We start from the raw sequence: 57,671 nt of genomic DNA, 5'->3' as shown, positions 1-57,671 counted from the left end.
GGGTCATGATCGACAATCCGAGCCACAGGCCGATTTACATGGTCATGTAACCCCAGACAACACCGAATCAAGTGAAGGCTATGACCCTAGCGAAGAGGCTGAAGAAGGCTTCTTTAAGAGCTTTCTTTCTACCAGTCAACAGTACTGGGATTCAATGAAAGATAAGTTTAATGGGCAGTCATACAAAGCGCCGGGTATGCTTGGTGTAATGGCAGGCTCTATTGATATCATGCAGGAACGTATTACTAAGGCAAGGTTGGCTGGCGACCCACCGGATATTCTTATCCAGCCCAAGTTGGGGCACATTAGCCTGATGGAATTTGAACGTGGTAAAGAATCTATTGATGTCGGCTACGAAACAACGATGCGAATGAAAGACTTTATTTTGTCTGAACTTCAGCTATTCGGCGAGCGCCGTGGCTAATAACGACTAGCGACCAACGAAAAAGGGCACCGAATGGTGCCCTTTTTTTATGCAGTTTTATTTTTACTGCTGATGGATTACTTTTTCCATCTCGTCAAACGTATCTTGTAACGCCTGATTTGGTTCAGCTGTCATACGGCTGAATACAATCACTGCCAGTGTGCTAACAATAAAGCCTGGAATGATCTCATAGACAATGCTGCTGAGCGTTGCACCGTCTTCCAAGACCGGTGCGTATATCCAGAACAATACTGTTGCTGCACCCGTCACCATACCGGCTAATGCGCCGTGACGGTTCATACGTTTCCAGAATAGACTTAGGATAATCACCGGGCCAAATGCGGCACCGAAACCTGCCCAAGCGTTAGCAACCAAGCCCAAAATTGTATTGTCTGGGTCCCAGGCTAAATATATAGCGACTAAGGACACCAGTAATACCGACAGGCGACCAACAGTTACCAGTTCTTTATCACTTGCGTCACGACGTAAGAACGCCTTATAGAAGTCTTCAGTCAGTGAACTTGAAGTAACCAGTAGCTGCGATGAAATGGTGCTCATAATTGCTGCCAGTATTGCCGCTAACAAGAAACCTGAAATTAACGGATGAAACAGGAACTGCGAGAAAATGATGAAGATTGTTTCTGCATCATTCAATTGCATTTTAGTTTCTGCAACGTAAGCAATACCCACAAAACCGGTAACCATGGCGCCAATAATTGAGAAGAACATCCAAACGATACCGATACGGCGTGCTTTTGGAACATCTTTTATTGAACGAATTGCCATGAAACGCACGATGATGTGTGGCTGGCCGAAATAGCCTAAACCCCATGCCAATAGGGAAATAACCCCCAAAAATGACAATTGATTTAACATTGGGTCGGCTATGGATGCGTCACGGAAAAACTGGAGAAAATCTGGATTCAAGGTTTCCACCGTGTTGGTGACTTGCCCGATACCACCGAGGTCGAAAATAGCGACGATGGGCACCAAGACCAAGGCCACAAACATGATGCAACCTTGTACAAAGTCGGTCATTGATACCGCTAAAAAGCCACCAAACAGGGTATAAGCGCAAACAACACCGGCTGTGACCCACAACCCTAGGCTGTAATCTAAGCCAAATGCTGAGCTGGCGAATAGTTTGCCGCCGGCAACTAGGCTAGCTGAGGTGTATAAGGTGAAAAAGATGATGATAACCACTGAAGAAAACACACGAAGCATGCGTGCTTTGTCGTCAAAGCGGTTCGCAAAGTAGTCAGGTATCGTAATTGAGTCGTTGGCTACTTCGGTATACGTACGCAGCCTTGGGGCCACAATAATGTAGTTGAGGTAGGCGCCTACCAATAAGCCTACAGCTATCCATAGTTGTGACACCCCCGAAACATAAATAGCTCCGGGCAGACCCATTAACATCCAACCACTCATGTCTGACGCGCCGGCGGAAAGCGCCGTTACGCCAGGGCCAAGTTTACGGCCGCCGAGCATGTAGCCAGAAATATCTGAAGTTGATTTTTTGTAGGCGTATAAACCGATGCCAAGCATCGCAATGAAATAGAGTGCTAGCGAAACGAGCGTACCTGTTTCCAAAGCATTACTCCTGTGTTGTTGTGTGTTTAAGCGCTTTATTAAGTTGTTCCGATTGCAGCAACATTTTGGTCAATTGCTGTTTCGGATTTGTAAGTAGCGCCTGTGTTGAATCAAACTCGATCATTTTACCACGATGCATTATTAATATCTTGTCAGCAACGTGTTTCACTATCTCCGGCGAATGGGACGCGAAAATGAACGAAATACCCATATCTTCTTGGAGATCGAGGATAAGGTTAATGATTTGAGCTCTAATAGATGGGTCCAATGCTGCGAAGGCTTCGTCGGCCACTATAATTTGCGGTTCAAGGATAATCGCGCGAGCAATACATACCCGCTGCTGCTGACCGCTGGATAGCATGTGTGGGTAAAAATCGAAATGGTCGGGCAGTAGGCCAACTTTTTGTAGCGTAACGTAAACGTGTTCTTGTTGTTCTGCAGCGCTCCACTGGGTGTTAAAAAGTAGCGATTCAAGCAGTTGCTTGCCAATGGTTAACTGAGGGTTGAGCGAGCGTAAGCTGTCTTGAAATATCATGCGGATTTCACGACAACGCTGTCGATGATTGTTAGGGTCTAACAATTCGCCATTTAAGAATATTTCGCCTGAACTTGGAACCTCTGCGCCCGAAATCAACTTGGCAATAGTCGATTTACCTGAACCTGTTTCACCCATTATGGCAATGGTTTCACCGCGTTTAACGCTAAAACTAATCGGCTCCAGTGCGCAGACACGCTGCGGTGTAAGCCAGCCATTTTTATAGCTGTAGTATTTGCTTATATTTTTTACTTCCAGCAAATCAGTCATGGGTTTCCACCTCGATAAGCGGGAAGTGACAGGCAAACTGATGTTGTTTGACCTTGCTCAAGCGCGGCTGATGAATGCAGGCGCGGCGCGATTTCGGGCAACGCGGACCAAGGCGGCAACCAATTGGCATGTGTTGCAACGTTGGAATAGCACCTGTTAGCGTTGGTAGACGCGTTTTGGGTACCAATTCTTTATTAAAGAAACTCATTTGCAACATCGCATCTGTATAAGGATGAAAAGGCTCGGTCATAATCTTTTCAGTGGGACCGGTTTCCATTAATTGGCCGCAATAAACCAGGCTCATGCGCTGACTCTCAGGAATAACAGAGGTTAAATCTTGGGTGATCATCAGAATGCTCATTCCCTGACTTGCGCTTAACTTCGCCAGCAAACGATAAATTTGGTTACGGGTGTTTGGCTCCATGGCCGTAGTTGGTTCGTCGGCAATGAGAAGTTTTGGATTGTGAGCAATTGCCATTGCGATACTGACTTTTTGCGCCACACCTTCCGACAGTTGATGCGGATAGCTATTCATGACTTTTTCAGCATCTTTGATGCCAACCCGATGCAATAAGCCTTCAGCGCGCACGGTACGATTGGCTTTGCGACGCAAATAAATACCTTTTAATTCGCTTTGCGGAATGGTTTCTCGCAGCTGATTGCCAAGTTTTGTATTGGGGTCGAGGTAGCTTCCTGGGTTTTGAAAAATCATGGCCATATCGCGGCCCGTGATCATCCGTCGTTGCACAGGGTTTAGCGCGAGTAAATCATAATGGCGCCACCAGAGGCGGTCGGCGGTGATTTTCCAGCGCGGATTGATAAAGCCCATAATCGCTTTCGCGAGCAAGCTTTTGCCGGAGCCTGACTCGCCAACGAGTGTATGAATTTCACCTTCAGCGAGTTGCAGACTCAGTTTATCCAGTACTTTGACAGTGCCAGCACTGGTTTCTAACTCAATAGTAAGATTACGAATATCAAGAATGTTACTCATGTGCCTCGTACCCGCTCTTGAATGGCAGCTCGTAAACTATCACCAAGCACGTTAATTGACAGCACCGTTAAAAACAAGGCCAGCCCCGGCAAAATCATTGTCCATGGCACCAGATATACCTGATCTAAGCTGCGTGCCAGCATGGTTCCCCATTCTGGGGCGGGGGCTTGTACGCCAAGGCCCAAAAATCCGAGCGCGGCAATATCTAAAATTGCTGTTGAAAGCGCAAAGGTAACTTGCATAACAACCACAGTCGTAATATTCGGGAAAATTACACGCGTTAATAGATACCAGCGAGAACAGCCATTTAGTTTCGACGCTATGACATACTCCTTGTTGCGCTCTTCATAAAATGCATTATGTACACTGTGAATAAACTGCGGTATTAAGACCAGCGTTATTGCAATCATGACGTTGTGCAGAGCAGGGCCTAATATCGCGATAATCACCAAAGCCAAAAGTAAAGAGGGTATCGACAGTACAACATCAAGCAGATGATTCAGAGTTGACGATTGCACACCGCGACTCATCCCAGCCCATGCACCAATGGTAATGCCAATCAATGCAGCGACAGCTGTTGCCATAAGCGGATAACCAAGACTATAAACGGCGCCAGCTAAAACGCGTGAGAGTAGGTCGCGGCCTAAGTCGTCGGTACCGAATAAGAAGCGAATTTTCCCCTCGTCGTGCCATGCAGGGGGTTGCGAAATAACATCACTAAACTGTGCATCAGGGCTATAGGGGGCAACCAAAGGTGATAAGATCATTGCGACCAGCATAAAGCTGAATATGTATATGGCGGCCACCGCAAATGGATTGGTACTCATGTGAAGCCACAATGCGCGTAGCGGCGAAGGCTCTCGATACTGGTAGTAAATACTGCGATTATTTGGCATCGATTTCCTTCCTAATATGCGGGTAGCGCCACGCATGCATCAAATCAACCATGACATTGACCAATAAAATGATAGATGCAAGCACCAGTAAGCCACCTTGGATAACTGGAAAGTCACGTTCATAGATGCTTTTCACCAGCCAGCTGCCGAGGCCTGGCCAGTTAAATATTACTTCAGTGATAATAATGTTGGTCATTAACACACTAAACTGCAGCCCCAATTGCCGAACTACGGGCTGCATTGCATTGGGCAGTGTATGCCTGAACATGATGGTACTGTCGCTTAAACCCCGCGCTCGCGCTGCCTTAATGAAGTTCTGTTGCAATACATCAAGCACGGCGTTGCGCATAATTCTAATCAGCATGGTAAGCGGCATTATGGATAGCACAATAACGGGCACCCATAAGTGATTAAGTGCGTCGGTAAAAGCCGCCATTCGATAGTCTGTGTCACTTAACCATATGTCAATGAGGATGGAACCCGTATTAATATCGATGGCATACAGCGGATCGATTTGGCCGGATATTGGACTCCATCCGAGCTTCACCGCAAATAACAAAATGAACAGCTGTGCCAGCCAAAACACTGGAATCGAATAGGCGCTTAAGCTCATCCCCATAATGAGACGGTCAAGTTTGCCCCGTTGTTTTATGGCGGCATACACGCCTAATGGAATACCCAACACAATAGCTAACAACATTGCCAATAGGCCTAACTCAAGCGTTGCGCCCAGCAGAGGTTTGATTTCGGCAAAGACAGGTTGCTCTGTGACCATAGATGCGCCCCAGTCACCCCGCAACAAGTGGGTCACGAAGCTGAAATATTGATTCATCATGTTGCCGTCAAACTCGCGCGCCACTAATGCTTGTTGGTAGGCGAGCGTATCGTTGATCTTGATGCCGGTCATGTTGGTGAGCGGGTCACCCGGATACCAATAGTTAAGCGCAAAAATTAACAGCGTTAGTAGCCACAGCGTGACCAACAGCAACACCATGCGGCGCAAGCTATAGCGGAGCATCGTTCACCCTCCGTGCATAACGGAAGTTGATGCCACCATAAGGCGGTAATTCGACGCCTTCAATATCAGCGCGGTGCGCCTGAAAACGCAGCGAATTAGCAATAGGCACTAACGGAGCATGCTGCATTACCATGTCTTCAACGAACTGATATAAGTGTTTACGCTGATCAAGATCACTTTCAGCAATGGCATCCACTAACAGTTGGTCAAACTCAGGGTTACACCACTGCGCTCGGTTATTTCCGCTACGCGCAGCAGCACAGCTTAAAATAGGACGGAAGAAATTATCGGGGTCAGCATTGTCAGCAACCCAGCCAATCAATACGCTGTCGTGTTCACCGGCCACAAGGCGTTGACGGAATGTATTCCATTCGTAGCTGACTATGTTGACCTGCACACCAATTTGAGCAAGGTCGGACTGCATCAGTTCGGCCATACGGTGCGCATTTGGGTTGTAGGCGCGTTGAACCGGCATGGCCCAAATCGACATACCGAACCCATTTGGATATCCAGCCTGTTCTAATAGTGCACGCGCTTTTTCTGGGTCGTAGGGGTAGGTTTGCTGTACAGGGCTATAGGCCCATGAGGTTTCTGGCAACATACCCGTTGCCAGCCGTGCATTGCCGTTATAAATGGTTTGAATTATCGCCGGACGGTTAATCGCATGCGCTAATGCTTGCCGCACCAGTACATTATCAAATGGCGGTTGCTGAGTATTAAATGCCCAAAAAGAAATATTTGGGCTGACTGAGCTGCCAACTTTTATTTCAGCGTCATGATCCAATTTAGACAGTTCATTAATAAGCGGATAAGGAATAACGTCGCATTCGCCGGTTAACAGTTTGAGCATGCGTTTATTGGCGTTCGGCGTAATCACATAAACCAAGCGTTTAATTTGCGGCTGTTCACGCCAGTAATTTTCATGGGCGCTGTAACGTATAATGAAGTCTTTGCGAAACAACTCAAACTCAAAGGGCCCGGTACCCACGGGGAAGCGGTCGATTTGCTCGGGCGTTTTCTCATGCAGCAATTGCGTAGCATATTGTTCGGATAGAATGACCGCAAAGTCGGTAGCTAAATTGGCCAAGAATGAGCTATCAGAGCGTCTAAGGTGGAAATCAACTGTGTAGTCATCGACCCGCTCGACCCGTTCAATAAGGTTGATAAGGCCACTGGAACGGAAAAATGGGTAACGACCACCATTTACGTCATGATAGGGGTGCTTTTTATCTAACCAGCGTTCAAAGCTGAAGATAACATCGTTAGCATTAAAGTTTCGTGAAGGGGTGAACCAGTCAGTGGTGTGAAATTGCACGTTTTCGCGCAAATCAAAACGGTATCGCGTGCCTTTATCAAATGCTTGCCAGCCACGCGCTAAAGCTGGAACGAATTGTTGCAGTTTAGCGTCGTAGTCGAGCAGTCGGTCATAAAGTTGTGCTGAGGTTGCATCAACGGTTGTGCCTGAGGTACCGAGTTGAGGGTTGAAGCTTTCAGGGTTGCCTTCGGAGCAATACACTAAGCCGTCACGGTGAACGTCGCTCGCTTTGTCTATGGGGCCGCACGCAACAATAAAAAGCGCACTACCAGCCACCATCATCTTATTTAGCATTTAGCCTTGCCCCTCAAGCAGTTGATATTTTTTCAAATAGCCACGTAGCTGATGATAGGTTAAGCCAAGGATTTCTGCTGTTTTCTTTTGGTTAAATTGTGCGTATTGCAATGCACGTTGCAGAACATCTATTTCAAATTCAGAAGTGATTTCTTTAAAGTCGATGCCGCCATTTTCAAAATCAACACAAATGCCTACAGCCTTTGTTGAGCTTGGTGCTGCAGACGACTGGTTGTCACCCGAAGAAGCTGAAGCTGTTGGTGTGGCAGTTGAGGCAGCTTTGGTATTGCTATTCATTTGTGACTTGTGAGCCTCACGATGGGCTGCAGGAGCAGGGCGGTAAGGACTATGAAACGGATCGATCACAACCTCGCTAACTGGGATATGGCCACTACCAATGCGGTAAACGGAGCGTTCGACGACGTTTTTCAGCTCTCGTACGTTACCCGGCCAGTCGTAGTCAAGGAGTGTTTTACGGGCACTTTCAGTAAACCCACTAAAGAGCTCATAGTTGAGCTCACGCGCCATTTGAATCGCAAAATGCTCAGCTAAGACTAGAATGTCATCAACGCGTTCGCGTAGCGGAGGTAATGTAATCACGTCAAAGGCAAGGCGGTCCAACAAATCAGCGCGGAACTTGCCCGCCTCGGCAAGGCTAGGTAAGTCTTCATTAGTCGCTGCAATTAAACGTGTATCAACCCGCACAGTTTTGGTACCACCGACACGCTCAAATTCACCATATTCAATAACACGAAGAATTTTTTCCTGAACTAAAGCAGAGGTATTCGCCAGCTCATCCAAAAATAAACTACCATTGTCAGCGCGCTCAAAGCGACCTTCATGACGTTTCTGTGCACCGGTAAAAGCGCCTGCTTCATGACCAAACAGCTCACTTTCGAGCAGGCTTTCACTTAAGGCCGCGCAATTCAATTTGATGTAATTTTGTTCCCAGCGTTTCGAAAGAAAATGTAGCCGCGCCGCGATGAGTTCTTTACCGGTACCACGCTCACCAATAATTAGAACCGGTTTATCTAAAGGGGCAATTTGCGAAACTTGCTCGAGAACAGAGAGAAAACTATTTGCTTGCCCGATTAAATTATCGGCTTCGCGAAAGCGACTCATGGTTGGCACCACGCTGTTATTATCGTTATTGGTGAATTTGACTAATTATTAGTGTATTTCATAACCGCTGTGCGTCAAACTGTTTTTTAACCAAACTCGAAAAAACCTTATAAATAAGCCGGTTGCATGAGTTTTTAAAAGTTGGCACGGTACATGCAAGGTACTTCAGCGAACTTAATTCAAATTTTAATTGACGCTTTATGAGGACACGAACATGGGTATCTTTACACGTTTTACAGATATCGTAAATTCAAACATCAACGCACTGTTGGATAAGGCGGAAGATCCAGAAAAAATGGTTCGTCTAATTATCCAGGAAATGGAAGACACGTTGGTTGAAGTACGTTCTACATCAGCACGGCTGATTGCAGAGAAAAAAGACACAGAGCGCCAACTTGCTCGCTTCGAGAAAGAAGTAGCGGAGTGGGACGCAAAAGCGGAACTGGCGCTGAGCAAAGATCGTGACGACTTAGCTCGCATGGCTTTAGTTGAAAAACAAAAGGCCACAGCGAACGCTGAAAGTTTAAAATCAGATGTAGCACGTATTGATGAGCATCTGAATCGTTTAGGCGAGGAAGTTGGTCAGTTGCAAGAAAAGCTCGCCGATGCCAAAGCACGTCAGAAAACCATTATCATGCGCCAACGTGCTGTTAGCAGCCGTTTGGAAGTGAAAAAGACCATTGATAGTGGAAAAATTGATGATGCAATGTTGCGCTTCGAGCGATTCGAGTCAAAGATTGATGATCTAGAGTCGCAAGTGGAAGCTTATGACCTAGGCAAGAAAACCTTGCGTGATGAGTTTGCTCAACTTGAAACTGATGACAAAATCAGCGACGAACTTGAAGCGATGAAAGCACGCGTTAAAAAAGATAAAGCAGACAACAAAGCGTAATTTATTGTTGCCAACCGGTGTGGGTGTTTGCGGACACCCACGGCCTTTGAACAACGAGAGACGAGAAACACATGGATATTTTAGTCCCAATGATTGGCGCTCCGATAATTCTTTTTATGATCTTTGTAGCTCCAATATGGATCATTATGCATTACCGTAGCCAACGCAAAATCGGTCAAGGTTTGAGCCAAGAAGAGTTGTTGCAATTGCAAGAACTTGCTCACCAGGCGGAGCGCATGCGTGACCGCATCAAAACCTTAGAATCAATTCTTGATGCCGATTCACCGAAATGGAGGGAGCGGGCATGAGTAACGATTGCAAAGAACGCAAAACCTTAACGCGTGATAAAGCCAACGGCAAGATTGCCGGCGTATGCGCGGGTATTGCAGACTATTTTAATATTGAAGTTTGGTTGGTGCGCATTATTGCGGTCACGGCTTTGATTTTCAGTTCAAGTTTCGTCTTAGTCATCTATGTTGCTATGTGGTTTATTCTTGACGAAAAAAAGCCTCAACCGGTAAGCCATACGCATCACAACCTTGGTGTTAAGACGAAAGTTTGGCAAGCCGGCGAGCCACCACAGCGCGCATTTCAGGAAATTACACAGGAATTTAGTGAGTTGGAACGTTCGCTGCAAAAGATGGAACGCTATGTAACATCTAATGCATATCAGATCGATCGCGAACTGGATCGTTTGTAACTGATTTAACACAGCGCACACATGAATACCGGACAATGCCCTTGCCCAAGAACACCGTGAGTAGCCCGCTGATAGGTTCGCCCTGCAGCGGGTTTTTTTATGCAGGTGGAAAATTTCCGTTACAGCAAAATATGATCGACATCAAAGTTCACTGTTGCGTTCATTCAGGGCTGAATGCACTCTGTTGACCCACAACAAGGAGATTTTCTGCCAATGCGCACCAATAACAAAGACAAAACGCAATGGCGGCCAGCGACGCTGACTATTCACGGTGGTAAACGCCGGGATGAGCACGGCGCTTTGGTTGCGCCCCTTTATCAAACTGCGACATTTTCTTTTGAAAATACGGCGCAAGGCTCAGCGCGTTTCGCGGGCGAAGAACCTGGGTACATTTACAGCAGACTTGGTAACCCGACGGTTACTGAACTTGAACAGCGGGTTGCAGCACTCGAGGAGTTTCCGGCGGCGGCGGCAACCGCAACAGGCATGGGAGCTGTCTCGGCGAGCATGTTGGCGTTTTTGCAACATGGCGACCATGTGCTGGTTTCCGATGCCATTTATGGTTGCAGTTTTGCATTGTTCTCCCATTTATTTACGCGTTTTGGTATTGCGGTCGACTTTGTTGATATGGCGAACCTTGAACAGACCCGCGCAGCAATGCGAGATACGACGAAACTCGTATTTTTAGAATCTCCGGTTAATCCGCATTTAAAAGTTATCGATATTCAAGCAATTGCCGACATAGCGCACGAGCGCGAGGCACGTTTAGTCGTGGATAACACCTTTATGACGCCGCTGTTGCAGCAACCAGGTAAGCATGGCGCTGATCTTGTTTTGCACAGTGCCACCAAATATCTGAATGGACACGGCGATGTAGTGGCGGGTATCGTCTGTGGTAGCGAAGAAGATATTGAGTTAATCAAACTCACAACACTCAAGGATATGGGAGCAACTATGAGCCCGCATGACGCATGGCTCATTTTGCGTGGTCTAAAGACACTGGATGTGCGTATGGAACGTCATTGCGCAAATGCAGTCAAAGTAGCAGAGTACTTGCGTGAGCAGCCTATGGTGAAATCGATTTATTTCCCGGGCTTCAGTGACCACCCAGCACAAGCTTTAATGGGAACACAGATGCATGGCGCTGGTGCTGTGATTGCATTTGAATTGCATGGCGATATACATACAGCACAGCAATTACTGGATAGCTTGCAGTTGATAACAATTGCCGTGAGCTTAGGTGATGCTGAAACGTTAATTCAGCATCCTGCGTCGATGACGCACTCACCCTACACACCAGAAGCGCGTGCTGCGGCGGGTATTAGCGACACACTCATTCGCATTTCGGTTGGCCTTGAAGCCACCGATGATATTATCGCTGATTTGGAGCAAGCGTTCGCCGCTTGCGCAAATAGCCAAACACAAACAACAGGGGAACAAGTCCGCTATGGGTAAACAAAGCAACTATGTTTCAAGACAGCCCGACGAGAATGGCATTATTGCCTGGAGTGACGAGGATAATGCCGTGTGGCACGATCTTGTCGAACGCCAGCTTAAACATATTCCGGGTAAGGCCTGTGATGAATACATGCACGGCCTTGACCTACTTGATTTGCCGCAAGACCGCGTACCACAGTTGCATGAAGTGAACGAAGTGCTGCAAGCGACAACCGGTTGGCAGGTTGCTCAAGTTCCGGCTCTGATCCCGTTTGACGAGTTTTTCCGGTTATTAGCAAATAAACAATTTCCGGTTGCAACCTTTATTCGTACGCGTGAAGAATTCGACTACTTGCAAGAACCTGATATTTTTCATGAGATATTTGGGCATTGTCCATTGCTGACAAATCCAGCTTTCGCGCATTTCACGCACCAATATGGCAAGCTCGGTTTAAATGCCACACCCAAAGAGCGCGTTTACTTAGCACGCTTGTACTGGTTTACGGTAGAATTTGGATTGTTAAAAACTGCTGACGGCTTACGTATTTATGGGGGAGGGATTTTATCCTCGCCAGGCGAAACCGAATATGCAATCAATAGTGATAAACCTGAGCGTAAGCCTTTGGTGCCGTTAGATGCGCTACGCACACCTTATCGGATTGATATTATGCAGCCGATTTATTACACCATCGGCAGTACCGAAGAATTATTTGAAATTGCTGATTTAGATATTATGGCGTTGGTTCGTGAAGCGATGGAGTTAGGTTTGTTTGAACCGAAATTTCCACCAAAGCCGAAAACTGACGCTGCTTAACCCCTGATTGATGTGAATAGAGGATTCGAATGTCTGATTTAAAACAACAGAAATGTGAAGCATGTAATGCTGAAGCGCCAAAAGTTACTGATGCAGAACTTGCTGAGCTAATTCGTGAAATTCCAGACTGGGCGCCTGTTGTGCGCGATGGTGTGATGCAATTAGAACGCGAGTTCAAGTTCAAAAACTTTAAACAGGCCCTCGCATTCACCAATAAAGTGGGTGAAATCGCTGAAGCTGAATTTCATCACCCAACTTTGGTGACTGAATGGGGTAAAGTAACTGTAACGTGGTGGACGCATGCCATTAATGGTTTGCACAAGAACGACTTTATTATGGCAGCCCGTACAGACGGCGTATTAAATCAAGATTAATACTGCTCGGACGACTTAAAAAAGCCCTCGAGGATACTTATCCCGAGGGCTTTTTTTGTGTATATTAAAGTTTACAAAAAACCATTAGAAGTTGTGCTTATGCGTTTGGAAATAACCTGCGACGACCGTCTTGGTATTGCGCAAGATGTATTACAAATACTCCGCGATCATGAAATCGATCTACGTGGCATTGAGGTCGATCCCAAAGGGAAAATCTTTCTGAATTTTCCTGAACTGGAATTTAAAGATTTTCAGCATTTAATGCCGGAAATTCGCAGAATACCGAACGTAAAAGACGTAAAAACAATTGCTTACATGCCTTCTGAGCGCGAGCATTTCGAATTTAAACTGTTACTGAGTAAGCTTCCCGACCCCATACTTTCTGTCGACAGCAAAGGCTTGATTGATATCGCGAACGATGCGGCACATCAGGTATTGAGTGACAACCGCACGGACTTAGTGGGCACGTCGATAAGCTTATGGTTGTCAGGTTTTTCCGTGCAGCGTTGGTTGGAAAAGCAACCAACCGAACCAACCGTGGAACAAATTAGTGCCGGTGGCGCAAAATATTTTGCTGACTTATTGCCGGTGTGGGTTGCAGATGAAACCGGTAAAAACAGTTTTGCTGGGGCCGTTATCACGTGTAAACCCCAGCCATTAGTGGAACAGTGGCAGCGGGGTATCAATCATGATGCGTTCACGCAAATACTCGGTGAGCATGCCAGTATTAAACGGCTGTTGAAAGAAGCTGCACGCATGGCAGAACTCAATGTGCCACTGCTTATTCAAGGCGAGACGGGTGTCGGTAAAGAACTATTGGCTCGCGCATGCCATCAAGCTAGCCACCGTGCAGATAAACCGTTTCTAGCGATTAATTGTGCGGCATTACCCGACAATGTCGCTGAAAGTGAATTATTTGGCCACGGTAAAGGCAGTTTAGGCCCATACACTGAAGCTAAAAAAGGAATTTTTGAGCAAGCGAATGGCGGCACGGTGCTGCTCGATGCTGTTGGCGAGATGTCCAACGGCTTGCAGGCCAAGCTGCTGCGCTTTATCCAAGATGGTCGTTTTCGTCGCATTGGCGAGGAAGAGGAAGTGACCGTTGATGTCCGGATTATATGTTCAGCCCAAGACGACTTGATTGAGCGCGTGGAAGCGGGCAGTTTCCGTGAGGACTTATTCTATCGGTTGAATGTACTGACCTTACAAGTGCCGCCATTACGTGATCGTAAGTCAGATATTGCCATTTTGGCGGAACATTTTACCGTACAAGCATGCCAGCGGCTGGGCCGCAGCTTAATGCTATTAACGCGAGGGTGTCGCGAAGCGTTACAGCGCTATCAATGGCCAGGAAATGTCCGCCAGCTAGAAAACGTGCTATTTCGCTCAATATCGATGTCTGAAGGTGACACTTTGGACGTTGATGATATCTATTTGCCCGGTGCTGACACCTTGCAAGAGAATGTTGCGATTGACCTTGAAGAGGGCAGCTTAGATGAAACTGTGAAAAAATTCGAGGCAACCATCTTGCGTCGTTTATATCCGAGTTATCCGAGTACGCGTCAGTTAGCCAAAAAACTTGGACTGTCCCATACGGCGGTCGCCAATAAATTACGAGACTACGGTATCGGGAAAACGCGGAAGAAATAAGATGTTCGTTGATGGTTAATCGTTATTCGTTAATCGTTAATCGTTAATCGTTATTGGCTTTGAATTAACGAAGAGCGAAGCGTTCGAATAACGAATAACGATTATCATCGTTGTATTCTTTTCTTTACGCCTTTACCACACTTGTATTGAAAAGCTGACACAAAGAGCCCATAAACCTGCCTAATCGTGATCTGTATCAAATACTTTACATATTGTTGCTTTTCCAACCGCCACGCTAATGCATGAATACGCCTAGCGTAACGGCGGCTAAATGCGCATAGTAGAGTGGATAACTTCTTTAAACGCGTCCAAAAATTCGAACAACGCGTTCACGCCAATGAATAACGAGGAAACTATGACTGATATTAATTACAACCCACTACAAACCGACGGTTTCGAGTTTGTTGAATATACGGCGCCTGACGCTGCAGGCATTGCTGCGCTGAAAGACTTGTTTACCAAGTTAGGCTTTACTGAAGTTGCGAAGCATAAATCGAAAGAAGTATGGCTATATAAGCAAAATGGTATCAACTTTATTATCAATTCAGAAGTTGGTGGCCAAGCTGAAGACTTCGCCAAGATACATGGCCCAAGTGTATGCGGCATGGCGTGGCGTGTAAAAGACGCCAAACATGCATTTGAGCATGCTGTTGCCAACGGTGCGAAACCATTTCAGCGCAATATTGCTGAAGGTGAAGAAGATTTTCCGGCGGTTTACGGTATCGGTGAGAGCGTGCTTTATTTCGTTGATAGCTCCATTTACGCAACTGATTTTAACTTCTACGAGAATTGGGAAGCGAAAATGAAGGATCATGCAGCAGGCCTGTATGAAGTTGATCACCTTACGCACAATGTATTCCGCGGCAACATGGATACTTGGGCTGGCTTCTATGAGCGCATCGGTAACTTCCGTGAAATTCGCTACTTTGATATCGAAGGCAAATTAACAGGATTGCTCAGCCGCGCAATGACAGCGCCTTGTGGCAAAATTCGTATCCCAATTAATGAGTCGCACGACGATAAATCGCAGATCGAAGAATATTTGCGTGAGTACAAAGGCGAAGGCATTCAGCATATTGCTTTAACCTCAGACGATATCTATAAAACAGTGCGCGATTTACGCAAGATTGGTATGGACTTCATGCCAACACCAGACACTTACTATGACAAAGTGAATGAGCGCGTTGAAGGTCATGAAGAAGACCTTGAAAAATTGCGTGAGCTACAAATTTTGATTGACGGCGCGCCAATGAAAGACGGTATTTTGTTGCAGATATTCACGCAAACCGTGATTGGCCCAGTGTTCTTCGAAATCATCCAGCGCAAAGGCAACGAAGGCTTTGGCGAAGGTAACTTTAAAGCACTGTTTGAATCCATTGAAGAAGATCAAATCCGTCGTGGAGTATTAAGCGATGCGTAAATGGATTAGCTTTCCGAAACAAGTCGGTGTGGCCTCAAAGCAGGCTCATGCTGACTTTCCGGAGCAAGCGATCTATGAACGCGAAGTAGGGCGTAGTGGTTTCTTTGGGCCCGCTACGCACTTTCATCATCGCCATGCTCCAACAGGTTGGAGTGACTGGGAAGGCGACTTGCGGCCGCGCAATTTCGACTTCAACAAATTAACCAACGTGGCAACCGAGTCACCGTGGCAAGTACCGATGCTGCTGCATAATGCGAATTGCAAATTTCGCATTTGGCACTGTCAGCGCGCTATGGATTATTTGGTTCGCAATGCGGACGGTGACGAACTGCTATTTATTCACGAAGGCCGTGGTGAGCTGTATTGTGACTACGGGCATATCACGCTAGAGAAAGGTGATTATTTCTCAATTCCGCGTTCAACCTCGTGGCGATTAGAGCCAATTGAGCCGATGCACATTGTCATGATTGAAGCGACAAATAGCGCGTATCAGCTGCCTGAGAAGGGCTTGGTTGGCAACCATGCTATTTTTGACCCAGCTTGTCTTGATACGCCGGATATAGATGATGCGTTTAAAGCGCAATACAGTGAAGAAAGTTGGCAGGTCCAGGTCAAACGCCATGGTGAAGTTTCAGTGATTACGTATCCATTTAATCCATTGGATGCGATTGGCTGGCATGGCGATTTAGCACCGGTTCGCATCAATTGGCGCGATATTCGCCCATTAATGAGCCACCGTTACCATTTACCGCCTTCGGCACACACCACCTTTGTTGCTGACGGCTTTGTGGTCTGCACCTTTGTGCCACGCCCGATTGAATCAGATCCGGGTGCACTTAAAGTGCCTTTCTATCACAACAATGATGATTACGACGAAGTGCTGTTCTATCACGAAGGCGACTTCTTCAGCCGTGATAACATTGATAAAGGTATGGTAACCTTCCACCCAGCTGGGTTTACGCACGGGCCACATCCGAAAGCATTTCAAGCCGGGCAAGAGTACCGCAAGAAATTTACGGATGAAGTGGCAGTAATGCTCGATACGCGCCATGCCTTAACCATGGGCGATGTATGCGCAAGTGTCGAAAACCCTGACTATGTGAATAGCTGGAAAGCCAAAGACGACAACAAGGCATAATTAATTATGAAGTTTGCGACTTATCGAAATGGAATGCGCGACGGCCAGCTGATGCTGGTTAGTCGCGATTTGAAAAAAGCAGTAGCAGTGCCGGCACTCGCCGCAACGTTGCAAGAAGTTCTTGACGATTGGGACGGCGTGGCGCCGGAGCTTGAAAAGGTTTATCAAGCGCTTAATAACGGTGAACTTAGCGATGCACAAGATTTTGATGAAAGTTTGTGTGAGTCGCCGTTACCGCGCGCCTACCAATGGGCTGATGGCAGTGCGTATGTGAATCATGTTGAGCTGGTTCGTCGCGCGCGCAATGCAGAAATGCCACCCAGCTTCTGGACTGATCCGCTAATGTATCAAGGTGGTTCAGACGACTTCCTGGGTCCAAAAGACGATATTGAGATGGCCGACACGGCTTGGGGTATCGACTTTGAAGGCGAGATTGCTGTCATTACTGATGATGTACCTATGGGCGTTGAGCCTGCGAAGGCTGGTGACTACATTCGTTTGTTGATGTTGGTTAATGACGTGTCATTACGCGGATTAATCCCAAATGAACTCGGTAAGGGCTTTGGCTTTTTCCAATCTAAACCGTCATCAGCGTTCTCTCCGGTAGCCGTTACGCCAGATGAGTTAGGTGATAAATGGCGCGATAACAAGGTGCATTTGCCATTGTTGAGCTACTATAACGGTAAGCCATTTGGTAAACCCAATGCCGGTGAAGATATGACCTTCGACTTTGCACAATTAGTTGCGCATGCCGCAAGAACGCGTCATTTAGGTGCTGGTGCCGTGATTGGCTCAGGCACGGTGTCAAATAAACAAGGCACGGATCATGGCAGCGCGATTGAAGAAGGTGGTGTTGGTTATAGTTGTATTGCTGAAGTTCGAATGATTGAAACCATTCGCGACGGCAAGCCAAGTACAGGGTTTATGCAATTTGGTGACACCATCAAAATTGAAATGACGGACGCGAGTAACCACAGTATTTTCGGCAGCATTGATCAAAAAGTGGTTCAGTACACACCGTCTGACGATTAATCGCGGAGTCAACTCTATGGAACTCTATGGCTACTGGCGCTCTAGCGCCAGTTACCGAGCGCGTATTGCGCTCAATTACAAGCAGTTAGATTATAACTACATTCCTGTTCATCTCATCAAAGACGGTGGCGAGCAACATAAGCTTTCATATCGCCAGCTAAATCCGAATGGTTTAGTGCCAACGTTGGTGGATGGAACGGTTATTTTGCATCAGTCATTAGCGATTATTGAATACTTGGAAGAAAAACATCCTAAGCCTTCGTTATTGCCTGGCAATGCGCAAAAACGCGGTGCAATCCGCGCGTTAGCACTGGACATTGCAAGTGAACTGCAGCCTTTGATTAATTTGCGGGTTCAGCAATACCTAGTGCGTGAACTTGGCGCAGACGATGCGGCAAAACAAGCATGGTTACAGCACTGGTTTAAGCAAAGCTTTACGGCATTGGAACGGAATTTTGAAGAAGTATCCGGCACTTACTGCGTAGGTGAGGACTTTTCAATGGCGGATGTGTGTCTGGTTCCGCAGGTGTACAGTGCTGAGCGTTTTGGTATTGCGTTGGATGACTATCCGTTGCTTCGTGGTATTTACGCGCGCTTAATTGAATTGCCTTGGGTTGCGGCTGCGCACCCGAGTAAACAGCCTGACGCCGAAAGCTAACCGCAATAACCAAGAGTTTCATCGCAACAAGTAAATGCCCAGCTCGTAAGTTGCTGGGCATTTTGGTTTAATGACTTAATATTGCTAGGCTAACAAGGACCAAAAATAATGAAAACAAAAGTAGCAATTGCTATTGCCGCGGCGTTAATGAGCGCTTCATGCGCAATGACTGATGCCTCCACGTCATCGAATGCGAGTAACCCACCAGCGGTTATGACCACAGCAGAGAATGCCCAAGCGGTAGCGGGGCAAGCGCTGACACTGAATCAGATTATGGCAGATCAGGACTGGGTAGCACGTTCACCAGAAAATGCCTACTGGATGCTTGATGGCAGTGGCGTGCTGTACCAACAAAAGCGTGAAGGTTCACAACTTCGCGACTGGTATCATCAGCCAGTCGGCAAAGATGCGCACCAAGTGCCGCTCGATAAACTCCATAACTATGCCTACAACGATGGTGTGTATAACAGCGATAAATCATTGCTAGCCTATACCTTCGAAGGCAATATCTTTGTTCGTGATATCGCCAATAAGCAAACCCGTCAGTTAACACGTGACGAAGCGCGCCAGTCGCAATTGTTATTTTTAACTGATGGTCGCCTTGCGTATCGTGAAGGTAATGACTTTTTTGTTGTGGAACCGAATACCGGATTAACCCAACAAATTGCTGCTTTAGAAACGGCCGATGCGCCGAAAGCGAACAGCGAACCTAAAGATTTTGTTGCGCGTGAGCAACTCGATTTAATTGAGTTTGTGCAAGTTGAGCGTAAAAATAAAGCTGATCAATTTGAACAGCAACAAGCACTTCAAAATAGCAACGATTCCCTAGCGCCTAAACCATTCTACTTGGGGCAGGGCAAAGAAGTGGTGGCTGCAAGTTTATCTCCGGCTGGCGATAAATTGATTGTGGCGATTAGTGAACCGCGAAAATGGCGTGCCGATGGCGATATCATGCCCAACTATGTGACTGAAGATGGTCGTGTTGCTGCAGAGCCTGTTCGCTCTCGTGTTGCCGATGCCAAACCGGTTGAACATGAAGTGTTGGTGCTTGATTTAAGTACCGGCGAACAAACCACCTTAACCTACAATACATTACCCGGCTGGAGTGAAGATGTTCTTGCTGACGTGCGCCGCGAGAATTACGCCGCGCAAGGCAAAACATATAAGTCAGAACAAAAGCCCCGCCCGATCACGTTATTGCAAGACTGGGGTTGGCGTGAAGGTGCAATTCGTTGGACTGACAATGGGCAACATGCAGCATTAATGCTGGAAGCCTGGGATAATAAAGACCGTTGGATTGCGAGTATTGATTTCGCTGGAAAACGTCTGGTTAATCAAGACCGCTTGCATGATGAAGCTTGGATTAACTATACCCATAACGAATTTGGCTTTTTACCGAACAGCGCGACTTTGTGGTTCCAGTCCGAAGCCGATGGTTATTCGCATCTTTATGTGAAACCGCTAAATGGCAAAACCAAGCAACTCACCAGCGGGAAATTCGTAACAGAAGATCCGACTGTAAGCGGAAACGGCGAATTCATTTATTTCAGTGCCAATAAACCACATCCAGGCAATTATGAAATTTACCGCGTTCGAACGGACACTGCTGCATTGGAGCAACTGACCGAACTGGGTGGTATTAATAACTATGAGCTTAGCCCGCAAGAAGACCAGTTGTTGGTAAAACATTCGACTGCGCTACAACCTGAAGAATTGTACGTACAAACAATTGGTACGGATACCGCGCAGCGTTTAACGCACACTGCGACAGATACGTTCATGGCGTACGACTGGGTAGCTCCAGAAATTGTACCTATTGCATCAAGTCATGTTGATGAGCCTATCTACACGCGAGTTTACTATCCGAAAGACTACGATCCGAACCGTGCCGAGAAATATCCAGCGGTGGTGTTTATTCATGGTGCCGGCTACTTACAAAATGCACATGCTGGTTGGTCGGGTTATCAGCGTGAATTTATGTTCCATACGTTCCTAACCGAACAAGGCTATGTGGTGCTAGATCTCGATTATCGTGGGTCTAAAGGTTATGGCCGTGACTGGCGTACCGCTATTTATCGCCAAATGGGCACGCCAGAAGTAGAAGACTTAATTGATGTGGTGAAGTGGGCGGGTGAAAACACGCACGTTGATACCAATCGCATGGGCACCTATGGCGGTTCTTATGGTGGTTTCTTAACCTTCATGGCGCTGTTCAATGAACCTGGTCTGTTTAAAGCGGGTTCAGCGTTGCGCCCCGTAAGCGATTGGGCGCATTACAACACAGGCTATACGTCAAACATCTTAAACTTGCCAGATGATGACCCGATTGCATACCGTCGTAGCTCGCCGATTTACTTCACCGAAGGGCTAGAAGATGCGCTATTGATCAACTCACCGATGGTTGATGATAACGTGTTCTTCCAAGACAGTGTGCGGGTTGTTCAGCGCTTAATCGAACATGAAAAAGAAGACTTTGAAACGGCTATCTTCCCGGTTGAACCACACGGTTTCCGTCAGCCTTCAAGTTGGTTAGATGAGTACCGTCGTATCTTTAAGTTGTTTGAAGAGAATCTGAAGTAATATTAACTTGTTTCAGATATAAAAAATCCCAGCGTAAGCTGGGATTTTTTTGTTTGCTACCTTGCAACCCTTATTGGGTTTTCGTCATTTCAGCAACAGTGACTGAGCGTGCTTCGGCAAAACTTGCCACTCGCGCATCTTTGCTAAACTGCAGGCGAACACTTTCATCAGCTACTTTTAGCGGCGTGAAGTTATCGGTACGCACCGCGGCACTGGCCTTGGCCATAGCTGCAGTAGTCGTTTTACCACGTACATGAATGGCTTTTACCGGTTCGGCAGCTTTAGTCGGTTTAGGCTTCTCAGCTGTTTCAGTTGCTGCAACTTCAGCGACTTCTTCTTTGACCGGTGGCTTTTCAGCGGCTTCGGGTTCAGTTGTTGGCGTTGGAGCTGCAGTAGGCGCCGGTTCTTCAGTAGCCGGTTTGGTTGCTTCTGTAACTTCTTCTTTTGCAACTTCAGGCTCAGGAGCAGCCGTTGCAGCAACGGTAACTTCAGGTTCAGCTGACACAGTTTCCGGTGCCGTTGTTTCTTCGGCTTTCACTGGCTCGGCTTTCGCTTCATCTACTTTCACGTCATCAGCTTTCACGTCATCCGTTTTAGCTTCTGCTTCACCATTTTCTTGTTCTGCTTTACGACGCTGACCAGCAGCACGTTGATGGCGTGGCGAACGACGGCTGCGATTGCGGCTGCGATCGTTTGATTCACCTTCGGTTGCATCAGCTTCTGGTGCTGCGTCTGCTGCAGGTTTGATTTCAGGCGTTTTCTCAACGGCTTGTTCAACTGGGGTAGATGCCGGTGCTTGCTTGGCTTCATCACTTGTTGGTTGCGGTTGTTGCTGAGATGCTTTTGCTTCTGCAGCAGCATCAACTTGCGCACTCGTTTGCGGCGCAGCATCACCGTGCTCGGTACCAACACGTACAGATTGATCCAGTTTACGACGTTGACGGCGAACTTTAGGCTTCGCTGGCTTACGTTCTTCGCTGGCTGCTTCTGGTGCAGTGGCTTCGGCCGTTTTAGCTACAGCATTCGTATCTTGTTGATCGGTTGCTGGTTTGTTGCGATTACGGCCACCACGACTGCGACGACCGCCACGCTCATTGCGTTGCTCTTTGTTGTCGTCTTTTGCAGGCTTGTTATCCGTTGGCTTCGCAGCTGCATCAACCGTTGTGCCTTCTTTATCCGCGTCACGGTTACGGTTGCGGTTATTACCACGGCGACGATTGTTGTTACCACCGCGGTTATTACGGCGCTGATTGTTTGCATTCGGACGCTGTTGCGTTGATTTCTTGTCTTTCGTTGAGGCGTCGTCTTCACTGCTAAAGAGCGCGCTTAACCATTTACCTAAGCGGGTGAGTAACCCTGGGCCTTTAGCTGCCTGCACTGCAGGCTTGTCTGGGGCTGCTGTTGGTGCTGGGGCTGCCGGAGCTTGTAGGCCTTTTAAAGCTGGTTCTTCAAAGCTTGGCTTGTCTTTATTGAGCACAATCTCGGTGGTGGTGTCTTCCGGTTTCTCAATTAAGGTGAAGCTATTGGCTTCATCAAGCTCATCACTGCGTAAACGTTTCACGTCAAAATGCGGTGTTTCTAAGTGTTGGTTTGGTATCACCAACACTGATACATCATGACGCTTTTCAATATCAAAAATTGATTGACGCTTTTCGTTCAACAAATAGGTCGCAACAGTTACAGGTACTTGTGCTTGTATTTGAATGGTGTTGTCTTTTAACGCTTCTTCTTCAATTAAGCGCAAAATTGACAGGGCCAGCGATTCTGCTGAACGAATGGTGCCGTGGCCAGTACAACGTGGGCACACGTGGTTTGACGCTTCACCAAGTGATGGGCGTAAACGTTGACGTGACATTTCTAACAGGCCAAAACGTGAGATGCGTGCGCACTGAATGCGAGCACGGTCTTGCTTTAAGCTGTCACGTAAACGGTTTTCAACTTCTCGTTGGTGACGTGCTGGTGTCATATCAATGAAATCGATAACAACCAAACCGCCAACATCGCGCAGGCGCAATTGACGCGCAATTTCTTCTGCCGCTTCTAAGTTGGTTTGGAAGGCTGTTTCTTCAATGTCACCACCTTTGGTAGCGCGCGCAGAGTTAATATCAATTGATGTTAATGCTTCCGTTGGGTCAATAACGATTGAGCCACCGGAAGGCAAGCGCACTTCGCGTTGGAAAGCAGATTCAATCTGGCTTTCAACTTGATAATGATTAAATAACGGAACATCACCTTGGTAAATTTTGACGCGATTCACAAAATCAGGACGGATTAAGGTAACGTGTTCGCGTACTTGCTCAAAAATCTTTGGGTTATCAATAAGTACTTCGCCAATATCGCGGCGCAGGTAATCACGAATAGCACGGAACACCACATTGCTTTCTTGGTGAATTAAGAACGGAGCAGGGCGCGATTTTGCTGCTTTTTCGATGGCTTCCCAGTGGTGAAGTAAAACGTTTAAGTCCCACTCGAGCTCTTCTTGTGATTTACCAACGCCCGCGGTGCGCACGATTAAACCCATGGTATTGGGGAGATTCAATGCGTCTAGCGTTGCTTTTAATTCGCTGCGTTCTTCGCCTTCAATACGGCGTGAAATGCCACCTGCGCGTGGGTTATTTGGCATCAGCACCAAATAGCTACCAGCAAGCGATATAAAGGTTGTTAAGGCTGCGCCTTTCTGGCCGCGTTCTTCTTTGTCAATTTGAACAATTACTTCCTGGCCTTCCGAGATGACATCTTTGATGTTCGGACGCCCAGAAAATGAATAGCCACTAGGGAAATAAGTTTTCGCAATTTCTTTGAGAGGTAGGAAACCGTGACGCTCTGCGCCATAGTCAACAAAAGCGGCTTCTAAGCTTGGTTCGATTCGGGTTATTTTACCCTTGTAAATATTCGCTTTCTTTTGTTCGTGACCTGGGCTTTCGATATCCAGATCATAAAGACGCTGGCCATCAACCAGCGCAACGCGCAGTTCTTCTTGCTGCGTTGCATTAATTAGCATTCTTTTCATTGTATGTGACTCATTATGTCGGGCCACAACACGGTACGACAGGCTTTCGCCATCGCTATTTCGAGATTGAATTGTTTTAGGTTAGGGTTAGTCGATCAACACCTAACATCCATCTCCCGTTCAACAACTAGTTATAAACGTGAGATTGCAATTTGTTACCAAGCCGAAATGCGCTTGTAAAGGCCATACTGCGTTGCAGCACTGGTTCTTCAATTCTGGTTTGATTTAATTAAAGGCGGCGCGCTCAATCAATCTTCATCATCTAAATACGGATAAAGATGAGCCAATGATATTCCGTGCCATCAACTTCTCGACGCCGTAGCTTTGGCTACGTACTTTCGTAAGCTGAGGTGGACGTATTGGCAGTGACGCTTTCCGCTCAAACCACGCGTTAAATTTTTACTCTTTAGCTGCATCATTGCGTTGTGCAAATGATGTACCGCTCTCTATAAATCGGTGCGGATTTTTCCGATTCCTGATTATCCCATGAAAATCGTTGTAAATACAAGATGAACATTGTCAAGAGCTCATGCTAAAATCCGCACCCTATGAGCGAACAAACAAACATATCACAAGGCGTGCACTTCCAAACGGTTGAATCTGGCTACGAAGAGCAACGCATCGACAACTATTTACTTGCGCAATTAAAAGGCGTTCCCAAGTCATTGGTGTATCGAATTCTGCGTAAAGGTGAAGTGCGTGTTAATAAGAAGCGTGTAAAGCCTGAATATAAACTGCAGGTTGGCGATGTAATTCGTATTCCACCGGTGCGTATTGCCGAAGCGAATCCATTGCCTTCTGCCAAACTTGATCAAGTGCAAGCGCTGCAACACCAAATACTTTATGAAGACGATGTGTTGATGGTGATGAATAAGCCAGCGGGGCTTGCGGTGCATGGCGGCTCAGGCTTGCAGTTCGGGTTGATTGAAAGTTTACGCTCGCTGCGCCCAGATGCAAAACAAATGGAACTGGTGCATCGATTAGACCGCGAGACAAGTGGCTGCATTCTAATTGCCAAGCGGCGATCAGCGCTGCGTAGCTTGCACGAACAATTACGCAATAAAACCATGGATAAGCAATATTTGGCGTTGGTGCGTGGGCATTGGCAAAAACATGTGAAATTTATTGCGGCGCCGCTGTTAAAGAACACACTGAAGTCAGGCGAGCGGGTGGTACGGGTTGATGCTGCGGGAAAACCTTCGGAAACTCGGTTTCGTATTGTTGAGCAGTTTGCTCACTGTACATTGGTAGAAGCTTCTCCGATAACCGGACGCACACATCAAATTCGTGTGCATGCACTGCATGCCGGTCACCCAATAGCTTGCGACCCGAAGTATGGGGATAGCGACTTTGATCAACAAATGCAGCAAGTCGGATTGAATCGACTCTTTTTACACGCGCACAAATTGACTTTTAAGCATCCGCAAACGGAAAAGCAAATTACCGTTGATGCGCCGCTTGATGAAGCTTTACGACAAACATTAATTCGACTCGGCGGACGCTGTTTTATATGAAGTACCCACTGATAATTTTTGATTGGGACGGCACCTTGATGGACTCGGTAGGGCGCATCGTGTCTTCAATGCAGCGTGCTGCCGCGCTTTTGTCGCTCCCAGCTCCGACGGTGGAGTCGGTGCGTGAAATTATTGGTATCAGTTTGGAACCAGCAATTGAACAATTGTTCGGGCGGCTTTCGAGCGAACAATTTGACGCGTTTATGCACGTTTACCGTCAGCAATATGTGCATGATGACATCACCCCTTCACCGTTATTCGAGGGGGCGCAAGCAATGCTTGAAGGGTTACGGGCGCGAGGATACACCTTAGCCGTTGCTACCGGTAAAGCGCGCCATGGGTTAGAGCGGGTTTGGCAAGAAGCCAATATTCATGAGTTATTCCATCTATCACGGTGCGCCGATGAAACCGCCTCAAAACCCGATCCACGCATGCTCAATGAGATTCTTACAGAAACAGGGTTTTCGGCACATCAAGCGGTTATGGTTGGCGACTCAGTGCATGACATGCGCATGGCTGAAAATGCCGGAATAGCGCGCATTGGTGTAAGTTTTGGGGCGCATGATGCACAACGTTTGTTACAGCACCAGCCCTTGACGATTCTGGATGACTTGGCCACGTTACCAAGCTATGTGTAACGCTGAGCAGATAGTTTACTAAGTGAATAAACCGCAGGTTAATGTCTATGAAAACGAATTTGGTGCTCGCTTCCACTTCGCCATTTCGCCGTGAGTTACTGGCTAAAGTTGTGCGCGAATTTGACGTTGCGGCCCCCGAAGTTGACGAAACGCCGCGCCTTAATGAGTCGCCTTTGGCGTTGGTTGAGCGTTTAGCTATCGCGAAAGCTAAGGCGTTAGCGAATAAGTTTCCTCAGCACGTTTTAATCGGCTCCGATCAAGTTGCCGTGGTAGAAGGTACTATTCTGGGGAAACCCGGCACTGAAGCCAATGCGATTAAACAACTGCAGGCCATGCGCGGCAAAACGGTTACGTTTTTAACGGGGTTAGCTGTTTATGACAGTAAGCAGCAACGCCTGCAGTCTTGTGTTGAGCCGTTTAAAGTTCAGTTTCGCGATATAAGCGATGCTGAGATTATTGCTTATGTAAAGCGTGAACAGCCGCTCAATTGTGCCGGTAGCTTTAAAAGTGAAGCGTTAGGCATCAGTTTATTCGCTGCATTGCAGGGCGACGACCCCAATACCTTGGTTGGTTTACCACTCATTCGGTTGCTGGCAATGTTGCGCAATTGGGGGATTAACCCACTGCTGGACGAAAACACGCTGTAAACCTGCAAACATATGGCTTGAAACCCATGTAATTTTGCGAAAAGCACTTGTGTTCATGCATCGATTCCATTAATATTCGCGCCCTATGCAGAAGGTTCGAGTACCGATTACGGTAGATCCGGTTAAAAGTGCCGGCAAGCAATTGTCTTATATCGGATTAGTTCCGGGGGAGGCGCTTGCTCGTTTGCAAGAGTTGTTGGTTGAGCCATGTCCTGATGTGGATACTTCGTTATTTTTTGAAGTTGACGAGCAGGGCATAAAACGTATTCGCGGTGATTCACAGGTAACTGTGCAAGCAAGCTGCGAACGTTGCGGTGACACCATGACGGTTCCGTTACAGTGCACATTTATTTATGCGCCTGTTACGAAACGGCAAAAGGCCACCGATATGCCAGAGGGCTACGAATCAGTTGAGCTGGATGAACTCGGTGAAGTGAATCTGCATGCGTTGGTTGAAGATGAGCTGATATTGGCGATGCCGGTTGTGGTCAAACATGACGAGCGCGAATGTCGGGTAGATAGTAACGCAATGCAGTGGGGCGATATTGAAGACTCCCCCGAAGCAAAAGGAAATCCTTTTGCTGTGTTGCAAGAATTAAAGCGCAAATAAACTTAGGAGATAGCGTAAATGGCTGTACAAAAGAATCGGAAAACTCGTTCGAAGCGCGACATGCGTCGTTCTCACGATGCACTGAGCGGCCCTACACTGTCGGTTGACTCTACCTCTGGTGAAACGCATCGTCGTCACCATGTAACAGCTGATGGTTTTTATAAAGGCCGTAAAGTAATTAACAAGTAACCAGTACAGGATAGTGAGGCTATGGCCGCACTGACACTGGCACTTGATGCAATGGGGGGCGATCATGGCCCCTCAGTTGTAATTAACGCTTTGCAACAGGCGTTAAAAGCATTTCCCGACGTTCATTTTATGCTGGTTGGGGATGACTCTGAGCTAATTCCGCTATTAAAGCATGCAAAGATAGATCGCCACCCTCGCATTATACTCAAGCACGCAAGCCAAACCGTTACCATGACGGATAAGCCAGGTTATTCGCTACGTGCGAAGCCAGACTCGTCGATGCGTATCGCGTTAGAGTTGGTGGCCTCAGAAGAGGCTGCCGCGTGTGTCAGTGCCGGTAATACCGGTGCACTAATGACCAAAGCTTACTTTACCCTGAAAACTTTGCCAGGTGTTTTACGACCAGCATTAATGTCAGCCATACCTCAACAGCAGGGCGGTTCGGCATTCGTTCTTGATTTAGGTGCAAACCCGGTTTGTGACTCGGATACATTGTTCCAATTTGGGGTGATGGGCTCAGTTGCGGCACAAGAGGTATTAGGTATTAAAGAACCTCGGGTTGCACTGCTAAACATGGGCGAAGAAGAAATTAAAGGTAATGACGTGGTGAAAGCCACAGCTGCCTTGTTGCAGCAGTCACAACACATTAACTATATTGGCTTTATTGAAGGAGATGACTTGTTTTCTGGTAAAGCCGATGTAATTGTATGTGATGGTTTTGTCGGCAATATTGCACTGAAAAGCTGCGAAGGACTGGCCGAACTTCTTCTCAATAATATCAAATCAAATATTCACGACCACTGGCTGACACGTTGGTTTGTGAAACTCTTTTACCAGCGTTTACAGCGTTCATGGGATTGGTTGAAGCCCGACCACTACAACGGCGCGAGTTTGATAGGATTACGGGGTGTCGTTATTAAAAGTCATGGTGATGCAAATGTACGCGCGTTTTTTAGCGCCATTGAGCAAGCTGTGGAAGAGACACAACGGGATCTACCAACGCGAATTCGCGATCGGGTAGAACAAGTTCTGTTAGAACAGGAATAAATCTTATTATGCAAGCAACGATTGCGGGAACTGGCCATTACTTACCGAGCCAGCGCCTGACTAATGCCATGCTGGAGAAGCGGGTCGAAACCAGTCACGATTGGATTGTCGAACGCACTGGCATACATGAACGACGCATTGCTGAAGCTGGCGAAAGCGCTGCTACCATGGGGGTAGCAGCAGCACGTCAGGCGTTATTGGCTGCAGAAGTTGCAGCCGACGATATTGATTTAATTGTGGTGGCAACCACGTCAGGCGAGCGCGCGTTTCCGAGCGTAGCGTGTGAAATTCAAGCGGCGTTGACCGAGAATAATATTCCGGCTTTCGATATTGCTGCTGCATGTTCAGGATTTATCTTTGCCCTTAGCGTTGCCGACCAATATATACGTAGTGGTATGTATCAGCGGGTGCTAGTGATTGGCACGGATGTATTGTCACGGTTATGTCATCCGGATGATCGCAATACCCTGGTGTTATTCGGCGATGGTGCTGGAGCTGCGGTTCTTGAGGCATCAGACAAACCTGGTATTTTATCAACGCACTTAAATAGCGCAGGTGAATTTGCTGACCTACTTGGTGTGAACCACATGTCGCGTACCTCACCGGAACAGTTAAGTGAAGCTTGGATGTACATGAAAGGCAACGAAGTATTTAAAGTTGCGGTAAGCAAGCTTAGCGAGCTGGTGGTGGATACTTTAGCAGCCAACCAATTGGTAGCGAGTGACTTGGATTGGTTGGTGCCACACCAAGCAAATTTACGTATTATTAAAGCGACAGCACGAAAGTTAAAAATGCCGATGGAGCGGGTGATTACGACACTCGAATATACGGGAAACACCTCTGCGGCATCGGTTCCCATTGCATTGGATGTCGCAATTCGTGATGGCCGGATTCAACGCGGTCAAAAATTATTACTTGAAGCCTTTGGCGGTGGTTTTGCCTGGGGCTCGGCACTTGTAGAATATTAATTTATAAGGAAGTACTCATGCGAGCTTATGTTTTTCCAGGACAAGGTTCACAAGCTGTTGGTATGTTGGCGGATGTTGCCGCCGAATATCCGGTTATTGAAGCGACCTTTGCTGAAGCAAGTCATGTACTCGGTTATGATTTATGGGCATTGGTGCAAGATGGACCGGCAGAGCAGCTTAACGAAACACAACGCACGCAACCCGCTTTATTAGCTGCGAGTGTAGCGCTATACCGCGCCTTAGAACAGGCTGGCGTGCCAGCACCTGAATGGATGGCTGGGCATAGTTTAGGCGAGTATTCTGCGCTGGTGTGTGCTGGTGCTTTAGATTTTAAAGACGCGGTAAAACTGGTCGCTACCCGCGGCAAGTTGATGCAATCTGCGGTGCCAGCTGGTATTGGTGCGATGGCCGCAATTATTGGCTTAGACGACGAGTTGGTCAAGCAGGCTTGTGCAGAGTCAGCTGGAGACGAAGTTGTAGCGGCGGTGAACTTTAATTCACCGGGGCAGGTTGTAATTGCAGGCCACAAAGCAGCAGTTGAACGTGCCGGCGCTGCCTGCATTAAAGCAGGCGCGAAGCGCGCACTGCCGTTACCGGTAAGTGTGCCATCGCATTGTTCACTCATGCAGCCTGCGGCAGAACAAATGGCGGTTGAACTCGGTAAATTGACCGTGAATACACCGCAAGTTCCGGTGGTGAATAATGTGGATGTAGACGCGCCACGCGAAGCTGATAAAATTCGTGACGCATTGGTTCGTCAGCTTCATTCACCAGTAAGATGGACCGAAACTGTTGAATATTTGGTGCAGCAGGGTGTTACAGAAATTTTTGAAATTGGCCCAGGTAAAGTGCTTACGGGGTTAAATAAACGAATCGACAAAGCCATTCAGGGTGAAGCGGTCAATACCGTTGAGGCTCTAGCAGCAAGGAAATAATATGTCTGACTTAATGAATTTAGAAGGGCAAGTTGCCTTAGTAACGGGCGCCAGTCGTGGTATTGGTAAAGCGATTGCCGAACAATTGGTTGCGCGTGGTGTCAAAGTTATCGGCACCGCAACAACTGAAAAGGGTGCTCAAGCTATCAGCGATTATTTAGGCGCAAACGGCGAAGGTCTTGCGTTAAATGTAACGGATGCAGAGAGTATTGCGGCAGTATTGAAGCATATTGACAGCACCTATGGGCAGTTGGATATTCTTGTCAATAATGCCGGAATTACCCGCGATAACCTGCTGATGCGAATGAAAGACGATGAATGGGATAGTGTCATGGACACCAATCTAAAGTCTGTTTATCGTTTAAGCAAAGGGGTTATGCGCGGTATGATGAAACGTCGGCAAGGGCGTATTATCAATATTTCATCGGTAGTTGGCACCACGGGCAACCCTGGCCAAGCGAATTATTGCGCAGCGAAAGCTGGTTTAGCTGGGTTTACCAAGGCATTAGCGAAAGAAATTGCTGCGCGTGGTATTACAGTGAACTGCGTGGCGCCGGGCTTTATTGATACAGATATGACCAAAGCGTTGACCGATGATCAGAAACAAGCGATTTTTGCCAATATTCCGGCATCACGCTTGGGCCAACCAGAAGAAATTGCTGCAGCTGTGGTGTTTTTAGCTTCACCAGGCGCTGCATATATTACGGGCGAAACCATCCACGTAAACGGTGGTATGGCAATGGTATAAGTGATTTTTCGCGGCAAGGGGTATGACCTGTCAAGGTTAGACCAATTTTTGCTTTATTATTGTCGCGTCATTCACTACACTAAGCCCAATTTTGAACTCGTGACCTAAAATCAAGGGACATATATACAATGAGTACTATTGAAGAACGCGTAAAAAAAATCATCGTTGAACAACTAGGTGTTAAAGAAGAAGAAGTGAAATTAGAAGCTTCTTTTGAAAATGACCTTGGTGCAGACTCGCTGGACATCGTTGAATTGGTAATGGCTCTGGAAGAAGAGTTTGAAACCGAGATTCCAGATGAAGAAGCAGAGAAAATCAGAACCGTTGAAGCGGCTATCGATTACGTGAAAAATCACGCAAGCGACTAAGTCATCGAATTCGGAAAGGCGGAATGAAAATTCCGCCTTTTTTGTATGTGGCTCAATGGGCAACCCCTCTCATCACAATCCCTTGACCGTGGCCTGCAATTTGGCGATGGGCACTTCACTACACTCGTTATTCGACACCACCGCATAGAATATTGGCCGCGTCACTGGCAACGTTTATCGACTGCCTCTGAGCGCTTGGCAATGGCATTGCCCGAACAAAAGCAGGTGCTGTCATTATTGGAAGATATTGCTGCGGAGCACGTGCACTGTGTGGTAAAACTCATTATTACCCGAGGTGTAAGCAAGCGGGGCTATGGTGTTACAGCGAATCAGCCAATTAACTGGTACGCGACAATCTCAGATTTACCGCATTGGTCGTCGCAAGGCTTAAGCGTGGCACAAGCAAAACTTCGGTTAGGGCAGCAGCCGCTCTTGGCTGGCTTGAAAACGTTGAATCGTCTAGAGCAAGTTTTGTTGACACAGGAGCGTGATTCGCTCGGCGTTGATGACTTATTGGTGTGCGATTCACAGCTTCACATTGTAGAGGCGATCAGCAGCAATTTATTCTGGTATGATGGCGATAACTGGCGGATTCCGCTGTTAAAAACGGCCGGTATAGCCGGTATTATGCAAGCTGAAATCTGCGCCGCCGTGTTGCCTGAAGCAATACCGACCGAAGCTACTTATACTTCGGTTGCCTCAGCTCAGCAGGCTTTTTTGTGCAATACTGTGTTGGGTCCACGGCCTATCGCGAAGATAGACGAACGTGTGTTACCCAAGGCGCTATTACCAGAGGTTGTTCATCAGTGGTATTCAAACGTTTTATACAATTCTTAATTGCTGCGGGTGTAATCGCACTCGCTATCAGTGTTTTTCTAATTTGGTATGGGTTCAAACAATTGCAGCAACCTTTAGGTATGCCTGCACCTTTACTATTCGAAGTAAAACGCGGCATGCACGCGCGTACAATTATTTCCGAACTAAACAATCAAGGTGCCCAGTTGCGGGTTACACCCACGTATCTCGCCAGCCGGATCTTGGATAAGCCTGAGCAGCTGCAGGCGGGCGTGTATCAAGTAATGCCTGAAGACACTGTGAAGGGGCTTTGGCGAAAGCTGCGTAATGGCGAGCAATATCAATTTCGTGTGGCACTCGTTGAGGGCCGCACGCTGTTCGAGTGGTTGCAACAACTGCAGCAGAGCGACCATTTGAAGCAAACCTTGCAAAATGTTCCCCCAAAGGAACTGAATCAACAACTTGCTTCGCATCTGAATGTGGAGATGGCGTCTTTTGAAGGCCAGTTTTTCCCAGACACATATAACTACACTGCTGGCACCAAAGATATTGATATCCTCAAACAAGCTTTTCAGCGCATGCAGGGGGAATTATCTAATGTGTGGGCTTCGCGTGACGCCGATTTACCCTATGAAAATGCTTTCGAGTTGCTTATTATGGCGTCAATCATTGAAAAAGAAACAGGGTTAAGTGGCGAGCGTAAACGGGTCAGTTCCGTCTTTATAAATCGTTTGCGGGCCGGTATGCGCTTGCAGTCTGATCCAACCACAATATATGGAATTGACGACTTCGATGGCAATTTAACGCGCGCACATTTACGCGAACAAACTGCGTACAATACCTATCGAATTAATGGGTTGCCGCCAACGCCTATTGCGATGCCAAGTCTGAGTAGCCTCCAAGCTGCGGCTCACCCTGAAACAACGGATTATTTTTATTTTGTGGCGGATGGTTCGGGCGGTCATGTTTTTTCCAAAACACTGGCAGAGCACAACCGCGCGGTTAATAAATACCAAAGGAATCAAAACTAATGCCAAGCGGCAAGTTTATCGTAATTGAAGGCCTGGAAGGGGCAGGTAAGAGCTCCGCTATGGCGAGTGTTGTGAATCACCTACATGCCAAAGGAATTGCCACACAAACGGTTCGTGAGCCGGGCGGAACGAAGCTTGCTGAGGCAATTCGGGATTTAGTAAAGGGCGATTGGGAAGAAAAGCTAACGGCGGAAACCGAGTTGCTGCTGATGTATGCCAGTCGTTCGCAATTGGTTGAGAATGTTATTAAGCCGGCGCTGGCTAAGGGAGTTTGGGTTATCGCCGATCGTCATGACTTGTCCTCTAGAGCCTACCAAGGCGGTGGGCGTCAACTCGGTGATGAAAAACTAACGGCATTACGAAAACTTGTGTTAGGCGATTTTGTTCCCGATCTTACCTTACTGCTTGATGTTGATCCCCAGAAAGGGTTAGCCCGCGCGCGTGAGCGCGGTGAGCTTGATCGCATTGAACAAGAAGACGTTGCATTTTTTGAGCGCACTCGAAACCGGTATTTAGAGATTGCCGAGAATGATGCGAATATTTGTGTCATTAACAGCAATCAAGACATGGAGTCGGTTCATCGCGACCTACTTCATGAACTTGAACAGCATTTATTTAATTAACGCAGAGGCGACATGAGTTTACCTTGGTTGCGTGAATCGTGGCGGCAGGTTGTTTCGGATTACCAGCAACAACGGTTCGGTCATGCACATTGCATTCCAGCACGCGAAGGTTTGGGGGCTGAGGCATACACCCAAACCTTGGCGCATTATTTGTTGTGTTTACAGCCAACACAACGTGCTTGTGGGCGTTGCAAAAGCTGCTTGCTGGTTCAGTCTGAAACACATCCAGACTACTACGTGCTGCGCAGCGAGGACAATCGTGCCATCGGCGTGGATAAAATTCGTGAACTCACTCAGGCATTGCAGCAGACAGCAAGCCAACACGGTGCCAAAGTGGCTTGGATAAAAAATGCTGAACGCTTGACCACAGAAGCTGCAAACGCGCTGTTAAAAACACTCGAAGAACCTACTGCAAACACGTATATTATCTTGAGTCCTGAGCGCACCAGTGCACTGTTGCCAACGATTCGAAGTCGCATGCGGCTGCATACCTTAAATGAGCCAAGCTGGCCTGAAATTGAGGCGTGGCTGGTGCAACAATTAAAACGCAGTTTAACGCCTGAAGAGCAATTGCGCAGCCAACAGTTTTTAGGTGCACCTTTACATGCTCTTGCCGCATTAAAAGGCGAAGTTAGTGATAATATTGACTATGTTGGGCGTTTAGCTCAGGCTTGTTGCGTAGATAGCAAGTGGCCTTTACCAACGAAGAGTGATTGGGCCGGCTGGCTGGATGCCAGCGAAGCATGGTTGCATGAGTTAATTCGGATTAAACAACGCGTTGCACAGCAGCGCTTAAGATTTCCGGGCAGCTACCAAGTCGCTGTCGATTGGTTGCAACGAGAACAGATAACCGTTGCTGAAATCAATGCTTGGCTTGCTTTATGTTACAATTTGCGCAAAACAACAAGTGAACAAGCTGGCTTAAACGTACCATTACTATTACAACAACAGTGGTTACAATGGAAACACAAACCGTAGCACAAGCAGAGGCCGCGTTACCGAAAAAGCGTATCGTGTTGGGTACTGAAGCCCAGCTGCGACGCTATTACATGCCCTTTATCAAAGGTGGCGGCTTGTTTCTAACAACAGATGAACCCTTAAAAAATGGTGATGAATTTCTGTTGGAGGTACGTTTGTTTGGTGAACAAAATTCGGTTTTCGTGAAATGTAAAGTCGTCTGGTTAGCGCCATCAAAGCCGGGGCGCCCAGAGCAACAGGGCGTTGGCGTTCAGTTTATCGATGATAAAGCGATGCTGAAAAATATGATTGAATCGAAGCTTGCAGCGATAGGCAATACGGGCACGCCAACCGCCACCATGTAAGACATCCTAGAGGAGTTGTTGTGTTTGTCGATTCCCATTGTCATCTTGACAAAATAGACCTAAAAAATTTCGATGGGCAATTTTCTAAAATTGTTCAAGCTGCGCGCGCAGCAAAAGTCGAGCACATGCTTTGTATTGGCGTAACGCTTGATGATTTTCCTGCCATGCGCAACCAAGTTGCTGATTTTCCTGATGTAAGTATTTCCTGCGGTGTGCATCCATTGTACGTAGCTAAACATCCGCTTGACCGCAATCAGTTGCGTAAATGGGCTACAGAGCCTGAAGTGGTTGCCATTGGCGAAACCGGTTTGGATTATTTTTACGATCCGGAAAGCCGCCCTATTCAGCAAGACAGCTTTGCGTATCATATAGAACTCGCAAATGAGCTTGATAAACCGTTGATCATTCATACGCGAGATGCGCGCGAGGACACCATTGCGATGTTACGTGAGGGGCAGGCACAGCGTTGTGGGGGCGTTTTACACTGCTTTACGGAATCGCTTGAAATGGCGCAGCAGGCTATTGAACACCTTGATTTCTATATTTCGATATCGGGCATAGCATCGTTTCGAAACGCAGCCGAACTGCGCGAAGTGGTGCGGGCGTTACCGATAGAGCGATTGCTAATTGAAACGGATAGCCCGTGGTTAGCACCGGTGCCGCATCGGGGCAAAGAAAATCAGCCAGCTTATGTGGTTGATGTAGCTAAATGCGTCGCTGATGTGAAGGGTTTGAGCCTCGCTGAGGTGGCAAAAATTACAACGCAAAACTTCTATTCATTGTTTAAGCACGTGCGCAAATAATTATTTGTACGTTTTTTACACAAAAAATTCGCATTTGGTAAATTTATGTCTACAATAAATCTTACCCTCGACATTTATCGAGTTAGCGCACGGCTCAATCCCTTGAGCCATTCCCCTGAGCTCGGGACAACTTGGATTGGTCCCGAGCCTTTTTTTATTACGAATATCAGCTTATTTTATAGTGACTTAGCCACGCCAGATAACCAGTAAAATCAATACTGGGCAAATAAATTTCACATACCACGGCCAGATTTTCCAAAACCAACTTGATTCCATTTCCGGCGCGCCGTCTTGTAGGGCTTTCAGTAAATAGTTTTGGCGCAATACCCAAGTTAATAGCAGGCCAAAGATAAGTGCGAGAAGCGGCTGCATATATACAGTGGTGAGTGTTACTACGGCGCCGAATAATGCTGAAAAATTGTAGATGATCAAGGATGAAATTAAGCCAATTGTTGCACCCACCACCCAAACCATTTGCGCGCGCGACTGTCCCGTTTCTTCAACCAGCGCATTCACCGGTGCTTCCAACATAGAAATTGAGGAGGTAATGGCTGCTATAACCATCAGTGCGAAAAATGCGAGACCGACCCATAGGCCGGCATAGCCCATTGAGTCGAACATTGCAGGTAACACGTTGAATACAAGGGTATCACTGGACAGTAACTGTCCAGCTTGGTCGTAAATTTCAACGCCCAGTTCTTGTGCTGCAAACATCGCCGGAAGGATTAATAAGCCTGCTAGAAATGCAACTGAGGTATCAAGCCCAGCCACCCAGCCTGCGGTACGCGGTAAATGCTCGTCTTTTGATAAATACGCACCGTAAGTCATCATGCAACACACACCCAAACTGAGCGAGAAAAATGCTTGGCCCATGGCACGGATAACCAAATTGGGGTTGGTGACCTGCTCAAAGTCAGGTGTCAGATACATTTTTAAGCCATCAATCGCGCCTGGAAGCGTAAGAATATAGAGTGCCATTGCAATTAACAAAACGAACAACAAAGGCATCAGGCGGCGTGACCAACGCTCGATACCGTCGGTTACGCCTGAGCGAACAACGTGAACGGTGAGCACCAGAAAAAGTATCATCATGATCATGTTGCGCTGCACGCTAAAGTCGGTTAACCAAGTAGCAGCTGCAGTGAAGCCCATAAGTTCAGCTAAGGGCGCGAACATAAATGCGAGAAGCCAACCTGACACAATTGCGTAGAAACTTAATATGAGCGACAACACCACAAGGCCAACGATTCCGGTAAGCGCGCCGAAATTACGCCAAAACGGTTTGTCACTGAGTGCGCGCAGCGCCTCTACTGGGTTGCGTTGACGCATACGGCCAATGGTTAATTCAGCTACCAACATTGGATAAGCGAGTAGGGCAACCATGAGCAAGTAAACCAATAAGAATGCGCCACCACCGTTTTGTGCGGCCTGGGTTGGAAAGCCCCATATGTTGCCGACACCGACGGCAGAGCCAGCAGCAGCTAGAATAAATCCAATTCGCGATGAAAAAGCAGGAGATTTTAGGGCCATTTTTTCTATTTCTTATTGTTGTTTTAATGGACGAGCAACTTACGCGGTTAGCTCACCGCGTAAGTTGGTTTCTAATAGGTTATTGATTTCTGACTGCGACAAATCTTGAGACAATAAGTAATGAAGCTTGGTTAAAGCCGCTTCAACAGTCATGTCATGACCACTGACTACGCCCACTTGCGCCAGCGCATTACCTGTTGCATAGCCGCCCATGTTCACTTTGCCTTTGAAGCACTGGGTGCAATTGAGCACTACCGTACCCTGTTCAATTGCACGCTGCAAGCTTGCCAATAGTTGGGGGTCTTGTGGCGCATTGCCCACCCCATAGCTTTGCATGATTAGCGCTTTAACCGGCTGTTGGAGCATATTATCAAAAATAGCGGCCGAAATACCTGGGTATAAGGTAACCACACCAATAGCCTGTGGGGTTACTGGAGTAAGACGCAATGGTTCATGACCCAGCGCATTCACTTCACCAGCTTCAACGGCTATTTGGATACCGGCTCGCAATAGCGGTGAAAAGTTGGGCGAATCAAATGCATTAAACCCATTCGCATCGGCTTTTGTAGCACGATTTCCACGATAAAGTATGTTGTTAAAAAACAGACCGACTTCGTGAATTGGATAATTTGCTGCAATGTACAAGGCATTGAGTAGATTCGTTTGACCATCCGAGCGCAGCGCAGCAAGTGGGATTTGCGACCCGGTAATGATCACCGGTTTGGCTAGGTTTTCGAACATAAATGACAGTGCTGAGGCGGTGTACGCCATGGTGTCGGTTCCATGGAGAATGACAAAACCGTCGTAGTCGCTGTAATGGCTGCGGATGTCTTCGGCAATGTGCTGCCAGTCGGCCGGCGACATGTCCGATGAATCCATTAAAGGGGTGTATTCATGAATGGTGAATTCAGGCATTTCCTCACGATAAAACTCGGGCATACGCTGAACACATTCGGTTAGAAAACCGGGCACAGGAATATAACCCTGTGCCGATTTTTGCATTCCTATAGTGCCGCCTGTATAGGCGACGTAAATACGTTTTTTAGTCATGAATTACCGTAGTGGACAGAGTTCGCACAGTGCATACACACCGTTTGGATCGTTAAATTTGTCGACTAATTTAACTTCCTGCCAAACACGTTGCAATTGCATTTCAATCGGCGAGTGATTTTTCTCGACAAGTGAGCTTGGTAAAATCAAGCTGGCCTGACCAAATAAGTCACGCATGAACTGCTCGCGAACCGACAATTCAGGCTCAATAACTTGCACGTCATACTCAACAATATCAGCAAACTCGGCTGCTGCACGAATAGCATCATCAAGCTCTCCAAGTTTATCAACTAAGCCGAACTTCTGCGCTTGAGCGCCAGTCCAGACACGACCTTGTGCCACTTGATGCACGGCGTCGTAGGTCATATCGCGACTTTCAGCAACCATACCAACGAAATCACGGTAGAATTTCTCGATGGTCAATTGCACCATTTGTTTTGCTGAATCGTCGAGACCGCGCGTGATGTCTAAAACTGGCAGGTTGGTGGTGTGGTAACCATCGTTGTAAACACCGATTTCAGCCAGTGAGTTTTCGATAGTAAAGAACATACCAAACACGCCGATAGATCCGGTAATGGTTGATGGTGACGCCCAGATTTCATCGGCGCTCGCTGCAATCCAATAACCTCCTGACGCCGCAACGCTACTCATGGATGCGATAACTGGCTTGCCAGCTTTTTGCAGTTCAAGTAGCTCCTGACGAATAACCTCAGAAGCGAAACCACTGCCGCCTGGGCTATCGATACGCAACACAACGGCTTTCACTTGATCATCAAGGCGTGCTTTTCGTAATAATTCAGCTGTGCTATCACCGCCAATTGAACCTGGTTTTTGATTGCCATCGACAATAACACCGCGTGCGACCACTAAGGCGATATTCGCGCGGTCAGTTTTTTCGGTCGGATAAGCCTCGCCATTGAGCGATTCTAGATAATCAACATGACCAATTTTACGCCAGCTTTTTTCTTCTTTGTCGAGACCGGTTAGGGTAATCATCTCTTGACGGAATTGCTCGCGCGAATACAGTGCATCAACTAGCCCTGTAGCCACTGCCATTTTGGCAAAATCGTTGTCATGTTGTTGAATGGCCGCTAAAAAGTCATTGATGTCGCCCGAGAGCATACGGGTATCGATATCACGTAGCTCTGCTAGGTCGTTGATATAAGTCTGCCACAGCTCGTCATACAACATTTTGTTGGCTTCACGTGCCTGTTCAGACATATTCTTGCGCGTATAAGGTTCAACCGCTGATTTATAGGCACCAACCTTAAATACGTGCGTACTGATTTTTAGTTTTTCCAGTAACTCTTGGAAATACAGGCGATACGAACCGTACCCTTCAAACATTAACATGCCGAGCGGGTTGAGGTAGATTTTGTCTGCATGGGCTGCGATATAGTACTGATCTTGTGAATACGCATCCGCGTAGGTCATTACAGGTTTTCCCGTTTCACGAAATTGCACTAGCGCATCGCCAAGTACCTGCATTTTGTTGAGACCGCCGCCCGCGAAACTGCCTATATTAAGTTGGATACCACTAATGCGATCATCGGTTGCTGCGTTTTCAATTGCGCTAACGACGTCCCTGACTAAAACCTCTGCGGGTGCGCCGCTGCCGCCAAGCATTTCATCAAAAAACGCATCAACCGGATCAACCCATGTTTTTTCTTCAACTAAACGACCGTTTAGTTCTAACACCAGGACACCGTTGTCTGGCACACGAATAAGTTCTTCGTCAGCAGCGAATAAGCTGATGACAACAATAAGAACGATAAAAAACACGATATTCACAATGATTTTGCGAATGGTATTTATCAGGCCGAAGAGTTTCTTGAATACCGAAGCAGTACCGCTCATACGTAGGAATCCCAAATTTAATGACAGATGCCATGAAGATTACAGTAGAATTTTCTCAGAAACCAGTAAGACAATGTAACAGAGCGTGATCATTTGCTAAGCTAGCTGCTCGAACAAATTTATCGCTTCGCTTCATTGCTCTGAGGATTATATGCACGCTCTGGAACTTCTTACACAACGTTCGTCCATGCCACGTCTTATAGAACCTGGCCCAACTTCAGAACAGTTTAACGTGATGCTAAAAGCAGCGGGGCGGGCGCCTGATCATATGGCATTGATGCCCTATGAGTTTATTGTTTATGAAGGCAACAACAGGCAACAGCTGGGGCAAGTGTTTCAGCGCGCGTCAGCAGTCAAAGGTTTAGCCGAAGCTCAGGTGACGCAGGCGAGTCAACTGCCGTTACGGGCACCCTTAGTTATTGCGGTTGCAATGAAGTATCAACCCCATGATAAAGTGCCACGCGATGAACAGTTAGCGAGTGCAGCTTGCACCGCATTACTCATGCAGCAAGCAGCTTTTGCACAGGGGCTTGGTGCGATTTGGCGCACCGGCTGGTTTGCAGAAGATGAACAAGTAAAGAGTGAGCTTGGTTTGTCACCAGATGATGCCATTGTTGGTTTTCTTTATGTGGGTACGCCGGCGGTTCCTACGCCAATAAAACCCGATAAAGATATCCAAAGCAAAGTTCGTTTTCCTGAATAAGGGCATAAATAGGGCATAAATAGGGCATAAATAGGGCATAAAAAAACCAGCCGAAGCTGGTTTTTTTGTGGATGATGATAATTAAAATTCAGCAGACTTTGGTGCCCGCGGGAATGGAATCACATCACGAATGTTGCCCATTCCGGTTACATAGGTAACCAAACGTTCAAAACCAAGCCCAAAACCAGCATGTGGAACGGTGCCATAGCGACGCAGGTCACGATACCAACCGTAATCTTCAATGGGCAGGCCAAGCTCCGTCATACGAGCGTCGAGACGTTCCAGGCGTTCTTCACGTGCGCTGCCGCCGATAATTTCGCCAATACCCGGTGCCAACACATCCATTGCGGCAACAGTTTTGCCATCATCGTTCTGGCGCATGTAAAACGCTTTGATGTCTTTCGGATAGTTTTTCAGCACAATTGGGGCACCGACGTGCTCTTCCGCTAAATAACGTTCGTGTTCGGATTGTAAATCGGTACCCCATTCTACGGGGTACTCAAATTTCTTGCCGCAGTTCTGCAGAATCTCGACGGCGTCGGTGTAATCCATGTGTACAAACTTATTGCTAACCACATGATTCAAACGATCAAGTACATTTTTATCCACGCGCTGTTGGAAAAAAGCCATGTCATCAGCGCGTTCTTCCAATACGGCATTGATACAATACTTCAGCATATCTTCAGCTAAGTAAGCGATGTCGTTTAAGTCAGCAAACGCAACTTCAGGCTCGACCATCCAGAACTCCGCCAAATGGCGGCTGGTGTTTGAGTTTTCAGCGCGAAACGTCGGGCCGAAGGTATAGATTTTGCTTAACGCACAGGCGTAAGTTTCACCATTCAACTGTCCGGAAACGGTCAAGAAGGCTTCTTTACCAAAAAAATCTTTGCTGTAATCAATTTGACCTGCATCTGTGCGCGGTAAGTTCATCATGTCGAGTGTAGAAACACGGAACAGTTCGCCAGCACCTTCGGCGTCAGATGCCGTAATAATAGGCGTTGCCACCCAGAGGTAACCGCGTTCATGGAAGAAGCGATGCAACGCTTGCGATAGGCAGTTACGAACCCGCATTACAGCACCGGTGATATTGGTGCGCGGACGTAAATGCGCAAATTCACGCAGATATTCCATAGAGTGTGGCTTTGGTGACATCGGGTAAGTGTCAGGGTCTTCAACAAAACCATAGACATGCAAACCAGTCGCCTGAATTTCGAAGCTTTGACCTTTGCCCGCTGATTCGGCTACGGTGCCAGTTACAGCGATACTGCAGCCGGTAGTCAACTTAAGCACTTCGCTTTCATAATTATCGAGATTATTCGGGACAACCGCCTGAATTGGATCAAAACACGAACCATCATGCACGTTAATAAATGAAATGCCTGCTTTTGAGTCGCGACGGGTACGAACCCACCCGCGCACAGTCACTTCATCACCAACGGCAACTTTTCCCGATAAAACATCGACAATTGTAGCGAAGGACATGGGCCTACAAACTCCGTAAGTTAGGGTATAAAGACAAAATAGGCTGATATGTTACCTTGCTTTGCGCCAGACTCAAGAGAAAATCACGCAGATGCCGCAAGCCTGCACATGGTTTGGGTTAATTGTGTCAGTTGTGGTGATGAAATTAGGAAGGGTGGCATCACGTAAATAAGTTTTCCAAAGGGGCGAATCCACACCCCATTATCGACACACAGCCGCTGGGCCGCAGCTACATCAATCGGTTTACGCATTTCAATAACACCTATCGCGCCAAAGCAGCGTACGTCAGCAACTTGTGGGTAAGCTTTTGCCGCGGCAAGTTCTGTACGTAACTGCGCCTCAATAGCACTAACCTGTTGCTGCCACGGGCTGTCCAATAGCAGTTTCAAGCTGGCAGTGGCGATTGCGCAAGCGAGCGGGTTACCCATAAAGGTTGGGCCATGCATAAAGGTGCCACCGGCTGGGCCTGCACTAATGCTGTCAGCAACGGTGTCGGTGCAAATTACGGCAGCTTGAGTCAAGTAGCCCCCAGTTAATGCCTTACCAATACACATAATGTCCGGGGTGATGTTTGCATGTTCGCAGGCAAAGAGTTTACCCGTGCGACCGAAACCGGTGGCGATTTCGTCAGCAATTAAAAGCACATGGTACTTGTCACACAGCTCACGTGCGCCGCGCAGATAGTTAGGGTGATAGAAACGCATGCCTCCGGCACCCTGAACGATGGGTTCCAAAATTAACGCTGCTAACTCATGCTGATGTTGTTCAAGAAGTTGTTGCAGCGGCAGTAGTGCTTCTGGTTGCCACGTATCGTCTGGACCAATTTCTGGTGTTGGCGCAAAGAGTTGCTCGCGCAGGCTGCCTTTGAATAGGCTGTGCATGCCATTCACCGGATCACACACCGACATCGCCGCAAAGGTATCGCCGTGATACCCACCACGAATAGTGGCTAGACGATTCTTCTTCGGTTGGTTACGGCTAAACCAATACTGCACCGCCATCTTTATCGCAACCTCAATGGATACTGAGCCTGAGTCTGCCAAAAACACTTTGCTGAGGCCTTTGGGTACGACATTTAGCAAGCTTCTGCAAAGATCAATTGCGGGCTGGTGGGTAATGCCGCCGAACATGACGTGACTCATGCGACTCATTTGCTCGGTGGCTGCCGCATTGAGTACCGGATGATTGTAGCCATGTATTGCTGCCCACCACGACGACATACCATCGATTAATCGGGTACCGTCATCGAGAATAAGTTCACAGCCGTCGGCCGCCGCTATTGAATATACCGGCAGCGGGTTGTTGAAGGACGTGTAAGGGTGCCAAATGTGGTCGCGATCAAAACGAAGGTCGTCTGTTGTTAGCATTGGTTAAAAAGTAGCCGATTGTAATTTAAAGTGTGCATTTCAAGTTGACAGTCTAGGTAATCTCCGTACCCTGTGCAATATCTAATCTTCAACAACTCGAATAAAAAAGGACATTCAACATGTCAGCAATGATTCGCCATGACTGGCAAATTCAAGAGATTGAAGCGCTATTTGCGCTGCCATTTAATGACTTATTATTCCAAGCGCAACAAGTGCACCGCCAAAACTTTGATCCGAACGCGGTTCAAGTCAGCACATTGTTATCGATCAAAACCGGAGCATGTCCAGAGGATTGCAAATACTGCCCACAAAGCGCGCATTATCGTACAGACGTTGATAAAGAGCGCTTGATGGCGGTGGAAAAGGTTTTGGCCGAAGCCAAGTCAGCCAAAGAGCAGGGCGCAAGCCGTTTTTGTATGGGGGCTGCATGGCGAAACCCCAAAGACCGTGACATGCCTTACGTGATTGAAATGATAAAGGGTGTTAAGGAGCTTGGCCTGGAAACTTGCATGACACTGGGCATGTTAAGCCCACAGCAAGCGCAAGTATTACAGCAAGCTGGACTCGATTATTACAATCACAACTTGGATACGTCACCTGAATTTTACGGCAAAATCATTACAACGCGCACCTATGCTGACCGCTTATCAACACTACAAAATGTACGCGATGCCGGCATGAAGGTTTGTGCGGGAGGCATTGTTGGTATGGGGGAGAGTCGTCGCGATCGCGCTGGGTTATTGGCGCAATTAGCAAACTTACCGCAACACCCAGAAAGCGTGCCAGTAAATATGCTGGTTAAAGTTGAAGGAACGCCCTTTGCAAAGTTGGATGATATGGACCCGTTTGAATTCGTCCGTACTATAGCTATTGCACGCATTCTGATGCCGCAGTCGTTTGTGCGCTTGTCTGCCGGACGGGAATCGATGAGTGATGAACTGCAGGCCCTTTGCTTTATGGCGGGCGCCAACTCGATCTTCTATGGTGAACGGTTATTAACCACTGCTAACCCTGAAACCAATGACGATCTCGCCTTGTTTGAGCGTTTAGGCTTAGTACCTATGGCTCATGATGATTATAGCGATGAAGTGCATCAAGCTGTTATCAGCGATGCGGTTGCTGAGCAACAAGAACCCGTTCGCTATTACGAAGTTCGGTAGCATTCACAATGCAAATTCAGGATGTTTTACAACGGCAGCTTGAATTACGCCGTCAGCAGCGCAGGCACCGGAGCCTTTCGGTTGCCGCCGCTGCGCACGATTTTTCGGCGAACGATTATTTAGGTTTGTCACAGCACCCACAGGTACTAGATGCTTTTCAGCGCGGCCTACAACAGTGGGGCACGGGCAGTGGTTCATCACCGTTAGTAGCTGGCTATCAAAAACCGCATGCCTATCTACGGCGGCATCTTAGCGAATGGCTAGAGCGCGATAACGTTCTCTTGTTCAGCAGTGGGTTTAGCGCAAATCAATGCACCATGCGAGCGCTCGCGCCATTATATGACCGTGTATTGTTAGACCGCTTAAGTCACGCATCGTTGTTGGATGGTGTGCGTGAGCAGCGTCACTGGAAACGTTTTGCGCACAATGACGCCACGCATGCGAACAAGCTGCTAAAACCAGATGCCACAAATTTACTTGTCACCGAGAGTGTATTCAGCATGGATGGCGATAGTGCACCTCTGCGAGAGCTGGCAGCTCTCGATGTCGATTTGTGGATTGATGATGCCCATGGCCTAGGAATTATCGGGGCCGACGGCCGAAGTGCGGCAAGCGAGCTTAGCCAAAAGCAAGCGCCATTAATTACAGCTACTTTTGGCAAGGCCTTGGGTGTGATGGGTGCGGCAATGGTGGGCACCGACAGTGTAATTGACTATTTAGTGAATTATGGGCGTGAATTTATATACTCTACAGCCTTTCCCGCTGCGCAGGCTACGGCTGTTAGTGCTGCGATTAAGATAGCTCAGAGTGCCGAAGGGGCGCGATTACGTCAGCAACTGGATACCAATATTGCGTTATTCGGTGAATTAGCCACCCGCGCGAATATTCCGCTGGGGAAGAGTGAGCACGCTATTCAAACACTGGTGGTAGGAAGCGATGCGAATGTGATGCGCATAGGTACAGCTTTAAGTTCGCAGGGCTTCAAGTGTGGCACAATTCGCCCACCCACAGTGCCAGAGGGCACAGCACGGCTTCGCATAACGCTCACTGCGCAGCATAAAGAAGCTGAAATTCGAGCTTTTGTCGCTGCATTTGCCGATTGTTATCATCGGTTAACTGAAACACAGGCTGTTTGAACCATGCGGGTGCAAAGTAACAACGCTCATAAGAGTAAAATTGCTCAACATTTCAGTAGAGCTGCCACCAGTTACTGCAATCACAACTCATTGCAACGCCAATGTGCAGAAACATTGCTGCAGATGTTACCGCAGAATTCTGGTGTAACGGTTGATGCGGGTTGTGGCCCAGGGGTTAACACGTTGGCGTTGCAACGACGCGCCAGTCACTATATTGGATTAGATTTCGCGGCGGGTATGTTGCAGCAAGCACAAGCAGGTTATGCCGATGGTAGCAGTTGGGTGCAGGCTGATATTGAAGCATTGCCTTTCGCAGAACGTAGTATTGATACAATTTATGCCAATTTAGCGGTGCAGTGGGTGACTGATTTACCCCGCACCCTGCAACAGGTGGTTGATTGTTTAAAGCCTTCTGGGCGGGCGGTATTGAGTACAGTCATGGACGGTTCTTTGGCGCCACTGGGTGGTTGTTTTCAACGCGTTACCGGGAATGTTCGGCATAATAAATTTATTGATACACAACAGCTTGATGCCTGCTTAAAGGGCTTGAAAGGTGTCACCTGGCGTTGCACGCAACAAAGTATAGCGGTGCCATACCAACAAGTTCGGGACATGTTACATGACTTAAAAGGTATTGGAGCTAATTATACATTGCATCAGACACGCAGGCTTACCAAGTCACAGTTGAGCGCTGTCGAAACTGCTATGGAAGCCCACCGTAGCACGGATGGCGCGTTATTTTTACACTGGAAAATTGCATTTATTGAGTTGATTAAAGGTTAACTCCAATTGCCTTTTTGTTGGATTTCTATGAGAAAAATTTTTATAACTGGCACTGATACTGATGCCGGCAAGACAACTTCTGCTACGGCTCTCATTCATGCGCTACGCAAGCATGGTCGCACCTGTGTGCCATTGAAGCCGGTAGCCGCTGGCGCTGAAACCGTTGTGGGGCAATTGCGTAATTCAGACGCGTTGCAGTTAATGGAAGCCTGCGATATCACCGTATCCATAAACTCATACCAGCGGGTTAATCCATTTTGTTTTGCGCCTGCCATCGCGCCACACATTGCTGCAAATCAAGCAGGCGTATCCGTTAATTTAGCAGACCTATTGCAACACACAGACCTTGTGACCTCATCGCATGGCGATGTTTTGATCATTGAAGGTGCCGGTGGTTGGTTAGTGCCATTAAACGATGTCGTGAGTTTAGCTGACTATGCACAAGAGACCGCTGCCGAGGTTGTTTTAGTGGTTGGTATGAAGCTTGGTTGCTTAAATCATGCATTGCTCACCGCAACCGATATTGAGCGGCGCGGCCTGAAGTTGGCCGGTTGGATAGCCAACCAGCCACAGGCAACACCCATGTCGGAATATAACGCCAATATTGCGACGTTGAAGCAATTACTTGGGGCCCCATGTTTAGGTGAAATTCCCTATTCGCCTATGGCCCAATCAGGGCAATTGGCTGACTTCTTGAACGTTAACTCGCTGCTTTAAGCCATTGGCTGCAGTCTTGCTGCGGTGATAACTCGAGTTTCTCACCGTTTAAAAATACGAATCCTGGCGTATTGCCCTGATAGGTCATGGTTTGTTTGGAGATTCTAAGCGCTGTGCCTTCGGGAATAGCCACTATTGGTGTGCTTGGTTCAAGCGCCATAAACTCAGCGAGGCGCTGATCACGCGTTTCGCCATGAAAACCAGGTGGTTGATAGTCGGTATAATGCGGGTTGAGTTGAAACGGCACCAGTTCAAGCGCAGCAAACGATGGTGGTTCAATGATCGGCATGTCATTGGTGGTACGAATGCTTAACCCGGCAATATTCGAACCTGCGCTCCAACCTATGTAAGGTGTACCGCTGTTCACCGCCGCTTGGATAGGCTCGATTAAGTTGAACTGATACAGCTGCTGAAGCAGGTGAAAGGTATTGCCGCCGCCAACCATAATGGCCTCAGCTTCGGCAATTGCTCTGGCCGGGTCTGCAGCGGTTTCAATTCCAACTATATGAATGTTTCGTGGCTTTAATGCCGTTGCAACTTTTGCGGTGTAGTCCGCATAGGACATCGTGACACCCGCGTACGGAATAAAGAGAACCTTTCGGGTTTCGCATAGATTTGCGATGGGTTCAAGGCAAGGCGCTAAATAGTCACTTTGGCCGGCGCGTGAGCTACTTAAGAGTAATAATTGCGCAGAATTCATTCGGTTCTCCTGATTACAGCAATAGGTCATGCATATTTTTCAACTAAATTGGTCCATAGCTTAACAAAACACGTAATAAAAAACATGGCAAAAGCCTTGTAATTCAGGGCTAACGCCCTTATAAATCGGGGTATCCGTTGGGGTCATTACGAGGTTAACAAAAATGTTGCGGATTGGTCTTTTCTTGGCAACTAACTTAGCAATTCTTTTGGTACTTGGTGTGGTGATGAACTTGGTGCTTCCGGCACTGGGTATCGAACCTTCGCAATATCAAAGTTTGTTTATATTTGCCGCTTTATTTGGCTTTGGTGGTGCGTTTATCTCGCTGGCTATGTCAAAATGGTTGGCGAAGCGCTCAGTTGGGGCGCATGTTATTACACAACCACGTAATAGCACCGAGCAATGGCTGTTCAATACCATTGCAGGGCAAGCTCAAAGGGCCGGTATTCCAATGCCTGAGGTGGCTATTTACGATTCCCCTGAACCCAACGCGTTTGCTACGGGTGCAAGCAAAAAGAGTTCCTTAGTTGCGGTAAGTACAGGACTCCTTCGTTCCATGAATCAGGACGAAGTTGAAGCGGTTCTTGCGCACGAAATCAGTCATATCGCGAATGGTGATATGGTTACTCTGACTTTAATACAGGGTGTGGTGAATACCTTTGTGATATTTTTTGCACGGGTGATTGCTGGGGTGATCAATAACGCAACTCGCAGTAGCTCGCAAAGTGGTCAAGGGTTAGGTGGCTTTGCTTACTTTGGCATTGTCATGGTGCTAGAACTGGTGTTTGGAATTTTGGCGAGTGTTATTGTGATGTGGTTCTCGCGTCATCGAGAGTTCCGTGCAGATGCCGGTTCTGCAGCTCTGGTAGGTAAGCATAAAATGATAGCTGCATTAAAACGATTGCAAAACGGACAAGAGTCAACGCTCGACGGCTCCATGCTGGCTTTTGGTATTCAAAGTAAACGCAGTTTTAGCGAACTTTTTATGAGCCATCCGCCCTTAGCAAAACGCATTCGAGCGCTCGAGCAACTTTAAAATAATAAGGATAATCATGACCAATTGGAGTGCCCGCAGTTGGAGGGATAAACCAATCCAGCAACAGCCTAGCTATGCTTCGTTATCAACGTTGCAAGGCGTCGAGCAGCAACTGAAGACTTTTCCGCCATTGGTTTTTGCGGAAGAGATTCGTGCGCTGCGCACCCAATTGGGCAAAGTAAGTCAGGGTCATGGGTTTTTATTGCAAGGTGGCGACTGTGCGGAAACGTTTAGCGATTTTACCGCCCCAAAAATTCGTGACACCTTCAAAGTTATTTTGCAAATGGCCGTGGTGTTAACCTTTGCTGGCTCCTGTCCGGTTACCAAGGTAGCGCGCATGGCCGGTCAGTACGCTAAACCGCGCTCAAGCGATTTAGAAACCGTTGATGGTGTTTCACTGCCGAGTTATCGCGGTGATATTATCAATGCTGCAGATTTTACTTCTGCGGCCCGTGAGCCTGATCCGCAGCGCATGATAAACGCTTACCACCATTCGGCAGCAACGTTGAATTTGTTGCGCGCCTTTGCTCAAGGTGGTTTAGCCGATCTGCACAAAGTGCATAAATGGAATATGAGCTTCGTTGAGGCTAACCCGCTTAAAGAACAATATTTACGCGTAGCTGAGCAGATTCAATCCGCACTTAAATTTATGGAAGTGTTAGGAATTAACGCACAAAGCAATGCGACCATTCACGAAACACAATTATTTACGTCGCATGAAGCCTTGTTATTACCCTATGAAGAGGCGCTTACGCGCACTGATACCCTTACAGGGCTCCCGTACGACTGTTCTGCGCATATGGTATGGATAGGCGAGCGTACGCGTCAGCTAGACCATGCGCACGTTGAGTTTATGCGTGGCATTCATAACCCACTGGGCGTTAAAATAGGGCCAACCACAAGCCCCGACGATGTGATTCGTTTGCTTGATGTGCTGAACCCAGATAATGAAGCAGGGCGGATGACGTTCATTAGCCGCATGGGCGCGAATACCTTGGCCGATGCGCTGCCGGCGATAGTTCGTCGTGTGAAAGCTGAAGGGCGTCATGTGGTGTGGTCAAGTGATCCGATGCATGGCAACACTGTTAAGGCTGAAAATGGTCTTAAAACCCGTAATTTTGATGCCATACACCAAGAGTTGCGCCAATTTTTCGCGGTTCACCAAGCAGAAGGTACCTATCCTGGTGGCGTTCACCTTGAAATGACCGGTGAAGATGTTACCGAATGCACCGGTGGCGCCTATCAAATAAGCGAACGTGACTTAACCCAAAGGTATCGCACGCAATGTGATCCTCGCTTGAACGCTGACCAAGTGTTAGAATTAGCGTTTCTTGTTGCTGAATCATTGAAAGAAGCACGGCAAGGCCGCGGTTAATCCAGACATTTTCGAGGTTATAGTAGTATATGTCACACTCTGTTGAGCAATTTTTTGACAATCTTTGGAACGATTACGTTCAGTTAACACCGTCAGCTGCGAAAGTTCATCAAGTACTTGGGCAGGGGCGGTCAATCATTAACGACCATGTTGCTTTTCGTACCTTCAATATTGCACCTGTGCGCTTAACCGCGTTAGCTAAACATTTTGAAGATATGGGCTATAAAGCTTCAGGCGACTACGTGTTTGAAGCCAAAAAACTGGTGGCCAAGCATTACGAACACAGCGACCCGCGGTTACCGAAAATATTTATTTCAGAGCTGTTGGTGGAAGAGTTTTCACCAGAGTTGCAACGAATCGTGCACGCGTTGGTTGCACAGGTTGACGCGCAAAGCGTTGCCAAACCAGAATTTTTATACTCCGGCGCGCACTGGCAAATCAGCAGTACCGATTACGAGCAATTGCTTGAAGAAAGTGAGTATGCGGCTTGGATGGCTGCCTTTGGTTTCCGAGCGAATCATTTTACAGTGAACGTAAACGAGCTGCCTGACTTTGAATCACTCGAACAAGTAAACGCAACGTTAAAAGAAGCTGGTTTTCAATTAAACACTTCAGGTGGCGAGATTAAAGGCTCACGTGAGGTGTTTTTAGAACAGTCCTCAACCATGGCGGATCATACCGCAGTGCGTTTTAGCGATATGGAAAAAGTAATTCCAAGCTGTTTCTATGAATTCGCAAAGCGTTACGAGATAGCGCCTGATCAGCTCTACACGGGTTTTGTTGCCGCTTCAGCCGACAAAATCTTCGAGAGCACTAATGCTCGCACGCAAAAAGAGCAGGACGGCAACGCTTAAAAGCGATGCCGTTCAAGATTGGTTTCAGCGAGTATTTTCGCGGCAATCTCTTCCACTGAAAATCGGGTAGAGTCGAGAAAAGGTATTGCTTCACGGCGGTACATCTTCTCGACCTCCTGCAATTCATAGCGGCACTGTTGCATGGATGCGTATTGACTGCCTTCGCGGCGCTTACTGCGAATTTCGTGCAAACGCTGCGGGTCAAGTGTTAATCCATAAATCTTATGGCGATGAGGCTTAAGCACCTTAGGTAGCTGCAAGTTTTCCATATTATCGTCTTCGGTAAGCGGGTAGTTCGCGGCCTTAATGCCGTAATGCAATGCCAAGTAGAGGCTGGTCGGTGTTTTACCGGTACGTGATACGCCCAGCAAAATAATATCTGCTTCGTCGTAATTTGACACGTTACTACCATCATCATTCGCAAGTGTGTAGTTCACTGCATCAATACGGAAATCATAGTTTTCGCGTTCGTCATTATTCTCTTGTATTCCATGCGTACGGTGGGTTTTAGGCTGGGCGGCCATGTCGAGCTCTTTACTCAACGGTGCCACAAAATAGTCTAAGAAGTCATAACAACTACCGCGGCTCTCGGTAATAATGCGCTTGATATCTATGCTGACAAAGGTGTGAAATATAATTGGACGTTCGCCTGACTCTTCATAGGCTTGATTTATTTTACGCGTCGCTAACTCAGCTTTTTCGATGGTATCGACAAAAGCTAAGGTTTTATGAACAACTTTAAGTGGAAACATTGAGAGCATTGCTTTGCCGAAAGCTTCGGCGGTAAGGGCCGTTCCATCGGAAATGTAAAAGATTGTGCGCATGTTGGCGGTATTCCCAGCAGATAAAAGTGGATAAGATGTTAACTTGTGCAGCCCCAATGTGTAAAATACATTGCCAATCGGGCAGTCAATTTTGTGACTGTGTCACGCCTAAACTCCACGAGGAACTCACCGTGCAGAATAACGTACAAGATTATGTGCTTTGGTATGATCAATTAGGGATGAATGATGTGAACCGTGTCGGCGGTAAAAATGCATCACTTGGGGAAATGATTAGTCACCTGGCCGGTGCCGGGGTAGATGTTCCCAATGGCTTTGCAACCACCGCTGAAGCATTTAACGAGTTTCTTGAACAAAGTGGTGTTAACGAACGCATTCATGAAATTCTCGATGACCTTGACACTGATGATGTTCGCGCTTTAGCAGAAGCCGGTAAAAAGATTCGTCAATGGGTTATCGAAACACCTTTTCAACCGCAGCTTGATCAAGCAATTCGCGCGGCTTATGAACAGTTGAGCGGCGGTAATAGCGAAGTGAGCTTCGCTGTGCGTAGTTCAGCGACTGCCGAAGATATGCCAGACGCATCGTTTGCAGGGCAACAAGAAACGTTTCTGAACGTGCATGGCATTGATGCCATTATGGAAGCGATTAAGCACGTATTCGCTTCGTTGTTCAACGATCGCGCGATTTCCTACCGTGTTCACCAAGGCTATGACCACCGCGGCGTTGCACTGTCAGCAGGTATTCAACGCATGGTGCGCAGTGATATTTCTGCCTCAGGCGTTATGTTCTCGATTGATACCGAGTCAGGCTTCGACCAAGTGGTGTTTATAACTTCGTCTTATGGGCTTGGCGAAATGGTGGTGCAGGGTGCCGTAAATCCCGATGAATTTTATGTGCACAAGCCAACATTGAAAGCTGAACGTCCAGCGGTTTTACGCCGTAATCTCGGCAGTAAAAAGATACAGATGATTTATTCTGATGCGAAGGACCACGGCAAGCAAACGTCTATTGTTGATATTCCAGCTGAACTGTCGAACAAGTTTTCAATCACCGACGCAGAAGTGGAGGCGTTAGCGCGCCAAGCAGTAATTATTGAACAGCATTATGGCCGTCCAATGGACATTGAATGGGCGAAAGATGGCGTCGATGGCAAGCTTTATATTGTGCAAGCGCGCCCAGAAACGGTGCAGTCGAATAAGAATGGACAGGCTCTTGAGCGCTACGCACTGAAGGCAAAAAGTGATGTTGTGGCTGAAGGCCGGGCCATTGGGCAAAAAATTGGTGCGGGTGTAGCGCGTGTACTAAAAGACATTTCTGAAATGGACCGCGTACAACCTGGCGATGTGTTGGTAACCGACATGACTGACCCCGACTGGGAACCAATTATGAAACGGGCATCAGCAATCGTAACCAATCGCGGTGGCCGTACGTGTCACGCTGCTATCATTGCGCGTGAGCTGGGTATTCCTGCGGTTGTAGGGTGTGGCGATGCCACTGACCGTATCGCAGCAGGCGCTCCGGTAACCGTTTCATGTGCGGAAGGTGACACTGGTTATATCTATTCGGGTGAACTTGAATTTGACGTAACCACGTCGGATGTGGGCGACATGCCTGCGCTTCCATTAAAAATTATGATGAACGTTGGGAACCCTGATCGTGCTTTTGATTTTGCGAGTTTACCGCATGCAGGCGTTGGCCTTGCACGGTTAGAGTTCATCATTAATCGCATGATTGGCGTGCACCCTAAGGCGCTTTTAAACTTCGATAAGCAGAGCGCTGAGCTGCAGCAGCAGATTCGTGGTTATATGGCAGGCTACGACAGCCCACGTGAATACTATGTGGGTAAGCTCACGGAAGGTATCTCAACACTCGCAGCTGCTTTTTCACCAGAGCGCGTGATTGTACGAATGTCAGATTTTAAATCGAATGAATATGCCAATCTTATTGGTGGGCGTCAGTATGAACCCCATGAAGAAAATCCGATGCTCGGTTTCCGTGGCGCAGCACGCTATATATCTGAAGATTTCCGTGATTGTTTTGCGATGGAATGTGAAGCCATTAAACGCGTTCGCAACGACATGGGCTTAACCAACGTTGAAGTGATGATTCCGTTCGTGCGTACCTTAGAAGAAGGGCGTAAGGTTATAGAACTACTGGCTGAGCAAGGCTTGGTGCAAGGCGATAACGGTTTGCGTGTCATTATGATGTGTGAGTTGCCATCAAATGCTTTGTTGGCTGAACAATTTCTTGATATTTTTGACGGCTTCTCAATTGGCTCGAACGATCTCACCCAATTAACCCTTGGTTTAGACCGTGACTCCGGCGTTATTGCACATCTGTTTGACGAGCGTAACGAAGCGGTGAAAGCGTTGCTTTCAATGGCTATTCAAGCAGCTAAGAAAAAGGGCAAGTATGTTGGTATCTGTGGGCAAGGCCCCTCAGATCATGCAGATTTTGCCGCATGGTTGGTTGAACAGGGTATCGATTCAGTTTCGCTTAACCCAGATACGGTTATCGAAACGTGGCTATATTTGGCGAAACATCACAGCTAAGTTGTAGGAAGGTCAGGGCGCTTTATGACGGAAACTCGATCAGTATTACCGATATTTACCGCATATGAGCGCCTTGAAGCGCGTATCGAAACGGTTTATCAAGACTATTTGCTAGCGCTTGATGCGCAAGGCTTCGACGGCGACATTGATGCGACCTATGGCGGTCGCATGGTGGCTGCAATAGATAACAGCATTTATCAACAGGCACCTCAAGCGGTGCTATATCCACGGACAATACCCGCACTGCAACAGGCGCTGCAGGTTGCCCAGCGCGACAGCTTCCGAGGAATTCAATTTGCTCCGCGCGGCGGTGGCACGGGCACCAACGGTCAGTCGCTCACAGCAGGTATTGTGGTTGATCTGAGTCGTTATTTCACCGACGTCACGGAAGTAAATAAAGCCGACCATTGGGTACGTTGTCAAACCGGTGTGGTGAAAGATGCACTAAATGACGCGGTACGCAGTGAGGGGCTCTTCTTTTCACCTGATTTATCGACCAGTAATCGCGCGACCATTGGTGGCATGATCAATACAGATGCTTCAGGGCAAGGTTCATTGGTTTACGGTAAAACCAGTGATCATGTTCTTGAGTTAACGTCGGTATTAATTAATGGCGATTGCCTTGTAACGCGGCCAATTTCTCGTGCTGAAGCTGAAGGTAAAGCCCAAGGCCAAAGTTTGGAAGCCGCTATTTACCGCCAGGTACTTGCGACCTGTGTGGGACAGCGCGCGGCCATTGACGATAAATTTCCAGCGTTAAATCGGTTTTTAACCGGATATGACTTAAAGCATTGCTATAATCCGCAGCACGACACAATTGATTTATCGCGCCTTTTAGCGGGCTCTGAAGGTACCTTAGCTTTTATCTGTGAGGCGCGGTTAAATTTAACCGAAATTCCAAAGCACAAAGTATTGGTTAATGTTAAATACAGTGACTTTCAGGCCGCACTTCGCAATGCACCGTTCTTGGTAAAGGCGCGCGCAACATCTGTTGAAACCATTGACAGTAATGTGCTTGATTTAGCCCGTAACGACATTATTTGGCATCAAGTGGCTGAACAATTGCAAGACGTGCCGAACCAAACCATGCGCGGTATTAATATGGTGGAATTCACGGCGGTAAACCAAAGTGAGATTGATACCAAGGTACAGGAATTATGTATTCAGCTTGATGCGTTGATGGCCGATCAACCCGATGCCGGTGTGATTGGCTATCAAATATGTGCGGATGCCCACAGCATTCAAACCGTATATGCGATGCGGAAAAAGGCCGTAGGCTTGCTAGGCGCCACAAAAGGCAGCCGCAAACCGGTCGCTTTTGCCGAAGATACTGCAGTACCGCCGGAGCATTTAGCCGACTTTATCGATGAGTTTCGTCAATTGTTAGATAACTACGAGCTGCATTACGGCATGTTTGGCCATGTAGATGCCGGGGTGTTGCATGTGCGGCCGGCGCTCGACATGACGAACCCAGAAGATGAAAAATTATTGCGTGTGATCAGTGATAAGGTAGCTGCGCTTACAGCCAAATATGGCGGTTTAATGTGGGGCGAACACGGCAAAGGCTATCGTTCTGAGTACGCACCAACATTTTTTGGTGAAGCGCTCTATGGCGAACTGCAAAAGATTAAGGCTGTATTTGATCCGGATAACCGGCTCAACCCAGGAAAAATCTGCACACCATGGGGCTCGGATGCAAGTCTCGTGTCGGTGGATGCAACCAAGCGTGGCGCTTATGATCGTCAAATACCCATTCATGTTCGTGATAGCTTTAATGACGCCATGAGCTGTAACGGCAATGGTCTGTGTTTTAATTATGATGCCGACTCGGCAATGTGTCCTTCATTCAAAGCCACCGGTGAGCGGCGTTATTCGCCGAAAGGGCGGGCGACCTTGATTCGTGAATGGCTGCGATTAAGCAGTGCACAAGGGTTTGATCCGTCAGGATTACCGCAGGGTAAACAAGCGAATCTACTGCAAGAACATCCCAGTTCGGTGCCGCATGATTTTAACCATGAGGTGAAATCATCAATGGATGCCTGTCTTGCGTGCAAAGCTTGCGCAAGCCAATGCCCAGTAAAGGTCGATGTACCGCGATTTCGCGCGCGGTTTTTAGCTTGGTATCATCAACGCTACCGGCGCCCACTGAAGGACTACTTGGTAAAAAATGTCGAACCCATTGCAAC

General features: G+C 47.5%; 54 protein-coding genes (2 of these 54 running past the window's edge). 39 read left to right on the top strand and 15 right to left on the bottom strand.

Annotated features, from left to right (window positions below; genetic code table 11):
• Nucleotides 1-424: the 3' end of a patatin-like phospholipase family protein gene (locus ACN0UY_RS02955; RefSeq protein WP_417665297.1), read on the top strand. The gene continues 596 nt to the left of window position 1, outside the view; the window shows 424 of its 1,020 coding nt (coding positions 597-1,020); its start codon lies beyond the left edge, outside the window; the stop codon is at nucleotides 422-424.
• Between the two features lie 63 nt (nucleotides 425-487).
• Here ACN0UY_RS02955 and putP read toward each other — a convergent pair whose 3' ends face one another.
• Genes putP through pspF form a run of 7 tightly spaced genes read right to left on the bottom strand, consistent with a single transcriptional unit; the run spans nucleotide 488 to nucleotide 8,455 of the window.
• Nucleotides 488-2,014: a sodium/proline symporter PutP gene (putP, locus tag ACN0UY_RS02950; protein ID WP_417665296.1), complete on the bottom strand. Its 1,527-nt coding sequence runs from the start codon at nucleotides 2,012-2,014 to the stop codon at nucleotides 488-490.
• A gap of 4 nt (nucleotides 2,015-2,018) precedes the next feature.
• Entirely contained in the window at nucleotides 2,019-2,819 is an 801-nt protein-coding gene (locus tag ACN0UY_RS02945) for an ATP-binding cassette domain-containing protein (protein WP_417665295.1), read from the bottom strand.
• Nucleotides 2,812-3,810 (bottom strand): oligopeptide/dipeptide ABC transporter ATP-binding protein, encoded by a 999-nt coding sequence (locus tag ACN0UY_RS02940; RefSeq protein WP_417665294.1) that lies wholly within the window; start codon nucleotides 3,808-3,810, stop codon nucleotides 2,812-2,814. The genes ACN0UY_RS02945 and ACN0UY_RS02940 overlap by 8 nt, the downstream gene beginning before the upstream one ends.
• Complete coding sequence (locus ACN0UY_RS02935) at nucleotides 3,807-4,706, bottom strand: ABC transporter permease subunit (RefSeq protein ID WP_417665293.1); 900 nt, start codon at nucleotides 4,704-4,706, stop codon at nucleotides 3,807-3,809. The genes ACN0UY_RS02940 and ACN0UY_RS02935 overlap by 4 nt, the downstream gene beginning before the upstream one ends.
• Entirely contained in the window at nucleotides 4,696-5,724 is a 1,029-nt protein-coding gene (locus ACN0UY_RS02930) for an ABC transporter permease subunit (protein WP_417665292.1), read from the bottom strand. The genes ACN0UY_RS02935 and ACN0UY_RS02930 overlap by 11 nt, the downstream gene beginning before the upstream one ends.
• On the bottom strand, nucleotides 5,711-7,333 hold the full coding sequence (locus tag ACN0UY_RS02925; RefSeq protein WP_417665291.1) for an ABC transporter substrate-binding protein: 1,623 nt from the start codon (nucleotides 7,331-7,333) through the stop codon (nucleotides 5,711-5,713). Before ACN0UY_RS02925 ends, ACN0UY_RS02930 begins: the two co-directional genes overlap by 14 nt.
• Nucleotides 7,334-8,455: a phage shock protein operon transcriptional activator gene (pspF, locus tag ACN0UY_RS02920; RefSeq protein ID WP_417665290.1), complete on the bottom strand. Its 1,122-nt coding sequence runs from the start codon at nucleotides 8,453-8,455 to the stop codon at nucleotides 7,334-7,336.
• Between the two features lie 214 nt (nucleotides 8,456-8,669).
• Here pspF and pspA point away from each other — a divergent pair, with 214 nt between their 5' ends.
• The 12 genes from pspA to ACN0UY_RS02860 all read left to right on the top strand — a co-directional run bounded on the left by pspA (nucleotide 8,670) and on the right by ACN0UY_RS02860 (nucleotide 21,150).
• Entirely contained in the window at nucleotides 8,670-9,347 is a 678-nt protein-coding gene (pspA, locus tag ACN0UY_RS02915) for a phage shock protein PspA (RefSeq protein ID WP_417665289.1), read from the top strand.
• Between the two features lie 71 nt (nucleotides 9,348-9,418).
• Complete coding sequence (pspB, locus tag ACN0UY_RS02910; protein ID WP_128351610.1) at nucleotides 9,419-9,655, top strand: envelope stress response membrane protein PspB; 237 nt, start codon at nucleotides 9,419-9,421, stop codon at nucleotides 9,653-9,655.
• The gene (gene pspC / locus ACN0UY_RS02905) at nucleotides 9,652-10,047 is read left to right on the top strand and encodes an envelope stress response membrane protein PspC (RefSeq protein WP_417665288.1); all 396 of its coding nucleotides are present in this window, start codon (nucleotides 9,652-9,654) and stop codon (nucleotides 10,045-10,047) included. The genes pspB and pspC overlap by 4 nt, the downstream gene beginning before the upstream one ends.
• Before the next feature lie 213 nt (nucleotides 10,048-10,260).
• The gene (gene megL, locus ACN0UY_RS02900) at nucleotides 10,261-11,502 is read left to right on the top strand and encodes a methionine gamma-lyase (RefSeq protein WP_417665287.1); all 1,242 of its coding nucleotides are present in this window, start codon (nucleotides 10,261-10,263) and stop codon (nucleotides 11,500-11,502) included.
• Nucleotides 11,495-12,298, top strand: a complete 804-nt coding sequence (gene phhA, locus ACN0UY_RS02895) for a phenylalanine 4-monooxygenase (protein WP_417665286.1) — start codon at nucleotides 11,495-11,497, stop codon at nucleotides 12,296-12,298. Before megL ends, phhA begins: the two co-directional genes overlap by 8 nt.
• A 29-nt stretch (nucleotides 12,299-12,327) precedes the next feature.
• Nucleotides 12,328-12,672: a 4a-hydroxytetrahydrobiopterin dehydratase gene (locus tag ACN0UY_RS02890; RefSeq protein ID WP_417665285.1), complete on the top strand. Its 345-nt coding sequence runs from the start codon at nucleotides 12,328-12,330 to the stop codon at nucleotides 12,670-12,672.
• Between the two features lie 99 nt (nucleotides 12,673-12,771).
• Nucleotides 12,772-14,322 carry a transcriptional regulator TyrR gene (gene tyrR, locus ACN0UY_RS02885; RefSeq protein ID WP_417665905.1) on the top strand — a complete coding sequence of 517 codons (1,551 nt, stop codon included), beginning with the start codon at nucleotides 12,772-12,774 and terminating at the stop codon, nucleotides 14,320-14,322.
• A 355-nt stretch (nucleotides 14,323-14,677) separates the two neighbouring features.
• Complete coding sequence (gene hppD / locus ACN0UY_RS02880; protein ID WP_417665284.1) at nucleotides 14,678-15,742, top strand: 4-hydroxyphenylpyruvate dioxygenase; 1,065 nt, start codon at nucleotides 14,678-14,680, stop codon at nucleotides 15,740-15,742.
• Entirely contained in the window at nucleotides 15,735-16,880 is a 1,146-nt protein-coding gene (locus ACN0UY_RS02875; protein ID WP_417665283.1) for a homogentisate 1,2-dioxygenase, read from the top strand. Before hppD ends, ACN0UY_RS02875 begins: the two co-directional genes overlap by 8 nt.
• A 6-nt stretch (nucleotides 16,881-16,886) precedes the next feature.
• Nucleotides 16,887-17,912, top strand: coding sequence for a fumarylacetoacetate hydrolase family protein (locus tag ACN0UY_RS02870; protein ID WP_417665282.1), 1,026 nt, complete (start codon nucleotides 16,887-16,889; stop codon nucleotides 17,910-17,912).
• A gap of 16 nt (nucleotides 17,913-17,928) precedes the next feature.
• Nucleotides 17,929-18,570 (top strand): maleylacetoacetate isomerase, encoded by a 642-nt coding sequence (gene maiA, locus ACN0UY_RS02865; protein WP_417665280.1) that lies wholly within the window; start codon nucleotides 17,929-17,931, stop codon nucleotides 18,568-18,570.
• A gap of 108 nt (nucleotides 18,571-18,678) precedes the next feature.
• Nucleotides 18,679-21,150, top strand: a complete 2,472-nt coding sequence (locus tag ACN0UY_RS02860; RefSeq protein ID WP_417665279.1) for a prolyl oligopeptidase family serine peptidase — start codon at nucleotides 18,679-18,681, stop codon at nucleotides 21,148-21,150.
• Nucleotides 21,151-21,220: 70 nt separating this feature from the next.
• Here the strand turns inward: ACN0UY_RS02860 and rne are convergent, their stop codons facing one another.
• The gene (rne, locus tag ACN0UY_RS02855) at nucleotides 21,221-24,160 is read right to left on the bottom strand and encodes a ribonuclease E (protein WP_417665278.1); all 2,940 of its coding nucleotides are present in this window, start codon (nucleotides 24,158-24,160) and stop codon (nucleotides 21,221-21,223) included.
• Nucleotides 24,161-24,708: 548 nt separating this feature from the next.
• Here rne and rluC point away from each other — a divergent pair.
• From rluC to ACN0UY_RS02775, 16 genes are all read left to right on the top strand, one after another.
• On the top strand, nucleotides 24,709-25,674 hold the full coding sequence (rluC, locus tag ACN0UY_RS02850) for a 23S rRNA pseudouridine(955/2504/2580) synthase RluC (RefSeq protein WP_417665277.1): 966 nt from the start codon (nucleotides 24,709-24,711) through the stop codon (nucleotides 25,672-25,674).
• Complete coding sequence (locus tag ACN0UY_RS02845) at nucleotides 25,671-26,312, top strand: HAD family hydrolase (RefSeq protein ID WP_417665276.1); 642 nt, start codon at nucleotides 25,671-25,673, stop codon at nucleotides 26,310-26,312. Before rluC ends, ACN0UY_RS02845 begins: the two co-directional genes overlap by 4 nt.
• A 47-nt stretch (nucleotides 26,313-26,359) precedes the next feature.
• Nucleotides 26,360-26,959 carry a Maf family protein gene (locus ACN0UY_RS02840; protein ID WP_417665275.1) on the top strand — a complete coding sequence of 200 codons (600 nt, stop codon included), beginning with the start codon at nucleotides 26,360-26,362 and terminating at the stop codon, nucleotides 26,957-26,959.
• 85 nt (nucleotides 26,960-27,044) lie between these two features.
• The gene (yceD, locus tag ACN0UY_RS02835; protein WP_417665274.1) at nucleotides 27,045-27,569 is read left to right on the top strand and encodes a 23S rRNA accumulation protein YceD; all 525 of its coding nucleotides are present in this window, start codon (nucleotides 27,045-27,047) and stop codon (nucleotides 27,567-27,569) included.
• Nucleotides 27,570-27,587: 18 nt separating this feature from the next.
• Entirely contained in the window at nucleotides 27,588-27,758 is a 171-nt protein-coding gene (gene rpmF / locus ACN0UY_RS02830; RefSeq protein WP_128351594.1) for a 50S ribosomal protein L32, read from the top strand.
• A 21-nt stretch (nucleotides 27,759-27,779) separates the two neighbouring features.
• A complete protein-coding gene (gene plsX, locus ACN0UY_RS02825; protein ID WP_417665273.1) occupies nucleotides 27,780-28,805 on the top strand; it encodes a phosphate acyltransferase PlsX in 1,026 nt (341 codons plus the stop codon).
• Nucleotides 28,806-28,813: 8 nt separating this feature from the next.
• The gene (locus ACN0UY_RS02820; RefSeq protein ID WP_417665272.1) at nucleotides 28,814-29,773 is read left to right on the top strand and encodes a beta-ketoacyl-ACP synthase III; all 960 of its coding nucleotides are present in this window, start codon (nucleotides 28,814-28,816) and stop codon (nucleotides 29,771-29,773) included.
• A 17-nt stretch (nucleotides 29,774-29,790) separates the two neighbouring features.
• Nucleotides 29,791-30,708: an ACP S-malonyltransferase gene (gene fabD, locus ACN0UY_RS02815; RefSeq protein ID WP_417665271.1), complete on the top strand. Its 918-nt coding sequence runs from the start codon at nucleotides 29,791-29,793 to the stop codon at nucleotides 30,706-30,708.
• A gap of 13 nt (nucleotides 30,709-30,721) precedes the next feature.
• Nucleotides 30,722-31,456, top strand: coding sequence for a 3-oxoacyl-ACP reductase FabG (gene fabG / locus ACN0UY_RS02810; RefSeq protein WP_417665904.1), 735 nt, complete (start codon nucleotides 30,722-30,724; stop codon nucleotides 31,454-31,456).
• A 128-nt stretch (nucleotides 31,457-31,584) separates the two neighbouring features.
• Nucleotides 31,585-31,824 (top strand): acyl carrier protein, encoded by a 240-nt coding sequence (gene acpP / locus ACN0UY_RS02805; protein WP_417665270.1) that lies wholly within the window; start codon nucleotides 31,585-31,587, stop codon nucleotides 31,822-31,824.
• A gap of 45 nt (nucleotides 31,825-31,869) precedes the next feature.
• Nucleotides 31,870-32,661 (top strand): aminodeoxychorismate lyase, encoded by a 792-nt coding sequence (gene pabC / locus ACN0UY_RS02800; RefSeq protein ID WP_417665269.1) that lies wholly within the window; start codon nucleotides 31,870-31,872, stop codon nucleotides 32,659-32,661.
• Nucleotides 32,631-33,650, top strand: coding sequence for an endolytic transglycosylase MltG (gene mltG, locus ACN0UY_RS02795; protein ID WP_417665268.1), 1,020 nt, complete (start codon nucleotides 32,631-32,633; stop codon nucleotides 33,648-33,650). The genes pabC and mltG overlap by 31 nt, the downstream gene beginning before the upstream one ends.
• Nucleotides 33,650-34,273: a dTMP kinase gene (tmk, locus tag ACN0UY_RS02790; RefSeq protein WP_417665267.1), complete on the top strand. Its 624-nt coding sequence runs from the start codon at nucleotides 33,650-33,652 to the stop codon at nucleotides 34,271-34,273. Before mltG ends, tmk begins: the two co-directional genes overlap by 1 nt.
• A 12-nt stretch (nucleotides 34,274-34,285) precedes the next feature.
• On the top strand, nucleotides 34,286-35,251 hold the full coding sequence (locus ACN0UY_RS02785; protein WP_417665266.1) for a hypothetical protein: 966 nt from the start codon (nucleotides 34,286-34,288) through the stop codon (nucleotides 35,249-35,251).
• The gene (locus ACN0UY_RS02780; protein ID WP_128351584.1) at nucleotides 35,233-35,595 is read left to right on the top strand and encodes a PilZ domain-containing protein; all 363 of its coding nucleotides are present in this window, start codon (nucleotides 35,233-35,235) and stop codon (nucleotides 35,593-35,595) included. The genes ACN0UY_RS02785 and ACN0UY_RS02780 overlap by 19 nt, the downstream gene beginning before the upstream one ends.
• Before the next feature lie 20 nt (nucleotides 35,596-35,615).
• Entirely contained in the window at nucleotides 35,616-36,398 is a 783-nt protein-coding gene (locus ACN0UY_RS02775; protein ID WP_417665265.1) for a TatD family hydrolase, read from the top strand.
• Between the two features lie 186 nt (nucleotides 36,399-36,584).
• Here the strand turns inward: ACN0UY_RS02775 and ACN0UY_RS02770 are convergent, their stop codons facing one another.
• From ACN0UY_RS02770 to sppA, 3 genes are read right to left on the bottom strand one after another with little or no spacing between them, the layout of a single operon-like run.
• Complete coding sequence (locus ACN0UY_RS02770) at nucleotides 36,585-37,928, bottom strand: sodium-dependent transporter (protein WP_417665264.1); 1,344 nt, start codon at nucleotides 37,926-37,928, stop codon at nucleotides 36,585-36,587.
• A gap of 39 nt (nucleotides 37,929-37,967) precedes the next feature.
• A complete protein-coding gene (ansA, locus tag ACN0UY_RS02765; RefSeq protein WP_417665263.1) occupies nucleotides 37,968-38,978 on the bottom strand; it encodes an asparaginase in 1,011 nt (336 codons plus the stop codon).
• A gap of 3 nt (nucleotides 38,979-38,981) precedes the next feature.
• Nucleotides 38,982-40,835, bottom strand: coding sequence for a signal peptide peptidase SppA (gene sppA / locus ACN0UY_RS02760; protein WP_417665262.1), 1,854 nt, complete (start codon nucleotides 40,833-40,835; stop codon nucleotides 38,982-38,984).
• Between the two features lie 187 nt (nucleotides 40,836-41,022).
• Here sppA and ACN0UY_RS02755 point away from each other — a divergent pair, with 187 nt between their 5' ends.
• Nucleotides 41,023-41,538, top strand: a complete 516-nt coding sequence (locus ACN0UY_RS02755) for a nitroreductase family protein (protein WP_417665261.1) — start codon at nucleotides 41,023-41,025, stop codon at nucleotides 41,536-41,538.
• An 81-nt stretch (nucleotides 41,539-41,619) separates the two neighbouring features.
• Here ACN0UY_RS02755 and asnS read toward each other — a convergent pair whose 3' ends face one another.
• Together asnS and bioA are read right to left on the bottom strand one after the other, a co-directional pair.
• A complete protein-coding gene (gene asnS / locus ACN0UY_RS02750) occupies nucleotides 41,620-43,020 on the bottom strand; it encodes an asparagine--tRNA ligase (RefSeq protein ID WP_417665260.1) in 1,401 nt (466 codons plus the stop codon).
• Between the two features lie 83 nt (nucleotides 43,021-43,103).
• The gene (gene bioA / locus ACN0UY_RS02745) at nucleotides 43,104-44,387 is read right to left on the bottom strand and encodes an adenosylmethionine--8-amino-7-oxononanoate transaminase (RefSeq protein ID WP_417665259.1); all 1,284 of its coding nucleotides are present in this window, start codon (nucleotides 44,385-44,387) and stop codon (nucleotides 43,104-43,106) included.
• Nucleotides 44,388-44,506: 119 nt separating this feature from the next.
• Between bioA and bioB the strand changes: the two genes are divergently transcribed.
• Genes bioB through bioD form a run of 4 tightly spaced genes read left to right on the top strand, consistent with a single transcriptional unit; the run spans nucleotide 44,507 to nucleotide 48,183 of the window.
• Nucleotides 44,507-45,547 (top strand): biotin synthase BioB, encoded by a 1,041-nt coding sequence (gene bioB / locus ACN0UY_RS02740; RefSeq protein ID WP_417665258.1) that lies wholly within the window; start codon nucleotides 44,507-44,509, stop codon nucleotides 45,545-45,547.
• Between the two features lie 8 nt (nucleotides 45,548-45,555).
• Nucleotides 45,556-46,683: an 8-amino-7-oxononanoate synthase gene (locus ACN0UY_RS02735; protein WP_417665257.1), complete on the top strand. Its 1,128-nt coding sequence runs from the start codon at nucleotides 45,556-45,558 to the stop codon at nucleotides 46,681-46,683.
• 3 nt (nucleotides 46,684-46,686) lie between these two features.
• The gene (locus tag ACN0UY_RS02730; RefSeq protein ID WP_417665256.1) at nucleotides 46,687-47,466 is read left to right on the top strand and encodes a methyltransferase domain-containing protein; all 780 of its coding nucleotides are present in this window, start codon (nucleotides 46,687-46,689) and stop codon (nucleotides 47,464-47,466) included.
• 27 nt (nucleotides 47,467-47,493) lie between these two features.
• Entirely contained in the window at nucleotides 47,494-48,183 is a 690-nt protein-coding gene (gene bioD / locus ACN0UY_RS02725; RefSeq protein ID WP_417665254.1) for a dethiobiotin synthase, read from the top strand.
• Here the strand turns inward: bioD and pepE are convergent.
• Entirely contained in the window at nucleotides 48,167-48,883 is a 717-nt protein-coding gene (gene pepE, locus ACN0UY_RS02720) for a dipeptidase PepE (RefSeq protein ID WP_417665253.1), read from the bottom strand. The two genes, bioD and pepE, sit on opposite strands and share 17 nt — an antisense overlap.
• Nucleotides 48,884-49,046: 163 nt before the next feature.
• Here pepE and htpX point away from each other — a divergent pair, with 163 nt between their 5' ends.
• The 3 genes from htpX to ACN0UY_RS02705 are packed head-to-tail and all read left to right on the top strand — an operon-like array spanning nucleotide 49,047 to nucleotide 52,148.
• Entirely contained in the window at nucleotides 49,047-49,919 is an 873-nt protein-coding gene (gene htpX, locus ACN0UY_RS02715; protein ID WP_417665252.1) for a protease HtpX, read from the top strand.
• Between the two features lie 16 nt (nucleotides 49,920-49,935).
• A complete protein-coding gene (locus ACN0UY_RS02710) occupies nucleotides 49,936-51,294 on the top strand; it encodes a class II 3-deoxy-7-phosphoheptulonate synthase (RefSeq protein ID WP_417665251.1) in 1,359 nt (452 codons plus the stop codon).
• A 29-nt stretch (nucleotides 51,295-51,323) separates the two neighbouring features.
• The gene (locus ACN0UY_RS02705; protein WP_417665250.1) at nucleotides 51,324-52,148 is read left to right on the top strand and encodes a DUF1338 domain-containing protein; all 825 of its coding nucleotides are present in this window, start codon (nucleotides 51,324-51,326) and stop codon (nucleotides 52,146-52,148) included.
• On the opposite strand, the gene ACN0UY_RS02700 is transcribed toward ACN0UY_RS02705, so the two are convergent.
• Entirely contained in the window at nucleotides 52,145-52,972 is an 828-nt protein-coding gene (locus tag ACN0UY_RS02700) for a pyruvate, water dikinase regulatory protein (protein ID WP_417665249.1), read from the bottom strand. The two genes, ACN0UY_RS02705 and ACN0UY_RS02700, sit on opposite strands and share 4 nt — an antisense overlap.
• Nucleotides 52,973-53,103: 131 nt before the next feature.
• Here ACN0UY_RS02700 and ppsA point away from each other — a divergent pair, with 131 nt between their 5' ends.
• Nucleotides 53,104-55,485 carry a phosphoenolpyruvate synthase gene (gene ppsA / locus ACN0UY_RS02695; protein WP_417665248.1) on the top strand — a complete coding sequence of 794 codons (2,382 nt, stop codon included), beginning with the start codon at nucleotides 53,104-53,106 and terminating at the stop codon, nucleotides 55,483-55,485.
• A 24-nt stretch (nucleotides 55,486-55,509) separates the two neighbouring features.
• Nucleotides 55,510-57,671 carry the 5' portion of an FAD-binding and (Fe-S)-binding domain-containing protein gene (locus ACN0UY_RS02690; RefSeq protein WP_417665247.1) on the top strand. The gene runs 898 nt beyond the window's last position, so only the first 2,162 of its 3,060 coding nucleotides appear in the window; the start codon lies at nucleotides 55,510-55,512; its stop codon lies off the right edge, out of view.

The organism is Pseudidiomarina sp., from assembly GCF_048268165.1.
Lineage (GTDB): Bacteria > Pseudomonadota > Gammaproteobacteria > Enterobacterales > Alteromonadaceae > Pseudidiomarina.
The sequence above is the reverse complement of the archived record's forward strand: the minus strand, read 5'-3'. Positions and strand labels throughout refer to the sequence as shown.

Bases quoted from the DNA above. Each gene is read 5' to 3' on its own strand.
- ACN0UY_RS02945 (WP_417665295.1), bottom strand. From the start codon at position 2,819: ATGACTGATTTGCTGGAAGTAAAAAATATAAGCAAATACTACAGCTAT.
- ACN0UY_RS02940 (WP_417665294.1), bottom strand. From the start codon at position 3,810: ATGAGTAACATTCTTGATATTCGTAATCTTACTATTGAGTTAGAAACC.
- ACN0UY_RS02935 (WP_417665293.1), bottom strand. From the start codon at position 4,706: ATGCCAAATAATCGCAGTATTTACTACCAGTATCGAGAGCCTTCGCCG.
- ACN0UY_RS02930 (WP_417665292.1), bottom strand. From the start codon at position 5,724: ATGCTCCGCTATAGCTTGCGCCGCATGGTGTTGCTGTTGGTCACGCTG.
- ACN0UY_RS02925 (WP_417665291.1), bottom strand. From the start codon at position 7,333: ATGCTAAATAAGATGATGGTGGCTGGTAGTGCGCTTTTTATTGTTGCG.
- pspF (WP_417665290.1), bottom strand. From the start codon at position 8,455: ATGAGTCGCTTTCGCGAAGCCGATAATTTAATCGGGCAAGCAAATAGT.
- pspA (WP_417665289.1), top strand. From the start codon at position 8,670: ATGGGTATCTTTACACGTTTTACAGATATCGTAAATTCAAACATCAAC.
- pspB (WP_128351610.1), top strand. From the start codon at position 9,419: ATGGATATTTTAGTCCCAATGATTGGCGCTCCGATAATTCTTTTTATG.
- pspC (WP_417665288.1), top strand. From the start codon at position 9,652: ATGAGTAACGATTGCAAAGAACGCAAAACCTTAACGCGTGATAAAGCC.
- megL (WP_417665287.1), top strand. From the start codon at position 10,261: ATGCGCACCAATAACAAAGACAAAACGCAATGGCGGCCAGCGACGCTG.
- phhA (WP_417665286.1), top strand. From the start codon at position 11,495: ATGGGTAAACAAAGCAACTATGTTTCAAGACAGCCCGACGAGAATGGC.
- ACN0UY_RS02890 (WP_417665285.1), top strand. From the start codon at position 12,328: ATGTCTGATTTAAAACAACAGAAATGTGAAGCATGTAATGCTGAAGCG.
- tyrR (WP_417665905.1), top strand. From the start codon at position 12,772: ATGCGTTTGGAAATAACCTGCGACGACCGTCTTGGTATTGCGCAAGAT.
- hppD (WP_417665284.1), top strand. From the start codon at position 14,678: ATGACTGATATTAATTACAACCCACTACAAACCGACGGTTTCGAGTTT.
- ACN0UY_RS02875 (WP_417665283.1), top strand. From the start codon at position 15,735: ATGCGTAAATGGATTAGCTTTCCGAAACAAGTCGGTGTGGCCTCAAAG.
- ACN0UY_RS02870 (WP_417665282.1), top strand. From the start codon at position 16,887: ATGAAGTTTGCGACTTATCGAAATGGAATGCGCGACGGCCAGCTGATG.
- maiA (WP_417665280.1), top strand. From the start codon at position 17,929: ATGGAACTCTATGGCTACTGGCGCTCTAGCGCCAGTTACCGAGCGCGT.
- ACN0UY_RS02860 (WP_417665279.1), top strand. From the start codon at position 18,679: ATGAAAACAAAAGTAGCAATTGCTATTGCCGCGGCGTTAATGAGCGCT.
- rne (WP_417665278.1), bottom strand. From the start codon at position 24,160: ATGAAAAGAATGCTAATTAATGCAACGCAGCAAGAAGAACTGCGCGTT.
- rluC (WP_417665277.1), top strand. From the start codon at position 24,709: ATGAGCGAACAAACAAACATATCACAAGGCGTGCACTTCCAAACGGTT.
- ACN0UY_RS02845 (WP_417665276.1), top strand. From the start codon at position 25,671: ATGAAGTACCCACTGATAATTTTTGATTGGGACGGCACCTTGATGGAC.
- ACN0UY_RS02840 (WP_417665275.1), top strand. From the start codon at position 26,360: ATGAAAACGAATTTGGTGCTCGCTTCCACTTCGCCATTTCGCCGTGAG.
- yceD (WP_417665274.1), top strand. From the start codon at position 27,045: ATGCAGAAGGTTCGAGTACCGATTACGGTAGATCCGGTTAAAAGTGCC.
- rpmF (WP_128351594.1), top strand. From the start codon at position 27,588: ATGGCTGTACAAAAGAATCGGAAAACTCGTTCGAAGCGCGACATGCGT.
- plsX (WP_417665273.1), top strand. From the start codon at position 27,780: ATGGCCGCACTGACACTGGCACTTGATGCAATGGGGGGCGATCATGGC.
- ACN0UY_RS02820 (WP_417665272.1), top strand. From the start codon at position 28,814: ATGCAAGCAACGATTGCGGGAACTGGCCATTACTTACCGAGCCAGCGC.
- fabD (WP_417665271.1), top strand. From the start codon at position 29,791: ATGCGAGCTTATGTTTTTCCAGGACAAGGTTCACAAGCTGTTGGTATG.
- fabG (WP_417665904.1), top strand. From the start codon at position 30,722: ATGAATTTAGAAGGGCAAGTTGCCTTAGTAACGGGCGCCAGTCGTGGT.
- acpP (WP_417665270.1), top strand. From the start codon at position 31,585: ATGAGTACTATTGAAGAACGCGTAAAAAAAATCATCGTTGAACAACTA.
- pabC (WP_417665269.1), top strand. From the start codon at position 31,870: ATGTGGCTCAATGGGCAACCCCTCTCATCACAATCCCTTGACCGTGGC.
- tmk (WP_417665267.1), top strand. From the start codon at position 33,650: ATGCCAAGCGGCAAGTTTATCGTAATTGAAGGCCTGGAAGGGGCAGGT.
- ACN0UY_RS02785 (WP_417665266.1), top strand. From the start codon at position 34,286: ATGAGTTTACCTTGGTTGCGTGAATCGTGGCGGCAGGTTGTTTCGGAT.
- ACN0UY_RS02780 (WP_128351584.1), top strand. From the start codon at position 35,233: ATGGAAACACAAACCGTAGCACAAGCAGAGGCCGCGTTACCGAAAAAG.
- ACN0UY_RS02770 (WP_417665264.1), bottom strand. From the start codon at position 37,928: ATGGCCCTAAAATCTCCTGCTTTTTCATCGCGAATTGGATTTATTCTA.
- ansA (WP_417665263.1), bottom strand. From the start codon at position 38,978: ATGACTAAAAAACGTATTTACGTCGCCTATACAGGCGGCACTATAGGA.
- sppA (WP_417665262.1), bottom strand. From the start codon at position 40,835: ATGAGCGGTACTGCTTCGGTATTCAAGAAACTCTTCGGCCTGATAAAT.
- ACN0UY_RS02755 (WP_417665261.1), top strand. From the start codon at position 41,023: ATGCCACGTCTTATAGAACCTGGCCCAACTTCAGAACAGTTTAACGTG.
- asnS (WP_417665260.1), bottom strand. From the start codon at position 43,020: ATGTCCTTCGCTACAATTGTCGATGTTTTATCGGGAAAAGTTGCCGTT.
- bioA (WP_417665259.1), bottom strand. From the start codon at position 44,387: ATGCTAACAACAGACGACCTTCGTTTTGATCGCGACCACATTTGGCAC.
- bioB (WP_417665258.1), top strand. From the start codon at position 44,507: ATGTCAGCAATGATTCGCCATGACTGGCAAATTCAAGAGATTGAAGCG.
- ACN0UY_RS02735 (WP_417665257.1), top strand. From the start codon at position 45,556: ATGCAAATTCAGGATGTTTTACAACGGCAGCTTGAATTACGCCGTCAG.
- ACN0UY_RS02730 (WP_417665256.1), top strand. From the start codon at position 46,687: ATGCGGGTGCAAAGTAACAACGCTCATAAGAGTAAAATTGCTCAACAT.
- bioD (WP_417665254.1), top strand. From the start codon at position 47,494: ATGAGAAAAATTTTTATAACTGGCACTGATACTGATGCCGGCAAGACA.
- pepE (WP_417665253.1), bottom strand. From the start codon at position 48,883: ATGAATTCTGCGCAATTATTACTCTTAAGTAGCTCACGCGCCGGCCAA.
- htpX (WP_417665252.1), top strand. From the start codon at position 49,047: ATGTTGCGGATTGGTCTTTTCTTGGCAACTAACTTAGCAATTCTTTTG.
- ACN0UY_RS02710 (WP_417665251.1), top strand. From the start codon at position 49,936: ATGACCAATTGGAGTGCCCGCAGTTGGAGGGATAAACCAATCCAGCAA.
- ACN0UY_RS02705 (WP_417665250.1), top strand. From the start codon at position 51,324: ATGTCACACTCTGTTGAGCAATTTTTTGACAATCTTTGGAACGATTAC.
- ACN0UY_RS02700 (WP_417665249.1), bottom strand. From the start codon at position 52,972: ATGCGCACAATCTTTTACATTTCCGATGGAACGGCCCTTACCGCCGAA.